Annotated in this window: 45 protein-coding genes (2 of these 45 cut by a window edge); 22 read left to right on the forward strand and 23 right to left on the reverse strand. The window is 42.8% G+C overall.

Going from position 1 to position 57,671, the window contains the following annotated elements; all coding sequences use genetic code 11:
• Positions 1–1,116, reverse strand: partial view of a TIM-barrel domain-containing protein gene (locus tag LX64_RS05710; protein WP_245952561.1) — the start only. Its footprint begins 1,686 nt before the window's first position; 1,116 of the gene's 2,802 nt are visible here — the first part of the coding sequence; its start codon is at positions 1,114–1,116; its stop codon lies beyond the left edge, outside the window.
• A 423-nt stretch (positions 1,117–1,539) separates the two neighbouring features.
• Between LX64_RS05710 and LX64_RS05720 the strand changes: the two genes are divergently transcribed.
• The gene (locus LX64_RS05720; protein WP_211324740.1) at positions 1,540–5,673 is read left to right on the forward strand and encodes a hybrid sensor histidine kinase/response regulator transcription factor; all 4,134 of its coding nucleotides are present in this window, start codon (positions 1,540–1,542) and stop codon (positions 5,671–5,673) included.
• A gap of 94 nt (positions 5,674–5,767) precedes the next feature.
• Positions 5,768–6,484 carry a 3-ketoacyl-ACP reductase gene (locus LX64_RS05725; RefSeq protein WP_111596659.1) on the forward strand — a complete coding sequence of 239 codons (717 nt, stop codon included), beginning with the start codon at positions 5,768–5,770 and terminating at the stop codon, positions 6,482–6,484.
• Between the two features lie 75 nt (positions 6,485–6,559).
• On the opposite strand, the gene LX64_RS05730 is transcribed toward LX64_RS05725, so the two are convergent.
• Positions 6,560–7,000, reverse strand: coding sequence for a DUF3592 domain-containing protein (locus LX64_RS05730; RefSeq protein ID WP_111596660.1), 441 nt, complete (start codon positions 6,998–7,000; stop codon positions 6,560–6,562).
• A 160-nt stretch (positions 7,001–7,160) separates the two neighbouring features.
• Between LX64_RS05730 and LX64_RS05735 the strand changes: the two genes are divergently transcribed.
• Positions 7,161–7,496 carry a cupin domain-containing protein gene (locus LX64_RS05735; protein ID WP_111596661.1) on the forward strand — a complete coding sequence of 112 codons (336 nt, stop codon included), beginning with the start codon at positions 7,161–7,163 and terminating at the stop codon, positions 7,494–7,496.
• A gap of 259 nt (positions 7,497–7,755) precedes the next feature.
• Here LX64_RS05735 and LX64_RS05740 read toward each other — a convergent pair whose 3' ends face one another.
• The 3 genes from LX64_RS05740 to LX64_RS05755 all read right to left on the reverse strand — a co-directional run bounded on the left by LX64_RS05740 (position 7,756) and on the right by LX64_RS05755 (position 10,994).
• Positions 7,756–8,586 carry an FkbM family methyltransferase gene (locus LX64_RS05740; RefSeq protein ID WP_111596662.1) on the reverse strand — a complete coding sequence of 277 codons (831 nt, stop codon included), beginning with the start codon at positions 8,584–8,586 and terminating at the stop codon, positions 7,756–7,758.
• A 717-nt stretch (positions 8,587–9,303) separates the two neighbouring features.
• The gene (locus LX64_RS05750; RefSeq protein ID WP_111596664.1) at positions 9,304–10,080 is read right to left on the reverse strand and encodes an ABC transporter permease; all 777 of its coding nucleotides are present in this window, start codon (positions 10,078–10,080) and stop codon (positions 9,304–9,306) included.
• The gene (locus LX64_RS05755) at positions 10,077–10,994 is read right to left on the reverse strand and encodes an ABC transporter ATP-binding protein (protein WP_111596665.1); all 918 of its coding nucleotides are present in this window, start codon (positions 10,992–10,994) and stop codon (positions 10,077–10,079) included. The genes LX64_RS05750 and LX64_RS05755 overlap by 4 nt, the downstream gene beginning before the upstream one ends.
• Positions 10,995–11,195: 201 nt before the next feature.
• Here LX64_RS05755 and LX64_RS05760 point away from each other — a divergent pair, with 201 nt between their 5' ends.
• From LX64_RS05760 to LX64_RS05770, 3 genes are all read left to right on the forward strand, one after another.
• Positions 11,196–12,203 (forward strand): sensor histidine kinase, encoded by a 1,008-nt coding sequence (locus tag LX64_RS05760; protein WP_111596666.1) that lies wholly within the window; start codon positions 11,196–11,198, stop codon positions 12,201–12,203.
• Between the two features lie 2 nt (positions 12,204–12,205).
• The gene (locus LX64_RS05765) at positions 12,206–12,937 is read left to right on the forward strand and encodes a LytR/AlgR family response regulator transcription factor (protein ID WP_111596667.1); all 732 of its coding nucleotides are present in this window, start codon (positions 12,206–12,208) and stop codon (positions 12,935–12,937) included.
• A gap of 91 nt (positions 12,938–13,028) precedes the next feature.
• Positions 13,029–14,924: a M1 family metallopeptidase gene (locus tag LX64_RS05770; RefSeq protein ID WP_158538540.1), complete on the forward strand. Its 1,896-nt coding sequence runs from the start codon at positions 13,029–13,031 to the stop codon at positions 14,922–14,924.
• A gap of 247 nt (positions 14,925–15,171) precedes the next feature.
• On the opposite strand, the gene LX64_RS05775 is transcribed toward LX64_RS05770, so the two are convergent.
• Complete coding sequence (locus LX64_RS05775) at positions 15,172–15,546, reverse strand: VOC family protein (protein WP_111597045.1); 375 nt, start codon at positions 15,544–15,546, stop codon at positions 15,172–15,174.
• Between the two features lie 91 nt (positions 15,547–15,637).
• Here LX64_RS05775 and LX64_RS05780 point away from each other — a divergent pair, with 91 nt between their 5' ends.
• The 5 genes from LX64_RS05780 (at position 15,638) to LX64_RS05800 (ending at position 21,420) form a co-directional block, all read left to right on the forward strand.
• On the forward strand, positions 15,638–16,207 hold the full coding sequence (locus tag LX64_RS05780) for a hypothetical protein (RefSeq protein ID WP_111596668.1): 570 nt from the start codon (positions 15,638–15,640) through the stop codon (positions 16,205–16,207).
• 129 nt (positions 16,208–16,336) lie between these two features.
• Entirely contained in the window at positions 16,337–17,929 is a 1,593-nt protein-coding gene (locus LX64_RS05785) for a M28 family metallopeptidase (protein WP_111597046.1), read from the forward strand.
• Between the two features lie 145 nt (positions 17,930–18,074).
• Complete coding sequence (locus LX64_RS05790; RefSeq protein ID WP_111596669.1) at positions 18,075–18,737, forward strand: succinate dehydrogenase cytochrome b subunit; 663 nt, start codon at positions 18,075–18,077, stop codon at positions 18,735–18,737.
• A gap of 2 nt (positions 18,738–18,739) precedes the next feature.
• On the forward strand, positions 18,740–20,656 hold the full coding sequence (locus LX64_RS05795; protein ID WP_111596670.1) for a fumarate reductase/succinate dehydrogenase flavoprotein subunit: 1,917 nt from the start codon (positions 18,740–18,742) through the stop codon (positions 20,654–20,656).
• A gap of 17 nt (positions 20,657–20,673) precedes the next feature.
• The gene (locus LX64_RS05800; RefSeq protein WP_111596671.1) at positions 20,674–21,420 is read left to right on the forward strand and encodes a succinate dehydrogenase/fumarate reductase iron-sulfur subunit; all 747 of its coding nucleotides are present in this window, start codon (positions 20,674–20,676) and stop codon (positions 21,418–21,420) included.
• On the opposite strand, the gene LX64_RS05805 is transcribed toward LX64_RS05800, so the two are convergent.
• The 4 genes from LX64_RS05805 to LX64_RS05820 all read right to left on the reverse strand — a co-directional run bounded on the left by LX64_RS05805 (position 21,421) and on the right by LX64_RS05820 (position 25,356).
• Positions 21,421–21,816, reverse strand: a complete 396-nt coding sequence (locus LX64_RS05805; protein WP_111596672.1) for a nuclear transport factor 2 family protein — start codon at positions 21,814–21,816, stop codon at positions 21,421–21,423.
• Positions 21,817–21,913: 97 nt separating this feature from the next.
• Positions 21,914–23,623, reverse strand: a complete 1,710-nt coding sequence (locus LX64_RS05810) for a DUF885 family protein (RefSeq protein WP_111596673.1) — start codon at positions 23,621–23,623, stop codon at positions 21,914–21,916.
• Positions 23,624–23,708: 85 nt separating this feature from the next.
• A complete protein-coding gene (locus tag LX64_RS05815) occupies positions 23,709–23,948 on the reverse strand; it encodes a DUF3820 family protein (RefSeq protein ID WP_111597047.1) in 240 nt (79 codons plus the stop codon).
• Between the two features lie 112 nt (positions 23,949–24,060).
• The gene (locus tag LX64_RS05820; RefSeq protein WP_148707206.1) at positions 24,061–25,356 is read right to left on the reverse strand and encodes a hypothetical protein; all 1,296 of its coding nucleotides are present in this window, start codon (positions 25,354–25,356) and stop codon (positions 24,061–24,063) included.
• A gap of 849 nt (positions 25,357–26,205) precedes the next feature.
• Between LX64_RS05820 and LX64_RS05825 the strand changes: the two genes are divergently transcribed.
• Both LX64_RS05825 and LX64_RS05830 read left to right on the forward strand, forming a co-directional pair.
• The gene (locus LX64_RS05825; protein ID WP_111596675.1) at positions 26,206–28,134 is read left to right on the forward strand and encodes an SPFH domain-containing protein; all 1,929 of its coding nucleotides are present in this window, start codon (positions 26,206–26,208) and stop codon (positions 28,132–28,134) included.
• A 221-nt stretch (positions 28,135–28,355) separates the two neighbouring features.
• Positions 28,356–29,642, forward strand: a complete 1,287-nt coding sequence (locus LX64_RS05830; RefSeq protein WP_111596676.1) for an amidohydrolase family protein — start codon at positions 28,356–28,358, stop codon at positions 29,640–29,642.
• Positions 29,643–29,860: 218 nt separating this feature from the next.
• Here LX64_RS05830 and LX64_RS05835 read toward each other — a convergent pair whose 3' ends face one another.
• The 4 genes from LX64_RS05835 to LX64_RS05850 form a co-directional block, all read right to left on the reverse strand.
• On the reverse strand, positions 29,861–30,187 hold the full coding sequence (locus tag LX64_RS05835; protein WP_111596677.1) for a cupin domain-containing protein: 327 nt from the start codon (positions 30,185–30,187) through the stop codon (positions 29,861–29,863).
• A gap of 203 nt (positions 30,188–30,390) precedes the next feature.
• Positions 30,391–31,095, reverse strand: coding sequence for a basic secretory protein-like protein (locus LX64_RS05840; protein ID WP_111596678.1), 705 nt, complete (start codon positions 31,093–31,095; stop codon positions 30,391–30,393).
• A gap of 102 nt (positions 31,096–31,197) precedes the next feature.
• Positions 31,198–33,480, reverse strand: a complete 2,283-nt coding sequence (locus LX64_RS05845) for a GH92 family glycosyl hydrolase (protein WP_111596679.1) — start codon at positions 33,478–33,480, stop codon at positions 31,198–31,200.
• A gap of 30 nt (positions 33,481–33,510) precedes the next feature.
• Positions 33,511–35,667 carry an alpha-L-fucosidase gene (locus LX64_RS05850; protein ID WP_158538541.1) on the reverse strand — a complete coding sequence of 719 codons (2,157 nt, stop codon included), beginning with the start codon at positions 35,665–35,667 and terminating at the stop codon, positions 33,511–33,513.
• Between the two features lie 370 nt (positions 35,668–36,037).
• On the opposite strand from LX64_RS05850, the gene LX64_RS05855 reads away from it, so the two are divergent.
• The 5 genes from LX64_RS05855 (at position 36,038) to LX64_RS05875 (ending at position 41,803) form a co-directional block, all read left to right on the forward strand.
• Positions 36,038–37,450, forward strand: coding sequence for a sensor histidine kinase (locus LX64_RS05855; RefSeq protein WP_158538542.1), 1,413 nt, complete (start codon positions 36,038–36,040; stop codon positions 37,448–37,450).
• A gap of 2 nt (positions 37,451–37,452) precedes the next feature.
• The gene (locus LX64_RS05860; protein ID WP_111596682.1) at positions 37,453–38,154 is read left to right on the forward strand and encodes a response regulator transcription factor; all 702 of its coding nucleotides are present in this window, start codon (positions 37,453–37,455) and stop codon (positions 38,152–38,154) included.
• A 222-nt stretch (positions 38,155–38,376) separates the two neighbouring features.
• A complete protein-coding gene (locus LX64_RS05865; RefSeq protein WP_111596683.1) occupies positions 38,377–39,582 on the forward strand; it encodes a DUF6600 domain-containing protein in 1,206 nt (401 codons plus the stop codon).
• Positions 39,583–39,677: 95 nt separating this feature from the next.
• Positions 39,678–40,361, forward strand: a complete 684-nt coding sequence (locus tag LX64_RS05870) for a class I SAM-dependent methyltransferase (RefSeq protein WP_111596684.1) — start codon at positions 39,678–39,680, stop codon at positions 40,359–40,361.
• A gap of 14 nt (positions 40,362–40,375) precedes the next feature.
• A complete protein-coding gene (locus LX64_RS05875; protein ID WP_111596685.1) occupies positions 40,376–41,803 on the forward strand; it encodes a glycoside hydrolase family 125 protein in 1,428 nt (475 codons plus the stop codon).
• A gap of 792 nt (positions 41,804–42,595) precedes the next feature.
• Here LX64_RS05875 and LX64_RS05880 read toward each other — a convergent pair.
• Together LX64_RS05880 and LX64_RS05885 are read right to left on the reverse strand one after the other, a co-directional pair.
• Positions 42,596–43,501, reverse strand: a complete 906-nt coding sequence (locus LX64_RS05880; RefSeq protein ID WP_111596686.1) for a hypothetical protein — start codon at positions 43,499–43,501, stop codon at positions 42,596–42,598.
• Positions 43,502–43,628: 127 nt separating this feature from the next.
• Entirely contained in the window at positions 43,629–44,345 is a 717-nt protein-coding gene (locus LX64_RS05885) for an alpha/beta fold hydrolase (RefSeq protein ID WP_111596687.1), read from the reverse strand.
• A 209-nt stretch (positions 44,346–44,554) separates the two neighbouring features.
• Between LX64_RS05885 and LX64_RS05890 the strand changes: the two genes are divergently transcribed.
• Both LX64_RS05890 and LX64_RS05895 read left to right on the forward strand, forming a co-directional pair.
• Entirely contained in the window at positions 44,555–45,256 is a 702-nt protein-coding gene (locus LX64_RS05890) for a ferritin-like domain-containing protein (protein ID WP_111596688.1), read from the forward strand.
• A 22-nt stretch (positions 45,257–45,278) separates the two neighbouring features.
• Positions 45,279–46,115, forward strand: a complete 837-nt coding sequence (locus tag LX64_RS05895; protein ID WP_111596689.1) for a ferritin-like domain-containing protein — start codon at positions 45,279–45,281, stop codon at positions 46,113–46,115.
• 76 nt (positions 46,116–46,191) lie between these two features.
• On the opposite strand, the gene LX64_RS05900 is transcribed toward LX64_RS05895, so the two are convergent.
• The 6 genes from LX64_RS05900 to LX64_RS05925 form a co-directional block, all read right to left on the reverse strand.
• On the reverse strand, positions 46,192–47,235 hold the full coding sequence (locus tag LX64_RS05900) for an SGNH/GDSL hydrolase family protein (protein WP_111596690.1): 1,044 nt from the start codon (positions 47,233–47,235) through the stop codon (positions 46,192–46,194).
• Positions 47,236–47,351: 116 nt separating this feature from the next.
• Complete coding sequence (locus LX64_RS05905) at positions 47,352–48,317, reverse strand: glycoside hydrolase family 5 protein (protein ID WP_111596691.1); 966 nt, start codon at positions 48,315–48,317, stop codon at positions 47,352–47,354.
• A 69-nt stretch (positions 48,318–48,386) separates the two neighbouring features.
• The gene (locus LX64_RS05910) at positions 48,387–49,511 is read right to left on the reverse strand and encodes a glycoside hydrolase family 26 protein (RefSeq protein WP_211324741.1); all 1,125 of its coding nucleotides are present in this window, start codon (positions 49,509–49,511) and stop codon (positions 48,387–48,389) included.
• A gap of 94 nt (positions 49,512–49,605) precedes the next feature.
• Positions 49,606–50,631, reverse strand: coding sequence for an IPT/TIG domain-containing protein (locus LX64_RS05915; protein WP_111596692.1), 1,026 nt, complete (start codon positions 50,629–50,631; stop codon positions 49,606–49,608).
• 18 nt (positions 50,632–50,649) lie between these two features.
• The gene (locus tag LX64_RS05920; protein ID WP_111596693.1) at positions 50,650–52,221 is read right to left on the reverse strand and encodes a RagB/SusD family nutrient uptake outer membrane protein; all 1,572 of its coding nucleotides are present in this window, start codon (positions 52,219–52,221) and stop codon (positions 50,650–50,652) included.
• 26 nt (positions 52,222–52,247) lie between these two features.
• Positions 52,248–55,418 (reverse strand): SusC/RagA family TonB-linked outer membrane protein, encoded by a 3,171-nt coding sequence (locus tag LX64_RS05925; protein WP_317048348.1) that lies wholly within the window; start codon positions 55,416–55,418, stop codon positions 52,248–52,250.
• A 245-nt stretch (positions 55,419–55,663) separates the two neighbouring features.
• Here LX64_RS05925 and LX64_RS05930 point away from each other — a divergent pair, with 245 nt between their 5' ends.
• Positions 55,664–56,542: a helix-turn-helix domain-containing protein gene (locus LX64_RS05930; protein ID WP_111596694.1), complete on the forward strand. Its 879-nt coding sequence runs from the start codon at positions 55,664–55,666 to the stop codon at positions 56,540–56,542.
• Here the strand turns inward: LX64_RS05930 and LX64_RS05935 are convergent.
• Positions 56,535–57,530: an acyltransferase family protein gene (locus tag LX64_RS05935; protein ID WP_111596695.1), complete on the reverse strand. Its 996-nt coding sequence runs from the start codon at positions 57,528–57,530 to the stop codon at positions 56,535–56,537. The genes LX64_RS05930 and LX64_RS05935 overlap by 8 nt on opposite strands.
• A gap of 108 nt (positions 57,531–57,638) precedes the next feature.
• Here LX64_RS05935 and LX64_RS05940 point away from each other — a divergent pair, with 108 nt between their 5' ends.
• Positions 57,639–57,671: the start of an NAD(P)/FAD-dependent oxidoreductase gene (locus LX64_RS05940; protein WP_245952563.1), read on the forward strand. Its footprint extends 867 nt past the window's final position; only the first 33 of its 900 coding nucleotides appear in the window; its start codon is at positions 57,639–57,641; its stop codon lies beyond the right edge, outside the window.

A 57,671-nucleotide genomic window follows, 5' to 3' on the forward strand; every position in this document is an offset into this window, starting at 1 on the left:
CACCTCGTCGAGGTTTTGACCATATACGAAATAGTAATCGAGTTGTTGACCGGCTTCGCTGGCGAAAGTGAAGGTGTTTTGTTGTGATGGTTCGATAGGATTGAGCCAAGTAGTGGTAAGGTAAGATTCGCCGCCATCGGGAATCCATTCCATACGGAATTTGTAGTGTTGGCCCTTTTCGAAAGGAATGTTTAAAACGGCAGTGCCTGGATTCCAGGCCTGCCGCCACCTATCAAGAAGCAGTTTATCGTTGATCCACACCTTAACGTAACCTGCATAGGTGAATTTAAATTTGTGCACACCGCTAAACGCAGAAGCGATAGAGCCCGTATAAGTTACTTGTCCTTTCGCAATATTGAAGTTTGCCGGTAAATGCAGCTTCGTATCGCCTAGGTAAGCATAATTAATAATAGATTCCGCTTTTTCAAATGCTATGTCGTTTGGCTGCTTTGCATCATTGGCATATGCGGCCGTTAACCAGCCTTCCTCTCCTTTTGAAGAGAATAATCGCAAGTCTGAAAGTGACTTAAATGGTCGAACATCACCGATCGTGGAAATAGAATAATTGTCCCACAAAATACCATAATTCTTGTTCGAAACCAGAAAAGGGATCGCTACTTCCGTGTTATTTTGAAAAAAAGTGACTTGCTGATCTTTATAATTAAACAGGTCGTCCTGGTGCTGCCCTAAACCATAGAAAGCCTCGTTGGGTGCTACGGCAAAGGTTTGCGAAATACCATATGAAGGGCGGCCACTGAAAACGGCCGGCGTAAATTGTCGACCGTTATACAAAGGCTCTTGCACAATCATGTCGCCATTCTTGGCGAAAAAAGCTACTTGCCCCGTTTGTTGATTCACCTTGGCTACCAAGGCAGCCGTGGTAAGTTCAACTTGCTCGCCGGTTTCTTTATACTCCCATTTCACATTGGGCTGTGTACCGGTAATAACCATAAAACTTTGCGCAGTTGGTGGAGCCATAGTAGGACTCGCCAACACACGGATAATTTGATCGTTGATAACCTGCAAACGAACCCATTGCGCGTTCCCTCCCAGGTGTGCTGCTGGGTATACAATTACCCCATCGGCTGTTTGAACGGGCTTCCGTTTCTCTGCCACTTGGGCATTTGAAAAAAGGTGTAATGAAAAGACAAGCCCAAGCAAAAAAAGGTACCGGCAGTAACGTGGCATAATGATTCAATTTAACAAGCTAGTGATCGCTATCGTGGAATTTTTAACAAGCTCGAAGTTATACAATGGGAACGTTCCCGGGGTGATGCGAATGATTATAGATAGGTATCAAAATGTTAACTAAACAAGCGCTTTGGAGGGGTATCATTTGTTACCCAAACAGCCATCATATTGCTTTTACGAGGAATGTACAAATTGGCTTAACTTTCAGATTTAATAGCAAGAAACCAGGGAAAAGTGCTGGTTACCTGGTAATTTTTCTCGAACTTTTAGGTATTAAATTGACAACGGGCGATAAATATAACAGTGAACAGCCCGGGATTTTCACAGCCAACAGTTCCATGTTACGTTATGAATAAACGGTTCAAATTTTTATGTGCTGCACTTTGCTGGGTAGGATTGATGTGTTGGGAAGCAGGGTTTTCCCAAGCCAAGGAGTTCCAGTTTTCGCGCTTGGATGCCCGGCAGGGGTTATCCAGTAGCGCGGTGAGCGCGATTTATAAAGATGATAAAGGCTTCTTGTGGTTCGGTACCCAAGCCGGCCTTAACCGCTTCGATGGTTATACTACCAAAGTATTCAGGCATCAACTCAATGATTCCGCCACCCTCAACGACGATTACATCTCCCGTATTTATGAAGGCCCGAATGGCTACCTGTGGCTATTAACCCGCAACGGGTTTAATATTTACCACCCTGCTAAGGAAAACTTCGACAGGCACCCGGAACTCACCTTACGTAACATGCACTTACCTGTTAACAACCTACAGGCTATTATTAAACTTAAAAGCGGCTTTGGGTTTGTGTATAGTAAAGAAGGGCTATTTATATATAATGAACAGCAACACAACATCACGGCACAACGCACACCCCTACCCAATACCCAATTATGCGATGTAGCCCAAGCATTGAATGGCGACATTTGGTGTATCTATGATAATGGCGTGATGGAAAAAATATCGCCCGATTTACAAAAAGTATTGCACCGGGCCGAACCTTTACCCAATGTAATTGAAGGCACTACAGGGTTCAATATCTTCGTAGATAATGATCATGAACTTTGGGCCTATGCACCCGGGACAAATGGCGGCATTTGGTTCTATCAACCAACAACAAAACAATTTCAACATTATACCCGCGAAAGCGGTATTATCCGTTTAAACAACAACATCCTCTACGGGATGGTGCAAGACGATAACGGGTTAATATGGTTGGGCACCGACCATGGCGGTATTAATATCATCAACAAAAAAACACGTAGCGTTACCTATATCACCAACCAAGAAGACGACGATAAAAGCCTATCACAAAATAGTATTACAAGCTTGTATAAAGACCAAGCAGGCATTGTTTGGGTAGGTACCTACAAACGTGGCATTAATTATTATAGCGAAAATGTAAGTAAATTTCCCCTGTACCGTCATCGCCCGAATGTAGCCAATAGCCTTAGTTATAACGATGTAAACCGCTTCGTAGAAGATACCAAAGGCAACCTATGGATTGGTACAAACGGGGGCGGCCTCATTTACTTCAACCGCGCGAATGGGACCTTCACCCAATACCGTCATAATCCTGCTAACAGGAATAGTCTTAGCAACGATGTAATTGTAAGCATGTACCTCGACCGCCACGATAAATTGTGGATTGGCACTTACTATGGTGGCTTAGATTATTTTGATGGCAAAAACTTCAAGCACTATAAGCATAAAGAGAATGACCCAACAAGTTTGACCGATGACCGCGTATGGGAGATATTTGAAGACAGCGAACAACAACTATGGATCGGTACTTTAGCCGGGGGCTTAAATAAATTCGACCGTGAAAAACAAATATTCACCCATCACAAAATGGGACCGAACTCTATCCAGTCGAACTATATAGCTGAACTGGCAGAAGATGCATCTAAAAACCTCTGGATAGGTACCTCTACCGGTATTGATGTATTGGAGAAGAAGAGCGGGAAATTTGTTCACTACGGTCGCCGGCAACAGCTGAGCAACGAAAATATTATTGCTATATACTTCGATCGGCATCATAGGATGTGGGTAGGTACCCGCGACGGTTTAAACTTATGGCACCCTAACACGCAACAATTCCAAGTGTTCCGCGAGAAGGATGGGCTGCCGGCGAATATGATACTCGACATCCTGGAAGACGATGATAGCAAACTTTGGATAAGTACACCCAATGGCCTTTCCAAAATAAACATCGAAACAACCACCGATGGTAACATTAGATTGCAATGCACTAATTACAATGAAAATGATGGCTTACAAGGTCGTGAATTCAACGAAAACGCAGCATTAAAAACACGTAAAGGAGAACTGGTTTTCGGTGGTGCCAATGGCTTCAATATATTCAACCCACAACTCATCAAAGCATCGGCCAAGCGCCCTCCTATTGTATTTACGGAACTACAAGTATTTAACCAGAATATACAACCCGGCGATACCTTGGGTAAACGCGTAGTATTACCTGCTGCCATGCCGGGTACGCGAAGTATTACATTGCGGTACGACGAAAATGTATTTGCTATTTCCTTCGCGGCATTAAGCTTCGCAAATCCAGAAAAAACGCGCTACCAATATAAATTAGAAGGATTTAGTAACGACTGGTTGCAAGTAGATAATGCTGCCCGCAAAGCGAACTTTACGAACCTCGATCCCGGTACGTATACCTTACATACCAGGGCAGCGAGTGGCGATGGAGAATGGTACGAAGCAGCCAACCCATTGCAGATAATTATTACACCACCCTTTTGGAAAACCGGTTGGGCTTATGCGCTGTATACCTTGTTAATTTTGGGCGCACTATTCATAGCAAGGAAAATGATTATCCAACGCACACGTTCACGCTTTGCCATTGAACAAGAACGTCGCGAGGCACAACGTACGCATGAACTGGATATGATGAAGATTAAGTTCTTTACCAATGTTAGCCACGAGTTTAGAACACCTTTATCGTTGATAATAGCGCCATTGGAGAAAATCATTGCTCAAACGCATGAGCTATCGCAACAGAAGCAACTGTTGTTAATTCATCGTAATGCTAAAAGGTTGTTGAACTTGGTCAACCAATTACTGGATTTCAGGAAAATGGAAGTACAAGAATTGAAGGTACAAGTAGCACCGGGAGATGTGGCAAAGTTTGTAAAAGACGTTTGTTATAGTTTTAATGATATTGCCGATCATAAAAACATTCGCTTCACTTATGAAAGTAGCATTGCTAGTTTACCAACCTCATTCGACCACGATAAAATAGAGCGTATTTGCTTCAATTTATTGTCGAACGCCTTTAAGTTTACCTTGCCTAATGGCGAAATAAAAGTAAGCGTTACGGCCCATCAGCAAGTAGGGTTTACGCAGTTAGTGATAGCGGTAAGCGATACGGGTATAGGCATTCCAAAGGAGAAACAAGACAAAATATTTGAGCGCTTTTTCCAACACGATGTACCGGGTACCGTTATTAACCAAGGCTCTGGTATTGGACTAGCCATTACGAAGGAATTTGTTAAACTCTGTGAAGGAACGATACGTGTAGAAAGCGAACCGGGGAAAGGCAGTACCTTCACGGTTACTGTACCTTTCAAAATAACCGATACTGCAACAGTAAAAGAAACATTACAGGTGGAAGCAGTACACCAAGGAGAAACTTCACTTCCTACTAAACCTACCATCAATACTAAAAAGCAGACGATTTTATTAGTGGAAGATCATGAAGATTTTCGTTTCTACTTGAAAGACAACCTTAAACAGTATTACAACATCATTGAAGCACAAAACGGCAAAGAGGGTTGGCAGAAAACATTGGCTCATCATCCGCAATTAGTGGTAAGTGATGTAAGTATGCCGGTGATGGATGGTTTAGCATTATGTAAGAAGATTAAATCCGACCCGCGTACACGCTCAATCCCTGTTATATTACTCACCGCGCTTACAGAAGAAGTACAACAACTCAAAGGATTAGAAACAGGTGCCAGCGATTATATGACGAAACCTTTCAACTTTGAAATTATGCTATCGCGGGTACGAAACTTGATTGCTCAACAAGCCACGTTGAAAAAAACATTCTCAAGGCAAGTGGAAGCAAAATCAAGTGATATTGATATTATATCAAGTGATGATAAATTCATACAACAAGCTTTGTCAATCGTAGAGAAGTATTTAAGCAACCCCGATTTTTCGGTAGAAGAATTAAGCAAGGAGTTGTTTATGAGCCGCGTAGCCGTGTACAAAAAGATATATGCTTTAACGGGCAAACCTCCTATCGAGTTCATCCGTTCTATTCGTTTGCAAAGGGCGGCCTTATTACTTGAAAAAAGTAAGAATACGATTGCGGAAGTGGCGTATGAAGTGGGCTTTAACAACCCGAAATATTTCAGTAAATACTTCAAAGCGGAATTCGGGATGTTACCAAAAGATTATGTTGCGGCAAAACGCGAAGCAGCTAAAGCCTTTACCGGCGAAGATTTACAGGAAGAAGAATAATATAGGCAAACGCGAAATGACGCCTCCCTGGTACATCCATCGCTTAGCAATGTTATCTTTGCAGGAATTTAAGAACCTCTAAACATATAATACCATGCAAGATATTAAAGGAAAAAACGCCCTCATTACAGGTGCGGGCAAAGGTATTGGCCGTGCTACCGCGATTGCGTTAGCAAAAGAAGGCGTAAACGTAGCCTTAATTGGTCGTAGCGCCGCCAGCATCGACGAAACAGCGAAAGAATTAGCGAACTATGGTATTAAAGTAACCACTGCTATTGCGGATGTAGCCGACTTAGATGCTATTAACAATGCAGCTGCCAGTATCTTAGGAGCATTCGGACATATCGATATTCTCATTAACAACGCAGGTATCGCGTCATTCGGTGGTTTCATGGATTTGGAGCCGGCTCGTTTTGCGGAAATCATTAATGTAAACTTACTGGGTGTATATTATGTAACCCGTGCATTTTTACCGCAAATGATTGAACGTAAAACGGGTGACATTATTAATATTTCTTCAACTGCCGGTCAACGTGGCGCGCCTTTAACGAGTGCCTATTCTGCTTCGAAATTCGGCTTATTGGGATTAACGGAATCATTGATGTTGGAAGTACGCAAACACAACATCCGTGTAAGTGCTCTTACACCTAGTACCGTGGCTACTGACATGGCTGTTGAGTTGAAGTTAACAGATGGTAATCCTGAGAAAGTGATGCAAGCGGAAGACATTGCTGAGTTCATTATTTCGCAATTGAAATTGAGCCAGCGTGTATTGGTTAAAACAGCAGGATTGTGGAGTACGAATCCATAAGCTATTAGCATTTTGCAAATAAAAAGGGTCTTTACTAAGTAGAGACCCTTTTAGATTTTTTATAAAGATTTGATTTTACGCCATTGCGAAGAAACCCGGTTGGAAGATATTGACAATCATCCCTACACCTATTAACGTTACAATTGCCACACCTACTAAAATTAACCAAGGCACAAAAGCCAAGTAGCGGGGCGATTTAATCACGAACTCGGAGGGGTTTTGCGCGTTGTATACCAAGGGAATGGTTTGCCCGCGTTTGAACCCGAAGCCAGAAGCTAGGTCGTAGGTTTCGATAATTTGTTGATTGTCTTTTGTGAAAAACCGCACGATGGGGTATTTCGTAGCAGCAGAATGCATAGAATCTGCGAAATCGGCTACTACTCCTTCCACTTCCACCCCGTTATTCAATACTCTCCGGTTCTTTTTCAACACCTCCCTATACAACGCTATTAAAACGCCGCCTAAGAAAAAGCAAATGATGGGATCCAATATATCTTTCACAGAGATATCTACCATTAGTCTATAAATTTAATAGGAAGTTACAACGATTTTCCGAATTACAAAATAATATTTTAAACTACCCGCCACTATGGCCTATTACAAGTCAATCATCCCATCTTTCTTATAGACCTTATTCACATTAGCTTTTCAATATTCCGTGCCTTATCTTTAAGCCATGCAAGAGAATATTTTTTTCCAATCTGCGGCTACAATGCCGTGGGTTGACCTTGGGAACGGCCTGCAAAGGCAAATAATGGGTTACGACAATAACCTCATGCTCGTAAAAGTGAAATTCGAGAAAGGCGCCATCGGCGTTTTACATCAACATCCACACATTCAAAGTTCGTATGTAGCCAGCGGCGTGTTCGAGGTAACGATCGACGGTAAAACACAAATTCTGCGTGCCGGCGACGGCTATTTCGTTCCTTCCAACCTCTGGCATGGTTGCGTATGCCTAGAAGCAGGCGAATTAATCGATGCTTTTAACCCGGTTAGAGAAGAATTCCTATAACCCCAATCCTTCACTATCAACAGTAAATCAATCACTTAACACACCACATTTAGCTAAACTCAAGCTGGTGGCGGGTGAGGATAGGCTTTAGATAGGCTTTAGATAGGCTCGAGATAGGCTTTTACATGGTTTAGATAGGGTAAGGATAGGCTAGAGATAGGCTGGGGATAGGCTAAGGATAGGGTAAGGATATATTTGACATATAAAAGGCGGCCTCTACAAGCTAGAGGCCGCCTTTTAATATATTGTAAATCAATACTTATTGCTTTTTATAAGCAAATATGTTCAATTGTTGGTCGAAAGTGGTTGTTTGTTTACCCCGTACAAGTGGATGTTGCACATTGTCGGCTGCTTCTTGGAGGTAATAATCGAAGCCCGCTTCTTGGAAAATAACGAGCATTTCGGTGAGTTTATAGGCTTCGTTGATATCGCCATGGTATTCTACGAAAAGGTGGTCGACATTCGGCAGTAAATGCTTACAATCTTTTATCACTTCATATTCGGCACCTTCGATATCGATTTTCAAGAAATCGACTTTTTGTTGTAATAAATCTGCTAAGCGTTGGCATTGAACGGTAATGGAACCGTTATGGCCACCTACTTCGTCGATTTTACTACCTTGGGAACCGCTGGCAGCGAAGGTGATGGTATTATTATGAATCCAAATGGCTTTCTCTTCCAGGCTTACGTTCTGTAAACCAAAGCTGTCGATATTCTTGGTTAACAGCCTATTATTCACTTTATCCGGTTCAAACGCGATGATGCGTGACTGGGGGTATAGGTGTTTAAAATACAATACACTTAGCCCAATATTCGCACCACAATCGATAATTAAAGGACTATCGGTGGCAGCATTGAAACGATATAATTCATCTACAATCAATTCATCGTAAGAATGTATGAATTCGTAAGGTTTCTCAAAGTAAAAGTTAGCATTGTAAACAGGGATGGAATGTAATACATGGTTAGGCAAGTGCTTTAATCGTTTTATTTGCCAAAAACCAAGACTGTTAGGCTTCCTTTGCACAGGCACAAACTTCTTGATAACACCTTTCGCAAGGTTGACTACAATATTATCTTTAATCGACATATTTCCGGGAAGTGTATTTTTAAAAACGGGTACAAGATATAAAGTAAATGCGAGAAAATGGCCCTGGCATGGCAAGAAAGTAAAAGGGGTTGCAATGTTGCAACCCCGGTAAAATATGGTGTATTCAGACTTTTTTTATGGGAAAACCGGTTGGTTCCGGTACTTTTTTGAAGGTCAAACGAACAAATCTATCAGGATGAAGGCCGGCTACGCGAATGATGTTTCACGTTTTTGGAAGCTCTTTGTGCCTAACAGGCTTGTGATGTTGTTTCTCATGTTTGATTTGTTTTTTAAAGTTGAATAGTCCCAGTGTTATAGTGCACGGCAATATAACTTCAACGTTTACAATCCTTGTAAACGGTTGCTGGTTGCATGTTTCCTGGTAATTACTTTGTTAGAATTCTATGTCTTTTTGTCGATCGATATACATGTTACATTTCGTTAGGTTAAAGATGTCTTATGTTGTTTAAACAACTACAGTTCAATCACATAAGTGCTTACTATTTTGCGAAAAACATGCCAACTTTTTAAAATAATAGCAAAACGGGGTGCTCGATTATTATTGAAACCCTTTCTAGTATTGGGTCTGAGGGAGAAAACAAATTAGAATAAAAAAACAGGAAAGAAAAAATCACTATATATATTACCTAGCTAAAACGACTAAAAAAGCTGCTAAATGTCACACTTAGCAGCTTATGATGAAGGTTATTAAAGTGTTTAAGCATCTTTCTTCCGTAAGAAATCTACATAGCCCAACAGCGAGAACAACAAGAAATATCCAATGGCCCAATACTCATGTTTATACAAACTACCGGTCGATTTTGCATTCAGTGTAAGCGTAGGATAGGTATATGGAAACACATATTGATACTCCCATCCGCGAATCATAATCAGCGAGGCTATAATCATTACTAAGCCAATACCCGCGGGTAATACAAAGTTTTTAAAGCGAATACCTAACCATGTATGTAGGGCCATAATAGGCAAGGCTACCAAGTATAAGCGTGTTACTAAAACAGCTACATCTCCTACTGGTGGTGTGTACTTCCAGAATCCTAATTGGGGATGTACCCAACCAACAAAATAACCTACTACGATCGAACTTCCCACAAACAAGATGTAGCAAATTGCCACAGTGAGGAGCACAATACCCAGTTTGCCAAAGTAGATACTATAACGTGGTACCGGTTCGGCTAGCAATTGTTTCCAGGCATTGGCCTTGTGTTCCGTTTGTCCTAGTAAGGTACCTACCAAGATGATATAAAAAGGCAATAGTAAAAACGACACAAACATCCATTCTTCTGCCAACAAGCGCTCCCATGGGTTAGCACCGGGGCCGGGCACCATTTTTTCGGGGTACGATAGGTACACGATGCAATAAACGATAGGTACGAATAGCGCGCCAATAATGGTTAACCATGAAGTAGCACTTCTGCGACTTTTTAGGATTTCGGAACGTATGTTTCTTTGTAAATATTGAATGGCGGTGCTCATGATGCTTGTTTTTCTGTTAGGTAGAGGAATAGGTTTTCTAAATCGTTGCCGTTTACTTGTACTTGGTATACGTCGATTTTTTCACGTACAAGTGTTTGAATAAGTTGGGCTACGTGTTCTTTCGATTGGTAAGGCAACTTAAAGCCGCTTCCGTTCAACATAACAAGGCCCGATTCGCGTGTAAATATTTGTACGGCGCGTTCTTGATCGCTACAGTCAACTTGTAGGTAAGCACCATTTACTTTCAACGATTGTAGTTCTTGCAAAGTGCCTTGGAACATCATTCTGCCATGGTGAATAATCCCAATATGCGTAGCTACTTTTTCCATTTCAGATAGTAAGTGACTGGAAATAAATATCGAGATTCCCCTTTCGCGGTTTAATTGTTTCAATAGCTCCCGCATTTCGATAATCCCGTTGGGGTCGAGGCCATTGGTAGGTTCGTCGAGGATTAATAACGAAGGGTCGGGCAATAAGGCGATGGCTAGCCCAAGGCGTTGTTTCATGCCGAGGGAATACTCTTTTACCTTGCGGTTGGCATCTTTGGTTAATCTAACGAGGGCTAACACCTCATCGATCTTAGCATAAGGAATATTGCGTAAGATGCATGCATTGCGTAAGTTCTCGCGGCCTGTAAGGTGCAGGTATAGCGAGGGCATTTCGATGAGCGAACCAATCTTTTGCAGCATGGGGATGCGGTGCGTAGAAAGGGATTCGTTGAACAGTAATACTTCGCCTTGCGTGGGTTTCAATAGCCCCAGTAATAAGCGGATAGTAGTGGTTTTACCGGCGCCATTAGGGCCAAGGAAACCGTAAATGCTGCCTTTCGGCATATTGAGCGACACTTGTTGCAGCACTTTGTGCTTACCAAATTGGTGGTCGAGCTGTAGGGTTTGAATAACTGGTTGATCCATGTGTTGTGCTTTTGTAAGGCAAAGATGGCTGGTCTTCTCTCCTTCTTTTTGAATATTCAACCAAAGCCATCCACCATTCAACCAACCGGGTTAAAACGACCTTTAACGGTTGATAGGGCAAAACGGGGAGTTGGTGTAGTAATAGGCACCGTTTATAGTAAAAAGGTCGTGTAATTGTGGCGAGTTGTTATTTTTGGTCATATGAAGAAACAGCGGATTACGATACTCGTGCATACCTTATTTTGGTTGGCTATGTTATGTACGCCTATTGCCTTGAACTTCCAGGGTAATGCGCGGGGCGAGTATGCTTTATATTACCTTGTATTTGGGGTAATTAATATCTCCGTCTTTTACCTGAACCTATTGTATATCGTGCCACGGTATATGAAGCGCCGCAAATTTTGGATACTCGTTATATGTTGGTTGTTATTGATTCCTTTTTATGGCACAATCCGGTACATGGTGGCACAAGTGATGGTACCTTTCACGCCCTCCTTTAAAGGCAGCCTAACGTATGGAAGGGAGATATTCCAGAGTGTATTCACGACCGGGTTTTTCGTGGGTTTATCTACGGCGTATGTGTTTGTAGCAGATTGGTTTAAGAATGAAAAGGTGAAAGAGCAATTGGTGAATGCACAACTAAAAGCGGAATTATCCTTCTTAAAAACCCAAATCAATCCACATTTCCTCTTCAATACGTTGAACAACATCTATACGCTTGCCTATCAAAAAAGCGATAAAACCCCGGATGCTATTATGCACTTGTCGGAGTTAATGCGTTACATGCTGCACGATTCTAATGAAGAACGGGTGGTATTGCACCAAGAACTCCATTTTATCGAGCAGTTAATACATTTACAATCACTACGTGTAAATGGTGATATGCAATTGCAATTCAGGCAAAGTGGCGATTTATACAAGCATCGTATTGCTCCTTTATTGCTGATTTCTTTCGTAGAAAATGCGTTTAAGCATGGTGTAGTGAACGATCCTGCCAACCCGATGGTGATTGATTTACAAGTACAAGATCATCAATTGCACTTCTCTACGACAAACAAAATACACCATGGTTATAAAGACGCGGTAGGTGGCATTGGATTAGCAAATGTGCAGCGTAGGTTGGATTTATTATATCCCAATAAGCATACATTAACCATCACCCAAGACGACAACTATTATCATACACAACTACAAATAAACCTGAGTTAAGCATGAACCCATTACGTTGCATAATTGTAGATGATGAACCCTTACCTATACAGTTGCTCAGCGAATACGTAGGCAAAACACCTTTTCTTCACTTAGAAAAAACATTCTCCAATCCCTTGGAAGCATTAGCCTTTGTAAATCATACGCCCTGCGACTTGGTATTACTAGATATTCAAATGCCTGAATTAACAGGTATTCAATTTTTACAAATGTTGCCACCACAGGTACAAGTAATTTTAACAACGGCATACGCCGATTACGCGCTACAGGGATACGATTTAAACGTTACGGATTACTTGATGAAACCCATTTCGTTCGATCGCTTTCTAAAAGCGGTAAACAAAGCGATGCAGCGTAACCAAGGGGCAGTAACGCCGGCACCGGTAAAGGTGGAACCTACACCTATTATGCCGGAGGAAGTAGATGTATTATTTGTGAAAACCGACTATAAAATTGTGAAGATCGCCGTACCGGAGATCATGTTTATTGAAGGGAAGAAGGAATATATTTCCATCAACACCACGAATGGCCACTTCCTCACTTTGCAAAACATGAAACGTATGGAGGAATTATTGCCCAACAGGAAGTTCATTCGTGTACATAAATCATTCATTGTAAGCATCGATCGTATTGATGCGATTGAGCGGAATAGGATTTTTATTGGTCATGCTGTTATTCCCATCGGCGATACTTACCGCGATGCCTTTTTCCAGTTAATTGGTAGCGGATCGTAATGCCCGTTAGCAGTATTTTGCGACCATTGGTCGTTTTTACAGGGACTAAAATGCTTGAAATACTGTAGATTTAAATTCTATTTTCTTATCTATGATGAAAAAGTTTCTACACATCTACAGTATCATGGCCGTTTTGCTCGTTTTCAACGAAGCATCGGCGCAGCAATATCTTCCTTTGCCTCGCAATATAAGCAACGCCGTTAAAAATGGTACACGTACGCTAACCGGTCAACCCGGCCCACAATACTGGGTGAATAGTGCTGATTATCAAATGGAGATTTCTTTTGATCCTGCTACACGCGTAGTGAAAGGAACCCAAAAAATCATCTACCACAATAATAGCAAAGACTCTTTACGAACTTTGGTATTAAAATTATATCCCAACATTTATCAAAAAGGTGCCCCGCACGATCGTTTCATATCCCCTGCCGATCAAAACGATGGGGTGAAATTAACGCGTGTAATAGCCAATGGTAAAGCAGTATTTTCCAAACCTACTACGCCACGCGGTACTGTAACGAATATCGCTATTCCCATGCTGCGCAGCGGTGAAAGCGTACAATTGGAAATCGATTATAATTACGAACTCAATAAAGGCTCCCATAACCGTACGGGGCAAGTAGACTCCGGCGCTTTCTTTATCGCTTATTCCTTCCCAAGAATAGCCGTGTATGATGATATTGATGGTTGGGATAGAAATACTTATGTAGGGCAAGACGAGTTTTACAACGACAATTCCAACTTCGATGTGAAAGTAACCGTACCTGCCAGTTACGCGGTATGGGCAACAGGTGATTTATTGAATGCCAAAGAAGTATTTCAACCCGCGGTAGCAGAAAGACTAGCAAAAGCGGAGATATCCGACGATATTATTACCGTAATTGACAGTACAGATGTGGCTGCCGGTAACGTGGTACAACCCAATGCCAGCAACACCTTCCATTTCAACGCGAAAAACGTTCCCGATTTTGCCTTTGCTGTAAGTAATCATTATATGTGGCATAGTTCGAGTGTAGAAGTAGATCCTACTACGAAACGTCGTACCCGTGTAGATGCCGTATTTAACAAAGCACACAAAGATTATTTCGAAGTAATTGATTTTGCACGCGCCACCGTGTACAACATGAGCTATAAATTCCCAGCATGGCCTTACCCGTATGCGCACGAAACCGTGTTCGACGGGCTTGATCAAATGGAATACCCGATGATGGTGAATGACAACCCTACTTCCAGCAAACAAGAAGGCATAGAGTTAACAGTGCACGAAATTTTCCATACGATGTTCCCTTTCTATATGGGCATTAACGAAACCAAGTATGCCTGGATGGATGAAGGTTGGGCTTCTGTTGGAGAATGGATTATCTCACCCTTGATTGATACTACCATTATCGACGATTACGGTATTGCCCCTTATAGTGGCGCTGCGGGTAATGAAATTGATTTACCCATCATTAACTTAACCGTGAAGCAAAACGCTTCCAGTTATTTCTTGAATGCCTATGCAAAGCCTGCAATGGGTTACTATTACGTAAGAGATTTACTGGGTGCCGAAAAATTCAATAAGGCTTTACATCACTACATCAAATCGTGGAACGGCAAACACCCTACACCAACAGATTTCTTTTATAGCATGAATGAAGGCAGTGGTATGAACCTTAACTGGTTCTGGAAGAAATGGTTCTATGAAGACGGGTTCCCCGATTTAGCCATCAGTAACGTGAAAAAGAATAATAACCAATACACGGTAACGGTTGCTTCGAAAGGAACGAAGCCTGTGCCGGTAACCTTACATATTAACTTTGCCGATGGCACAAGTCAGAAAATGCACAAAACCATCGCTTGTTGGGAAAAAGGCGAGAAATCGACCGTATTCACCTTCACAACTACGAAGGAAGTGAACGAGATGGTAGTGGGTAATGTGCATGTATCGGACGTAAACCCGGCCGATAATACCTACAAAATGGTAAAATTGAAAGGTTCAAGATAATTTCGGCAAGTTTTTCCCGTTTCCTACGGTAAAACACTATACTTTTGCATTTCCCGGCGATATTGGATCTTAACAATGTAGCTGATTTTTACAAGTAGATTATTACTGGTCACATCTTAAGGTGTTATAAATTCCAGTTAAACCAACCAGGTAAACAGTACATTGCTTCGAACGAATAGATTTTGGTTGAGGATGTATTAACTATTTACTTTACAGTAAGCGGTTCTACGCCGGGAAATTTTTCTTTTTAAGGCTCCACTTTGAATTCCGGGTTATAAATCACCCCCAACACATTATTCCAAGGATCACGCACACTGGCTACAACAATCTCGCCTCCAACATTTTGCGGTGTTTCGTGCGGTTCGGCACCCAATGAAATCAATCTTTCATACGTACCTACGGCATCTTCAACGCCCCAATAGGTAACTACATTATCTGCCAGCACATTTACTTCATTTACAGGCTGTAAGCCCAACTCGTAGCCCCCGATGTTGAAGCCAATATAGAAGGGTTCATCGAAATATGGGATGGTATCGAATACGCGGCTGTACCAATCTTTAGCGGCTTGCATGTCGGTTACTTTGTAAATAGTGGTTCTAAGGCCGAGAAAAGGTTGTTGCATCGTCATGATTTTATACTTTTTTGCGTGAAATTTTCGTTTAGAATACGATAATATTTGTAATTTACCGGTAATCTGTCACACTTTTAACGTTATGAAAAGGTACCTACTACTGTTACTGCTACTGGCAGCAAATACTTCGTGGGCATTTGCGCAGCCGGAACTTCAAGAAAACAACCGTGTTCAATTACCTTGCCGAATTCTTTTGGAGCAACGCGTCTTTTCTGGGCCCCTGTATATCGTTCAATTAGTCAATCCACAAACGAATAAAATTGACTCTAGTTTCGAACTGGATGTGAAATCGTTTTCATTGATTGATACCGCGAAGATATTAAGCATGGAGGTGAAGAAAAGTAGCGATGCACTGTCGGCCCTTTATGGTAGCCGGGCTGTAAACGGTGTCATATTGATTACCATGCCAAGCACCACGCAGTTTTTAACGTTCGACGATTTGTTGTTCCGTTATAAAATTCCAAGGAAATATCATTCCTTGCCTTTGTGCGTGAATAACCGTTTAGTGGAGTCTTCAGAACGCTTTATAGCAGATGCATCGGTGATTAACAATGTACAGGTGACGAAGGAAATTTATTCACCCGAAATCATCCGCGACCCGCAGCAGTTGTACTTAAACATTACAACCTTGCCGCCTAAAAAACGCTCATAACAACACAACAATATAGCTATACAAGGATGAATTTTCTTATTCATCCTTTTTTTGTGCCCGCTCATAAAAGATATTGTACTTACAAAAGGCGTTTACTTACATTCGTTCCAGCCAAAATCTATTTATCAAATGAAAACATCTCATCACCTGCTCGCGCTGGGATTATTTCTATTGCCAACAATATCCCAGGCACAAGAGAAATTCGACGAACAAATGATCGCTAAAATCCGTGAAGAAGGCTTACAACGCTCGAAAGTAATGGATATCGCGTTCCAGTTAACCGATGTAAACGGCCCTCGCTTAACCGCCACAGCCGGCTACATGAAAGCTGCCAATTACGCTAAAAAACAATTGGGCGATTGGGGTTTAACCAATACGCAAGTAGACCCTTGGGGCGAATTTGGTAAAGGTTGGGAATTGAAAAAATCATACCTCGCGTTAACTGCACCTTACTACAAACCTATTATTGCTTATCCTAAAAGCTGGACTGCCAGCACAAAAGGAACACAATCGGTAGAAGTGGTGGTAGTGAGTGCTGCAGAAGGCGATACATTGCTAGCCGCTTACAAAGGTAAACTGAAAGGCAAGTTGATCTTAATTGATGCAACAGGTTCTTACAAGCAAAGCTTTAAACCAGATGCCACCCGTTATGCCGATGAAGACTTGCAAAAAATGGCTGAAGCCACCATGCCTCCTGCACAAACAGGTGGGCCGCGTGTAGCACAAGGTTCATTCCCTAAACCTGCACCGGGTGAATTATTCATCTCAATGCATCCTGCAGCCTTACGCAACTTAAAAGCCATGGCGAAAAGCGAGGGAGCCGTTGGGTTCTTAAGCACTACAACCCGTGCGCACGACGGTACTTTGTTTGTACAAGGCGCCGGTTCTTACAAGAAAGATGATCCTGAAAATATGCTGGATGTAGTGATTGGTATTGAAGACTATTTGCCAATTGTTCGTTTAGCAGCGGCGAAAGTACCTGTGAAATTGGATGTTGATATGCAATCCATTTTCCAAACAAAAGACTTACAAGGTTATAACGTTATCGCTGAAATTAAAGGAACAGACCCTAAGTTAGCCGATGAAGTAGTGATGTTGGGTGGTCACCTCGATTCATGGCACAGCTCTACCGGTGCTACAGATAACGCGGCAGGTTGTGCAGTTATGATGGAAGCGGTAAGAATTTTAAAAGCTGTAGGTGCACAACCTCGTAGAACTATCCGTATTGCATTATGGAGCGGTGAAGAACAAGGCTTATTGGGTTCTCGTGCTTATGTAAAGAAAACCTTTGCAGATCGTGCTGATATGAAGTTGTTACCTGCCCACGAGAAATTCTCGGCTTATTACAACCTTGATAATGGTACCGGCAAAATTCGTGGTATTTATTTGCAACAGAACGAAGCATGTGCTCCTATCTTCAAATCGTGGTTAGCGCCGTTTGCCGATTTAGGTGCAGCCACTGTAACTATCCGCAATACAGGTGGTACCGATCACCAAAGCTTTGATGCCGTAGGTTTACCGGGCTTCCAGTTTATCCAAGATGGTATGGAATACAACACGCGTACACACCATACCAACGTTGACAGCTACGATCACCTAAGTGCCGACGATCTGAAACAAGCAGCTACGATTGTTGCTGCTATGGTATACAACACTGCGCAAAGAGACGAGAAATTGCCACGTAAAGCTTTACCAGCTGCACAAGCCGATAGAAGACCGTAATCTCTTTTTATAGCTATATTAAAACAGCCGACTCTACTTTGTAAAGTCGGCTGTTTTTGTTTGCAACAAAAGCGTAATCAAGCTGTTAATATAGTTGTGATATTGCCAATTACATCACGGAAGCGACTATACGAAACTCAACGCTATGCATGCAAACACCCTTGTACATAAACTCTGGATGGCTTTTACAGGTTTATTTCTTTGCTTTTTCCTCGTTATACACCTGCTGGGGAACTTACAATTATTGCTCCCGGCAGAACGAGCACAACTACAATTCAACGCGTATTCCCATTTATTATCGGGTAACATACTTATCAAAATCATCTCCTACGTTTTATACGCAAGTATTATCCTACATGTTGTATATGCCTTGATCATTACGCTGCAGAACCGGGCTGCGAATGACAAAGGCTATGCGAAAGATAACCGTGGGCAGGTGAGTAAATGGTATAGTAGGAATATGGGCGTATTGGGAACTATTATTTTAATTTTTCTCGTTATCCATTTCCGCGATTATTGGTATGTGTACAAGTTTGGGCATTTGCCTTTGGATAGTAACGGCGATAAAGATTTATACACCTTGGTGGTAAGCTCTTTTCAAGAAGGATGGTATGTGTGTTTGTACGTGTTGTGTATGTGGGCATTGGGCTTCCATTTGTTGCATGGCTTTTATAGTGCTACGCGTACATTGGGGGTATACCATCCGAAGTATGTACGCTGGTTAAAGCAGTTCGGCTGGCTGTACACGGGTTGTATCACGTTGGGTTTTACCCTTATTCCTATTTACGTATACTTTGTAAATCATTAACCATGGCGCTTGATCCAAAAATCCCGCAAGGCGAGCTCGACAAAAAATGGTCGCATTACAAAGCCACTGCCAAGCTAGTAAACCCTGCCAACCGCAGAAAGTTAGACATCATTGTGATTGGTGCAGGATTAGCCGGTAGTTCGGCAGCTGCCTCCTTGGCCGAGCAAGGGTATCATATCAAATGTTTCTGTTTTCACGATACCCCTCGCCGCGCACACTCCGTAGCAGCACAAGGTGGCGTAAATGCCTGTAAGAATTACCATAACGACGGCGATAATATCTTCCGCATGTTCTACGACACGCTGAAAGGCGGTGATTTTAGAGCACGAGAAGCCAATGTATACCGCTTAGCAGAATGTTCTGCAAACCTAATTGACCAAGCCGTGGCGCAAGGTGTGCCTTTTGCCCGTGAATATGGTGGTTATTTAGCGAACCGTTCTTTCGGTGGCGTGCAAGTATCGCGTACGTTTTATGCACGTGGGCAAACGGGGCAACAATTACTATTGGGCGCTTACCAAGCACTCATGCGGCAAGTGGCGGCCGAGCAAGTACAGATGTTTACGCGCCACGAGATGCTAGATGTGGTATTAATTGATGGGAAAGCAAAAGGCGTGATTGTACGCAATATGGATACAGGCGAAATTGAACGGCATGGCGCACACGCGGTGATTTTAGCGACCGGTGGTTTCGGAAAAATATACTACCTCTCTACCCTGGCCATGGCTTGCAATGGAAGTGCCATTTGGCGTGCTTATAAGAAAGGCGCTTATATGGGTAATCCAAGTTGGACACAAATTCATCCTACTTCCTTGCCACAATCGGGCGAGAACCAGTCGAAATTGACGTTAATGTCGGAATCGTTACGGAATGACGGTAGGATTTGGGTACCTAAAGCGGCGAATGACAACCGTACGGCGAATAGTATTCCTGAAGGGGAAAGGGATTATTATTTAGAAAGAAAGTATCCCGCGTTTGGGAACTTGGCGCCTAGGGATATTGCCAGTCGTGCTGCGAAAGAACGTATAGATGCTGGCTATGGTGTGGGGCCAACGCACAACGCTGTATACTTAGATTTTAGCAAAGCTTTAGCCGAGCAAGGCGAGAAAAAGATAACAGCGAAATATGGCAACCTATTCCGCATGTATGAAAAGATTACGGGCATTAATGCTTATAAAGAACCCATGCGTATTTCACCGGCAGCACATTTTTCTATGGGTGGCTTGTGGGTAGACTATGAATTGATGACAACGATTCCCGGGTTATTTGCATTGGGAGAAGCGAATTTTGCCGATCATGGCGCGAACCGTTTAGGAGCGAACTCATTATTACAAGCGTGCGTAGATGGTTATTTTGTAGCACCCATTACAGTACCGAATTACTTAGCGGGGGAAATACGTGCAGCGAAGGTGGATATAAACGACGAAGCATTTGCTATTGCTGAGAAGAATGTACGTCAACAAATAGACACGCTATTGGCTATTAAGGGTACCCAACCGGCCGATCATTTCCATAAACAACTGGGAAGAATCTTATACGATAAATGTGGCCTCTCCCGCTCTGCCGAAGGCTTACAACAAGCCATTGCCGAGATACGCGATTTACGTGCATCATTCTATATCGATTTAACCATACCCGGCACAGGCAACGAAATCAATAGCGAACTAGAAAAAGCACTCCGCGTAGCCGATTACCTAGAAATTGGCGAACTGATGTGTATCGATGCACTGAATAGAAACGAATCCTGCGGAGCACACTTCCGCGAAGAATATCAAACACCCGATGGAGAGGCCATGCGCGATGATGCACATTATGCATACGTTTCCGCTTGGCAATACGACGGCCCTGGGTTGCCGCCTATCCTCAACAAAGAAAACCTACACTTCGAATTTGTGCAACCTACTGTACGCAACTATAAATAAGTTAAACAATTATTGATATGCAAGTATTCCTCAAAATATGGCGACAAGCAGGCCCAAGCGATGCAGGTAAACTAGTAGATTATTCCTTAGATAATATCAGCGAAGAAATGTCGTTTTTAGACATGTTAGACACGTTGAATGATATGCTTACCCGTAAAGGTGAAATGCCCGTAGAATTTGATCACGATTGTAGAGAAGGGATTTGCGGACAATGTGGCGTAATGATTAATGGTAGAGCTCATGGTCCTTTAAAGAATACGACTACCTGCCAATTACATATGCGCAGTTTTAAAAATGGCGACACAATTTACATCGAACCTTTCCGCGCCAGTTCATTCCCTATTAAACGCGATTTAAAAGTAGATCGTAGTGCTTTTGATAAAATCATCCAATCGGGTGGGTTTATTACGGAAAGAACGGGGCAAGCACCTGAAGCGAATGATATTCCTATCCCCTTTGAAACAGCAGAAGAAGCATTTGATGCTGCTGCTTGTATTGGTTGCGGGGCTTGTGTAGCGGTGTGTAAGAATTCCAGTGCTGCTTTATTTACAGCCGCAAAAATTACCCACCTAGCACTTTTACCACAAGGGAAATACGAATCACAAAAACGCGTGCTGAACATGGTGAACACCATGGACGAACAAGGCTTCGGGCATTGTAGCAATACGGAAGCTTGCGAAGCAGAATGCCCACAACAAATTTCCGTATTACACATTGCACGTATGAATTATGAATTCAACAAAGCACTTGTGCTAAAGAAATAATTAAGGGGTGATTTTATTGAAGAACGAATCGACATACCGCTCGTCGGGCGAAAAGTGTCGGCCCCATTTGATTTTCCCATCTTCAAAAGCCCATACCACGCACCAAAACCCATCGAAGTCGGTAATACCCGATTCGGTACGCCAGGTATGTTGTGCTTCTACTAGGTATTTATCGTTAATTCCCATTACCAACGGCTCTCCTTCCATATTGAGTAAACTCATGGCATCGAAAAACTTCACAATACCCTCTACTCCTTTATGAATACCGGCGAATGGATGGTTACCCGGGAAAAACCATTGCGCATCGCTTGTAAAAACCTTGGCGATCTCGTTCATATCATGCTTGCCGTAAGCTTCGTAAAACTTGTGTATAATGGCTAAATTTGGGTGTTCCATCTGCGTCCAATTTAAGTGTATAACAAGTATGTATCACGGTAGGTTTTGCAAAAAACACACCAAAAAAAGGCAAAGCTTTCGCCTTGCCTTTCATAAGTTATTGTAAGAGAGCATCTGCAAACCGCCAATTTGTTTTAAAATCACGCGGCAGCTTTTCTTTCATGATAATCGCACGGAACATTTCATTCGGAATAGCATTCTGTTGCAAATACGTATCGTGGAATTCGCGGACAGGCACTTTTCCTTTTGCCACCATTTCATTATACAAAGCACGCAATTGCAAACCACCCATCATATAGGCAATTTGGTATAATGGCCCGTAATTGCCTTCAAAAGAACGACGTACTTCCGATGTGGCACTGTGGCGTTCATGACCAACACGATCTACTAAGAAATCGATGCATTGTTGGGGCGTCCATTTTCCTAAATGGTAGTTTAGAGAGAAGATAATGCGGGCACAACGGTGCATTCTCCAGAACAAGGCACCTACCTTTTCTTCCGGTGTAGCGTGGAAACCTTTATCCCATAACAACATCTCCCAATACAAGGCCCAACCTTCAATAGAGAACGGCGTAGTAAAACGTTGACGATAGGTTTTGTAACGGGCATTCATGAAACCTTGTAAATTATGCCCTGGTATTAATTCATGGAACACGGTAGCATGAGCAAAACCGTAGTTGTTACTGCGTAAACTCATGTGTTTTGTTTTGTCGTCCATTTCATCTGTTGGGTAAGCGATGAGAATCGATTCGCCCCCTAAAAAGAAGGGTGCAAAGCGCTGTTGTTCGGCCGTTAACATGCTCATACGCCATACTTCGCGGGCTAAGGTTGGAATGGTGACTAATTTTGCAGAATCTACATACCGAATCGCTTCTTCCGCTAAACGGTTAATGAGAGCGGGTTGTAAACCTGGTGCTACATAGTTTTCCTTTACTTTATCTAAAGCTTTCTTCCAATCTTTTCCAAATCCCATGGATGCAGCGGCTTTCAACATTTCAGCGTCGCACCATGCAAATTCTTTATTGGCAATAGCAACGAGTTCTTCTGCTGAATAAGGTATCATTTCGTATTGCAATAGATCCTTTAATGCCTCGCTTCCGATCGGTGTGCCTTTAATACCTGAGCCGTCATCTTTAAACCCGGCAGGTGTTGTTGCAGCTTGTGAACGCACGAAGCCAGCATATTTTTTAAGCATCGAATCTGCATCGTGGTAGGGTTTATTTACCCACCAAGTGTATTGCGGGTTGTAACCATTGTAGAAGTCGAACGTGTTTTGCAAACCGTAGCGTAACGATTCGATAACTTGCACAGCTTTACCGGCTTGGGCTTGTGTTAATGGCGTTTTAGTATTGATGAGTTGTTGAATCTCTTTCTGGATGCTATTCATGGTGGTAGCATCGGCTTCGGGATTTGGCGTATTCCCACGCCTACGCGCTTTTTGGAGAGTGATAATTTTATCTGCGAAAGGCACCACGTTGGCAATCTCTTTGTACGCTTTTTCATCGTTGCGCAAATCGAGTTGCAATTTATCGATCCGGCGTTTGAGTAGAATGTAATCTACTTGGTCGTCGATATCGAATTTACTATAAGGAAGCTTGGATAATTGTTGTAATTGCTCGTTGTAATAGGTATTCATACGACCGAAGTACTCGGGGCTATCTTTGAAGATATAGACCTTCTGTAAATCGTTGATATCGCGTTCAAAGGTTTGAATAATACCCGGCATGGTATGATCCGTAATTTGCTGCGCTTCGGTTGAAAGGAAGGCAGCTGTGCAGATGGCATAGAGTCCTACTAGTTTTTTCATGCGGTAGAATTGATTTCCTACCTAAAGTAATACCCTTGTTTCGCTCTTGCAAGTTATGGTTAAGATTGGTAAACAGGAGGATAATTTACCGTTGGTTTTTGAAGGGTTGGAGTATTTGGTGCAGGCCATTGGTACGAATTACACACATGGTTTCGAGGAGCATGCCGATTTTGCCTTTCGGGAAACCTTGCATTTGAAACCATTGGAGGTACGATTCGGGAAGGTCGCAGATGCGGGTATCTTTATACTTGCCGAAGGGCATTTTCGTTGTCACGAGTTCTTTTAGCGTGTTGGGATCGGGTCCGAATGACATGTTTTCTTTCATTGCCCGCAAATATGCAGTATTCTTCGAACAATCCATCTAAAAAATTAGCCGGTAGCATCCCTACTACCGGCTCTACCCTTTCCTTTCGGTTAACAAATGCAGCATCTTCTAATTATATCGTTATCCTAACTTTAAATACACCAATAGCCTCATGTTCTTCATATTCTACACCACTTTCTAAGATCAATTGCGAAGAGAACCTGCTGAGTTTGAAGGTACCCATGAGGAAGTTTTTTGTTTTACGAAGAACGTTTAGGTTACCAATACTAGGGGCAGCGGAACCACCGGCCGTTGCGTAAAAACTTTTGAAGAAATAGTTCGAGCTACGTTGGTATTCAAAGAATACAGTGGTGCTCCAAGGTTTATCACCCGTTGGTTCTCCCAACCAAGTAAGTGTAGATGTTGGATAGCCGTTGGCATCTGCCACGGCAGAAAATTGTTGTTTACCATCTTTTGAGAACCCGGTGGTTGTACCCATCAGTTGCCATTGGTCGTTATCCAATTTAATAGCAATCCCTTCTTGTGCGGTGAATACTTGGGCTAATACTAAGCCCGTAGCTCCGTTATTAAGTTTCAGTCGTACAGCTACGGTAGCGGGCTGGTTGTTGTAAGCATTGGGGGCGGTATAATTACCATGTGCGCCGTTGCCTACGATCGCTCCCGGCCCAGCTAATTCCCAGCCGGCAATCAACTTCGCACTAATATCGTTTTGCCCGCTCCTGATGTAGCTGTTTTTGCCTGCTGTTGTTAAAGGAGCCAATAGGTCCTTATCATCTACATCAAAATAGCATTTTACAGCCATAGGGAGTGTTTCACCCAGTTCTGCAAACGATACATTGGGTTCGAGGAAGATGGATTCAAAGAAACTCCAATCGCCCAAGCGCCTTGTTTTAATGCTAACTGTTTTCTTTTGTTTGTCAATTGTTACACCGCCTACGGCTGCCCATTTTCTTTCATCGTCTTGGAACGCAATGCCCAGCGCTTCTGGAAAAGTATGGAGTAGGTCGTGATCTGTATAGGTAAATGTAATGGTAGCGGGTTTGTATAATGCTTGTTGCGGTGTAATACGAAAGGCGGCGCCTAAGCCGGCCAAGTTGGTATTGGTAATTTTGGCTATTTTAATTTCTTGGGGAACCAATAATGCTTCTGGTGGAAATTCGATCGAAATTCGACTATCCATAAAGGTAAGCTTACCACCTTGTGGCCCGATGGTGCGTGATACGGAATAACCGGCAAATTCGCCGATGGGACGTACAATACCTTTAGCGGCGCTATTATCGACAGTATCGGTTGGCGGGTTACCTCCACCACCGTTCCCGTTACCTGGATTAGTGGGGTTGCTAACCGGGTCTTTACTACAAGCGAGCAAGAGGAGCATACTAGCACAGTAAATAATATACTTTTTCATGTTGTTTATGCGAATTGGGGGTGATTTTTTACCTTTTTGCGGTAGGTGCAACAAAAGTAAAACAGGCAAAAGGGGAATTTCTCAGTAGAAACACGGGAACTTGGCGTTAAGGAGTTAACACATTTTAGGTATTTTTTAGGGGCCTAAAATACGAGTCCTCCAAATTGCCACCAAACCCAATACCACGCTCATTTACAACTAAATAAAAAAAGCATTTTCACACTATTTTAACAAGTTAAAAACAACCCTATAATCCAATACAGCAAAGGGTTTCAATTCAATTCAACATAAAAAAAAGGCACCAAAACGGCTACCATGGCCAATCCACCCTAAAAAAAGTATACATTTTATATTTTTTATAGGCAAGTTTTATAGTATTTAATTAAAAATAACCTCCAAAACATCGATTTATATAACCAAGCGGCCTACATGCCATTAGATTTTCTAAAAGGATTTGCAGTTTTTGTTGGACAATTTTCAAGGATTTGCAAGGATCAAAAACTTTTAACAATTTTACATGGTCAATACGACATCAACAATGGACGACTATCACATATTTCCTCTTTTAGAAACTCTTTCTGAAAATTGCATATACAATACCTCACCACCGTTAATGCAATAACCTTCAGCCAAAAGAACGCTCACGGTCAATATTACCTGTAATAGTATTTTCCCGCTGCCAAAAAAGACATGATGTAACCAAATTCACAATGGTCGCAAATAGGATCACTATGTTTACAACTTTCATTTTGCTGTTTATCGTTTTCGTACTAGTTACCCTGTAACTAAAGGGGCTTTTATTTATTTAACCTAACACTTGTAATTCTAAACACTTAATCAACATCTTCCATGGAGAAACATGACATTCTCAAATGGGCTTTGCTCATTGGGCTGCCCTTACTATGCCTATTACTGTACAAAGTAATCCTCCGCGTTTTCTTCGGCGTGGTAATCGTTCCCGAAGACAGGATAGGACTGGTCACGAAGAAATTCGTACTCCTCGGCAAACAAGAATTGCCGGAAGGCCGCATCATTGCTACACAAGGACAAGCAGGTTTCCAAGCGCAAACTCTTGCGCCGGGTATCTACTTCTGGAAATGGTTTTGGCAGTACGAAATCACGTTCCAATCGTTCACCATTATTCCAACAGGTAAAATTGGCCTCGTGTTGGCGAAAGATGGTGCCGAGCTGGAAACCGGTCATATCCTAGCTCGCAAAGTGGCCTGCGACTCGTTCCAAGATGCCCAAGCTTTCTTAGAAGGCGGTGGTGCGAAAGGTCGACAAACAGCCATCATGACGCCCGGTTCCTACCGTATCAATACCTTCCTGTTCGAGGTAGAGATGACGGATATGTTGAACATCCCGGAAAACACGGTGGGCATTATGACCACTTTAGAGGGTAAAGCCATCGAAGAAGGATCGATTGCCGGTAAGTTCATCCCCAATCACAACAACTTCCAAAACGTGGATGCCTTCTTGGAAAATGGTGGTTACAAGGGTTTACAAGAACAAGTGATCCTTGCCGGTTCTTACTTCATTAACCCATGGTTTGCGAAGTTGGAAATTGTAAGAATGACGGAGATTTCTATCGGTCATGTTGGTGTGGTGATTTCATACGTTGGGCAGGATGGTGTGGACCTGAGCGGCGTGGAATTCAAGCACGGTAACATCGTGGCGAAGTCGTCAAAAGGTGTATGGGCAGAACCATTAGGACCTGGTAAATATCCTATCAATCCCTATATCATGAAGGTAGAGCTAGTGCCTACCACGAACCTGGTCCTTAACTGGGCAGCAGCTAGAAGCGAGGCGCATCAACTCGATAAAAACTTGTCGACAATAACCGTTCGATCAAAAGACGGTTTTACATTTAACCTAGACGTCTCGCAAATCATCCACATCCCTACGTTTGAGGCCCCAAAAGTGATCGCTCGCTTCGGCAACATGAGCAACCTTGTTACACAAGTTTTAGAACCTACAATTGGTAACTATTTCCGTAACAGTGCACAAGATGCAGACGCTATTGACTTCTTAAAAAGTCGTAAAGAACGTCAAGAGGCAGCGAGGTTACACATTGGTCGTGTGCTCGAGCAGTACAACGTACATGGCGTAGACACATTGATCGGTGACATTGTTCCTCCGGATAGTTTGATGAAAACGCTCACCGATCGTAAGATCGCGGAGGAACAAAAAGTAACCTTTGAAACCCAAAGAAAAGCCCAGGAAACAAGGCAGCTCTTGGAGAAAGAAACAGCGATCGCAGAAATGCAAAAAGACATCGTAAAAGCCGACCAGGGTGTATTAATTGCTGAAAGAATAGCCGATGCTTCTGTAAAGAAAGCTACCGGTGACGCGAACAGCGTACGTTTACAAGCGACCGCGGAAGGTGACCGTTTGAAATTACTTGCAACAGGTGAGGCGGAGAAAGTGAGATTATTGGCCAAAGCGGAAGCAGAAAAAACAGAATTGTTAGCACGTGCCGAAGCAGAGAAAATTTCCTTAACCGGTAACGCGGAAGCAGAAAAGATAATGGCGATTGGTAAATCGAGCGCTGAATCGTACCGCTTAGCTGTAGAGGCAATGGGTGGCGACAACTTTACCCAATTGAAAGTAATGGAAGCCATCGGTGAACAGCAAGTGCGCATCATGCCGGAAGTATTAATCAACGGCCATGGTGGAGATGGTTCGAACGGCCCGATTAGTGGCTTATTAGGATTGCGTTTATTGGATGAAGTAGCCAAGAAGAACACGCCCAAAGCTGAACCACCGAGTGAAGTGTAACCGTTGAACTGTTTTGTTTTAGTTTTTGCTTATAAGGAGCCTGGATTATTCTAGGCTCCTTTTTTTTATTGATATTTGAATATCGTTCATTTAATTTAGTAGATATGTTACTTGAATTTTCTGTTGCTAATTATCTTTCAATTAAAGACAAGGTTACTTCCCCCCTCTTTTATTCTAATTAATATTTTTGTACCTTACCCCCATTCAACCAAAGTCACACTATGCTACGATTTTTATGTACTGCGCTAATGAGCGTTTCGCTCATTCCGTATAGCTATGCGCAAAAATCTATCTTATTGAAAAATGGGCATGTAGTCGATGTAGAGCAAGGTAAAATCCTACAACAAACAGATGTATTAATTGAGGGCGAGCGTATTGTGAAAGTGATGCCCAACATTTCGGCCGACCAGGCCAACACTACGATCTTCGATTTGAAAGGGAAATATATTGTTCCCGGGATGATCGATATGCATGTGCATTTACCAGGGCCGGAAGGCGAAGATATCCCGATGAAAGATTTCATGCGGATGTCGCTTGCTTCGGGTATTACAAGTATTCGGAGTATGCGGGGGCATGCCGACCAATTACCCATTCAAGATAGTGTAAGGAAGGGATTTTTGATGGGCCCTTCCATGTACTTAGCGAGCCCTGCATTCCGGGAAGATTCTGCCCATGTGCTTTTCAAAGATATTCCTACAGCGATAGAACGCTATAAATCCCAAGGCTTCCAATACATCAAGTATCTCAGCGGGAAAACGCCGGGCTATTACGATTCCGTGTATAAATACGCCCAATTAGCTAACATGCCCCTCGTTGGTCATGCACCTCCGGGTGGCCTAAAACAGGCGGCGATCCAATCACCCCTCAGTGTAGAACATATCGATGCATTACTGGCGGTGTACCTCAAAGACCCGGCACAGTTTACATCGCTCATGAAAGCATGCGAGGAGAAGAACGTGTTTTTCTGTCCAGATGTGTACTGGTATCTTGTTACTTACCAAGTATTGCCCTTGCACTACTTGCAAAAGAAACCCGGGCTTTCACAATTGCCACCTGCCATCGTAGAGGATTGGTCCAACCGCTACACCAAAGTGAAAGCGCGCATGTCGCCCACCGATTATACAGCGATGCAAACTAAGTGGCAAAAACAAATCGATGCTACATTGAAGATGTTGAAAGCCATGAATGCTGAAGGTATAAAATTACTCATTAGCCCTGGCGATGGTGAGTTCATTATTCCAGGCAATAGCTATTACGACGAACTATACTATTTCAAATTAGCAGGCATTCCTAGTGCCGATATTCTAAAAGCGGCTACTATTAACGCGGCACAAGCCTTACACGACGATGCCAATATTGGTAGTATCAAAGAAGGAAAATATGCCGATATCCTGGTTGTAAAAGATAACCCGTTGCAGAACATTATTGCTATGGTATACCCGCAAATGGTTATTGTACGCAACAGGTATATTAGCGCATCGGGCGAGTTAGCCGACGTATTGCAATAAGGTGTTGTCCATCATGTCAAAGAACGCACAGTACTGTATATGCGTAATTACATGATGAAATTAAGGTGATAAGCTGAAGTAAAAAAACACCGTGCCGGTTTATGCCGCTTTTGACCGCTTTTGACCGGAAAATGCCGCTTTCTGCCGGTTTATGCCGGAAAATGCCGGTTTTTGCCGGTTTTCTTCGCTATTCTTTACTGGATAATGCTTTGGTAATTCTAGGCTTCTTCCTTCTCGCCTCCTTCGGGGCCGAAGAAGAATACCCAAGTTGCAAAGTCGTCTGTAAAATCTTGGAAACGGTGTTCTGCGAAGGCAGGTACAAATATGAAATCACCCGGCTGGAAGGTTTGTATTTTTCCTTGTAAATAGAAATTGCCGGTGCCGGAAATCACAACATAGATCTCGTCGCGTGTATGGGGTGTTTGATGGTCTTGCCCATGGGGTTTATACACTTCTACCAATAAGGAACCGTGCTGAAATAAAGGTGCAAATAGTTTGTGTTCTTCGCGGAGCTTTTGTAAAGCGTTTTGGGCTGGAATTTGCATATGGTAACGGGTTGAGCTGAACAATCATAACGTTATACCGAATATAAGCTATACCGGGTACTTCGCAAAATTAATCAACCCGCAAGTAAGAGGGCCGCGGTTTCGCATATTAAACCCGGCCCCCTACAAGCTCTCGACTTAACAAACAGGACGTTCCACCGTTCACCTATTTGCTGTCAAAAAGAACTTGCGGTTGTTTTATTTTAAATGGTTGGGTTGGCTGCGTAAGCGCTCCACAATTCATCTACCGTTTTACCGGTATACTCTTTCCATAAGCCATCGTTATACTTAGCAGAACGAAGGGCTGCATCCATTTTCACAACTACTCCTTTCTTCACTTTCTTTTCAATCCACAATAAAAAGCGCGCTGTTACACGGTAAGCATTGGTGTAATGTTGTTGCGCATCGAAGTTAGGTAAGCGCCAATTGGCTGCTTCGTTCGATTTACCGATGGTAGCACGTACATAATCGGCAATACCTTCTGTTAACCACCCTGGACCCGCATCACCTGGGTACGATTGTACTACGTGCATTACTTCGTGGGTTACCACGTCGATGTCGTTCGGAGAACGATCAAACCATTTTGGATTGAAACGGATTATACCATCGCTAGCTGCTGCTACGGCTGTATACTTTGGATCGATGATGAAGGTAACCGTCTTCATTGTTTTCTTGTTGTACACCTTTGCTTCCGCAGGGTATACTTCGAAGTAACGGTTAATCAATTGCTTGGAAATGTCTTCACTAAAGCCGGGCTGCATGTTGATGAATACCAACGTGTAACCTTTTTTTGTAATGGTATCGCTGTTCACGATATCGGCAGGGTTAATGTACTTCCAATCACTTTGCGCATGCGTCATGGTGTGAAGTCCTAATAGTAAACCGGCTGCTAAAACCACTTTTTTCATAAAAAACAGGTGTTATTTTTAATATTGATTGGGCAAAGGCGTGGCCAGGACAACCTAGTTTACTAGGTTGCCCGAACGCCTTTTATCATTAAAATTTGTTGCTTATTTATCCGTGGTCATGGAGTAAGGGAAATCAGCTGCATTCACACCACGCGTGGTTTGCGGCTTGTTACTCATCACAGCATCTAACTGGCCGCCTTTGAGGATATCGAAATGACTAATATAGTTTTTCGAATATTCGCGACCGTTTAATTTCAATTGCTTGATGTAGAGATTTTCTTCGCTGTTATTAGGGGCATTGATCACGAATGATTTACCGTTTTCTAATTTCAACGTTACTTTCTTAAAGAGTGGTGTACCCATTACGTATTGATCGGTCCCTGGGCAAACTGGGTAGAAGCCCATTGCAGAGAATACGTACCAAGCGCTGGTTTGACCATTATCTTCGTCACCACAATAACCGTCTGGTGTAGGTTTGTATAATTTCGCCATGGCTTCACGTACCCAATATTGCGTTTTCCACGGTTCGCCGGCATAGTTATACAAGTAAAGCATATGCTGGATCGGTTGGTTACCATGTGCATATTGGCCCATGTTAGCGATTTGCATTTCACGGATTTCGTGGATTACACCACCGTAATAGCTATCGTCGAATACCGGTGGCATTACGAATACAGAATCTAACATGTTCACGAATTCTTTCTTACCACCCATTAAGTCGATCAAACCTTGCACATCATGGAACACGCTCCAGCTGTAGTGCCAGCTATTACCTTCTGTAAAGGCATCACCCCATTTGAATGGATTGAAAGGAGTTTGGAACTCGCCGTTTTCGTTCTTACCACGCATTAATTTGTGGGTAGGATCGTACAAGTTGCGGTAGTTCTGTGAACGCTTCTTATATAAATCGATTTCTGCTTGTGGTTTGTTCAACGCTTTCGCTAGTTTGTAGATCGTGAAATCGTCGTATGCATACTCCAATGTACGGGCAGCATTCTCGTTGATGTTTACATCATAAGGCACATAACCCAATGTGTTATAGTACTTCACACCTAAACGACCCACCGCGCCTATCGGGCCTTCGTTATTGGCATCTTTTACTAAAGCTTCATACAAGGTATTGATATCGTACCCACGTAAGCCTTTCAAGTAAGCATCCGCTACAACAGAAGCAGAGTTATTACCCACCATAATATCGCGGTAACCTGGGCTTGACCATTCTGGCAACCAGCCACCTTCTTTATAATCGTTCACCAAGCCTTGTTGCATTTCTACGTTGATGCTTGGGTATACTAAGTTCAAGAAAGGATATAATGCACGGAAAGTATCCCAGAATCCTGTACCGCCGAACATATGTCCCGGTTCTACTTTACCATTGTAAGGCGAGTAGTGTACCATTTTACCTGTAGCATCATACTCGTACAATTTCAATGGGAAGAACAAGGCACGGTATAAAGTTGAATAGAATGTACGTACTTGGTCAACTGTACCACCTTCTACTTCGATGCGGCTTAATGTTTTGTTCCAAGTAGCTTTTGCTTTCGCTTTTACTTGGTCGAAGCTATCGTTACCCAATTCTTTCAAATTCAGTTCCGCTTGTTCAATGCTGATGAAGGAAGAAGCTACGCGTGCATTCACTTGTTGACCACGGTGTGTTACTTTGAACTTCACCACGGAACCTACGTGCTTACCTGTTAACTCTAAAGCTTGGTTAGCAGCTTTATCTTCCCAAGTGAATGAACCTTCAAACGGCGTATCGAACACTATTACGAAGTAGTTCTTAAAATTCTTTGGTACACCACCGCTATTGCGCGTGCTATAACCAACGATTTTATTTTCGTTTGGAATGACTTTGATGTAAGAACCTCTATCGAATGCATCTACTACCACAAAAGCACCTTCAGTTTTCGGGAAGGTAAAACGGAAAGCAGCTGCACGTTCTGTAGGCGTAATTTCAGTGGTTACGTTATGGTCGGCCAAGTAAACGCTGTAGTAATAAGGTTTTACTACTTCTGCTTTGTGCGAGAACCAGCTAGCGCGTTCATCTTCTGTAAATTTCGGCGAACCGGTTACAGGCATAATAGAGAACATACCGTAGTCGTTCATCCATGGCGAAGGTTGGTGCGTTTGCTTGAAACCGCGAATATGTGTACCACTGTAGGTATACTGCCAGCCGTCGCCCATTTTACCGGTTTGCGGTGTCCAGAAGTTCATACCCCATGGCAAGGCTATCGTGGGGTAAGTGTTACCATTCGATAAGCCCCCTTCACTGGAGGTACCCATTAAGGGGTTGATCCATTCAACAGGATCGGTTACTTTGTTGACATACTGCGCCTGTAGGCTGAAAGGGATGAAGGCGAGTAATGCTAAAAATTTCCTTTTCACGAGCTCTTTTAAATTATGTTCGACAATCGTTTACTGCGCAGCTTTAACGGGCGCAATCTCTAAAACCATATTCACCAGTCCCAAGTCTTCATGCGGCGTATCGGCATGTGCCAATTTCCAGTTGACAGGGAAATATTGTTGGTGTTGCATGTTTACATTCGGCAATGTTTTCACATAACCTACTTGCGGGATATTGAAATCGATATTTGCTACGATCTTCTTCTGGAAGTTGTTGAAGAATTTCACGGCTAATTGATTCGTGCCCTTTACTAAATGCAACAGGATGTAATGATCTACACTTTCTTTCTTCGCCAAGTTGTTACCGATCAGCGCTTGTTGCCCGTTCAGGAACACTATTACGCCGTCGCCACTGGTTACTTTCACCAATACACTTTGCTCGATCGGCGATTCTACAATCTGCATAGCGTAATAAGCGGTTAACGGCCCTGCTTGTAATTCAGCAATTTGACCATTTTGCCATTCTGCTTTTGGCACCCATGTTTTACCATTGGCGTTGGGCCATGGTTTGTTGATATCTACGTTTTCTAAGCTACCATGTGTGCCTGTGATACCGGAGTATAACGGGCCTTGTAGGTAGATAGGGCTCAATTTCAACTGGGCCACATTGTTTGGCAGCAGGAATTTACCCGTGGTATCGAATTGAATCGTTTCTGTTTTATTACCCAATTGTAAATCGATCGATTTACCAATTTCTTCGGCGCTATAGTACAACTTCGCGGTATACTCGTTAGTGGCTGCCGGTGCTAATGTGTACGCGTTTTTGATCGTGCTTTGATAACGCGTGTTATAGTCGTTACCGGTAGAGCTGTAGAACTTGAACGCGTCGGCACCATTGAGCCAAATGGGTTGGTTATTGATGGCTTTTACGTTTACCGGTGGTACGGTAAAACCTTTCGGCATCTCTAACACCACTACTTTGAAATCTTCCAGCACGGTTACTTCTTTCGGTATTACGATGGTAACACCATCGGGGGTAGCCGTTGCTTTGCACTTGATATTGTCACCTAGCACGAAGCTTTTGCCTACGGTGCCTTTTAAACCGGGTAATACGATGGTATTATTCTCCGGCTGGCGCATGATGTGTAAATATATTTTGTTGTTCTTCGTCGTAATACTGCCCCAATTGAACGGTACATGGAACGGGTCTGGTTGCGTGCTGTAGATGGCTTCACCATTTTTTGTTAACCACGCTCCCATTCTTCTCAAAATACTGTCTTCGTAAGGCACTACGCTACCATCGCCTTTCGGCCCAATGTTCAGCAAGAAGTTACCACCACGGCTAGCTACGCGGATGAGGCTGGTTAGCTTTTCGTGGTACTTTTCGTTGGCCGGTACACGTACTTGCCAAGAGCGGTAGCCCCAAGTTTCGTCGAAAAACGAGGCAGGACTTTGCCAAGGTACACCAATAGCATAATCCGGTTCTTGGTTATCACCCATTACATCGAAATCGCCGCGGTTGTTACCGATCCTAGAACCGATCATGCAGTTCGGTTGTAAACGGTGTACCAAGTCGCGCATTTCTTGGCTTTGGGCAACACTCATCGATCCCATATCGAACCACAATTCGCTAACAGGTCCATAGTTGGTGAGCAACTCGGTGACCTGCTTTTTGTTGAATTCGTGGTGTTCCGGGGTAATGAAATCGCTGTTATGACTGGAAATTGGCATGGCTTGCGGAAAATGCCAGTCGATTAGCGAGAAATACAAAGCAAAGCGTAAACCGTGCTTGGCACAGGCTTCCGACAATCCTTTGAGAATATCTTTTTTATACGGTGTAGCATCTACCACGTCGAAATCCGAATACGCCGTGTTGTACATGCTAAAGCCGTCGTGGTGCTTTGACGTGATAACAATAGAACGCATACCTGCCGCTTTGGCTAAGAGGGCGATACTATCGGGGTTCCATTTCGTAGGATTGAAACTGTTGGCTACATGGGCATACGTATCACTGTAAATACCGGCATGTGCTTGGATTTGTTCGCTTAAACCGCGACTAATATTCTTTCCATCCCAAACGCCTCCTAATTGCGAATACATCCCAAAATGGATAAACATCGAAAACTTCTGATCTTTCCACTGTTGTAACGCTGCCGAATCAATTTGCGCGGATGCTTTTCCCGATGCAAACAGTAGGCATAGCGCAATAAATCCTTTGATTTTTTTCATGTCGTTGTTAAAACTATTTACAATTTGAACGGGAAAAGGTATCATTTTCTACGCAGTATTAAAAACCATTCCTCAAAAACCTGTCAAACATGAATACAGGCAAGAGTTTCGTGGCTTTATAATTGTTCGTAGTCCGATATAATACTATTCTATCAAAAAGTAATACAATTTACGTTGGCTTGTTACAGAGGCGAGCGTTCTACTCCCCTACAGTTGGCAGTTTCCTCGAATTCCGTAAAATTAAGACAGAATAAGATGAATAGTTGTCAACGGACTTCAAACAAATTGTTAACGGATTTTAAAGGCACTTTTCCGTGTGTGGTAAGGGAAAATGCCCATAGCTTCTTATCTTGCAGTGATCAACCTAGGTATGAAATTATCCATTACTGCGTATAAAGTTATTTCGATCGTAAGCTTCCTGATTTTGTCGACGCTCCAGTTCGTGCTTGTGTACAATACATACAAGCTTACAGACGAGCGCTATTTTTTCAATGAACGAAAGACAATGGATACGGCTTATGGGAAAACCATTATCAACGACATTCTCTTTCCCGGTGGTGGCAAGGTGATGGACAAATACATTTACCCCAACATGCATACCCTCGAAGTATTGCACGATCAGGATACAGCGGCTTTCAACCAGTATAAAGCGCTATTGGTGGATAGTATTTTCACCATGCTACGAGCCAATAGTAACATGGATAGCGTGATGCACATGATTATCCAAAAGAATGGCCTCAGTGAGAAATTGGAATATGCCCTCCATTTCGATTTAGTAGATATCAGTTTCAAGAAAAACCAGTACGTCAATATCTTCAACTATAATTCGCCCCAGAAATCTCGCTTATCGCTTATTTCCGGTACTTTACAAACACCATCCAATAAGAACAAAATATCTACCGTTACCGTCACCAGCCCGGCAGACTATACCACCCGCGTATCTTTCAGTCTATATGCCGATATAAGCAACAGGAGCATGGTAATTTTACAAAGAATGCTTCCTACCCTTGTTATCAGCTTGTTTTCCTTGTTCTGCGTGGTGTTGCTCTTCTTTATTACGTTTAGGAATTGGGTGAAGCAAAAGCAGCTATCCGAAATGAAGTCGGACTTTATCAATAGCATGTCGCATGAATTAAATACGCCGTTGGCAGCGATTATTGTAGCGAATAAGGGGCTACAAAACGAGCAGATTCTAGAAAACAAGGCACAAGTACGCTCACTCACCGATGTAATCAACCGTCAAAGTGAACGTCTTAAAAAACTGATCGGGCAAGTGTTGGATATTACACGCAGTAACCAAGTTGTACTTCAAAAAGAGCCTCTCATCTTACAAAATGCCTTGCAAGAAATTATATCCGATTACCGTTATAAAATCACAGATCCCAGCATTCAAATGACCGGGGTATTGGCGGAAGGAGAAGATACAATTGAAGCAGATCGATTTTGGTTAACAACGATCCTTGTAAACTTGATAGAAAATGCGATTAAGTACAATGATCAGCCCAATAAAGTAGTGAATATCTTACTTAGACGGGGGAAAAAGCATTTATATATCGAGGTGGCAGATAACGGGATCGGCATTCCCAGCAACATACAATCGCATATATTCGATAAATTTTACCGCGCACAAACCAACCTTAAAACGAACAATGGCTTGGGGCTCGACCTTGGACTGGGACTATTTAATGTACAACAGGCGGTACTGGCACATGGATGGAGCATTTCCGTTACTAGTAAACCTGGGCAAGGCAGCACCTTTATTGTTCGAATTCCTAATAAATAACTATGAGTACGAAACCGCAGATATTGCTAGTGGAAGATGAAACCGATTTGGGGAATGTTGTGAAACAATACCTCGATATTATGGGATTTGATGTAACATGGCGACAAGATGGCCCCAGCGCCCTCGCCCTGCTGCAAGAGAACCCGCATTCCTTCAAACTCTTACTTGTAGACGTATCGATGCCTACAATGGATGGCTTTGAATTTGCCAATCATGCTGCGAATATCAACCCGCACCTCCCCTTTATATTCCTAACTGCCCGCAACGAGAAACAAGACCGTTTACATGGTTTGAAGCTGGGTGCAGATGATTATATCGTGAAACCCTTTGATGTAGATGAATTGGTATTGCGCATCAAAAACATCATTAAACGCAATGCAGGCGTAGAAGTGGTAGGTAGAAACATGCTTAACAAAGGTGATGTGAAGTTTTATAAAGATACCCTGCAATTGGTAATAGAAGGACAAAAGGAAATTATGCTTACCCCTAGGGAAGCCGAGTTATTGGAGTTTTTATTCCGCCATGCGAACCGTGTATTGAAGCGAGAAGAGATTTTAACACAATTATGGGGTGAAAATGATTATTTCTTCGGCAGAAGTTTAGATGTATTTATTTCCCGCTTGCGCAAGTATTTAGGAAAATCCAAACACATTAATATTTCGAATGTTTATGGCGTAGGTTTCGTGTTTAATGTGAACGAATAAGCGCTTGAAGCGGCACTACTTAACACTGTTTAACACTCTTACAAACCCATACTGGCAAAGGTTTCAGCCCTTTAACATTTTATTGCACCGGTTACACGACTTGTTGGCATATCGCGGCGCGGTCTTTGCATTTTACTAGTTAACGGGGGCGAAAGCTCCACGGGGAAATAAACACTAACGGGTTATTACTGTTAGTATTGTTCATAAGCAAATTGAGTACCCATGAAACGATTTTTTATCACATTAGCGCTCTTATTCTCCTTGCAATACGTTGCAAGCGCTCAATATGGCGGTGCCAGCATTACCTTCCAAAACTTCTACGACGAGTTAAGTCCTTACGGCGACTGGGTGAATTCACCCGAATACGGTTACGTATGGGCCCCAAACGTAGGAAGAGGATTCCAACCATATAGTACAAACGGTTATTGGGCCAATACCAACTACGGTTGGACATGGGTATCGAGCTACCGTTGGGGTTGGGCCCCGTTCCACTATGGACGTTGGGTATACGACGAATGGCGTGGTTGGTTATGGATTCCAGGGTATGAATGGGGGCCAGGTTGGGTAACATGGGGTAACTATGGTAACGACTATGGTTGGGCTCCATTAGGACCTAACATCAATATTTCCATCAATTTCGGATGGCGTCCTCCTTCTTTCTGGTGGACATTCGTTCCGGGCCGATATTTTGGCACAGGCGGTTGGTATAACTACCGTGTAAACCGTCCTACTTATATCAATAACGTAACAATCATCAACAACATATACAATGGTAATCCTAATTCGCGTCCTGGTCCATCGAATGGCAACCAAGCGCCATCAAGAGCACCACGTGGCTCCAATTGGTTTACCGGCCCGAATGTAAGCGATATTGAAAGACAAACAGGTTCCCGCGTAAGAACATTACCGGTGAACGATGTGAACAATCCAAGACAAGACCGTGTGAATAACAATGGTATAAACATGTACAGGCCATCTGTATCACAATCGACCGGTAATGCACCGGCACGACCTAGTAGAGTACAAAACATTGATAGGATTCGCCCGGCTACCACATTGCCGAATACTGATCCATCACCAACGATTGACAGAACACGTCCTACGGTGCCATCTGTACCGAATAACGGTAACAATAGCAGGCCTACGCCTGTAACACCGGGCGCTACAGCGCCGGCAAGACCATCTAGGCCAAGTGAAACAGTGAACCCGTCTACACCAAGCCGTCCATCGCAACCGTCTACGAATCCTGGGGCAAGGCCATCACAGCCTTCTAGCCCGGCACCTAGTGCACCAAGTAGACCAACGCGACCATCGGTACAACCGAGTAGGCCTGCTGCACCAGCACCATCGGCAAGGCCGGCGGCTCCGAGCAGACCTAGTCAGCCTGCCAACAACGGTAGTGCACCAGGTAGAGCAAGAAGAGATTAACAACAGCTGAGATAAAAACAAGATAAACCCGTGGTAATTGTGCCACGGGTTTATTGTTTTATGTAATTTCAGGCCGCGAAATAAAACACATTGTCATGACAAACCCTTTCGACATGGATGAACAACAAGCTAAAGACCTGGCGGCGCAATTAGGCAAGCCACAGGGAGAAGATGGATTAAAGGTAGCCGATCATATGCACGTGAATAACGGCGAGATGAGTAAACACGCGATAGATGTATTGAATATCAGTGAACAAGATGTTATCCTTGAAATTGGCCCTGGCAATGGTGGTCATGCCCCATATGCCATAGCGAAAGCGGCGGGTACTACCTATTACGGGATTGATATTTCAGCAACAATGGTAGCAGCGGCAAAAGAGAAGAATACGGAATTGATAGCGGCGAACCGTGCGCACTTCCAGTTGGGTGATGGTATTACCCTTCCCTACCAAGCATCATTTTTTAACAAAGTATTTACCGTAAACACACTATATTTCTGGCAAGATTATGCGCAACAATTAGCAGAGATTAACAGGGTGATGCAGCCCGGCGGGATATTATGTATTGCCATCCGCAGTAAATCTTTCATGGAGAAATTGCCATTTACAAAGTTCGGATTCCGAATGTTTGAGGCCAATGATGTAATTACATTGTTGTTGGAAAATGGTTTTACACCTATGCACGTAGTAAAAGCTACAGAAGAAGGCACCACCAATAGCGGTGAGAAATTTGAAAAAGACCGGTTGCTTATATTAGCCACCCCTGTAAAAGGAAAATAATAATTGGGAAATAGATGGAAAGAAGACATTTTTTACAGCAGGCCTTATTCACGGGCGCTGCATTGTCGGTATCGAAAATTGGATTATCGGCTATAATGCCGGGTAGCGACTTCCCCGTAGTACGCATTCCCGAGGCACAACGTAAATTTAAAAGTAAAGCAGTAGAACAAACAATTGCCCAAGTAAAGAAAAACATCGGCAACAAAGAAATCGCATGGTTATTTGAAAATTGTTTCCCTAACACGCTTGATACCACCGTTGATTTTGAAATCATCGATGGCAAACCCGATACTTACGTTATTACAGGCGACATCGACGCGATGTGGCTCCGCGATTCATCCGCGCAAGTGTGGCCATATTTGCCGCTCACAAAAGACGATAAAGACTTACAACAAATGATTCGCGGCGTCATTCACCGCCAAGCGAAATTCATCATACTCGATCCTTATGCGAATGCATTTTATAAAGACTTGAACAAAGTGAGCGAGTGGAAGCATACCGATATCACCACCATGAAACCCGGTATCCACGAGCGCAAATGGGAGATCGACAGCTTGTGTTACCCGATCCGTTTAGCCCATGGCTATTGGAAAGAAACAGGTGATACATCTGCCTTCGATGCCGAGTTTGTAGAAGCGATGCACCTCATCATCAAAACGTTTACAGAACAACAACGCTTCGATGGTAAAGGCCCGTATTCGTTCCAAAGAACCACCGCATGGGCTACCGACGGTGTACCAATGGCAGGTTACGGTTACCCAGCACGCCCGAACGGTTTGATATGTTCTATGTTCCGCCCGAGTGATGATGCTACTGTATTCCCTTACTTGATTCCATCTAACTTCTTTGCTTTAACCAGTTTGAAGCAATTACAAGAAATGGGTAAATCTATTGCGGCGATGAAATCGTTAGTAGCACCGGCTGCGGCTTTAGCTACTTCCGTAGAAAGAGCGTTGAATACGTATGCCACTTTCAAACACGATACGTACGGCACTATGTACGCTTTTGAAACGAATGGTTTTGGTAGTGTAAACTTGATGGATGATGCGAATATACCATCGTTGTTATCGTTGCCTTATTTGGGTGCCATGAAGCAGAGTGATCCTATTTACCAGAATACGCGTCGTTACGTGTTATCGCCAGACAATCCATTCTTCTTCAAAGGTAAATTTGGCGAAGGTATTGGCGGTCCGCACATTGGGTTGGATATGATTTGGCCGATGAGTATTGTTATGCGTGGCTTAACAAGCAGCAACGATAGCGAGATCAAATGGTGTATTGAAACGTTGCAAAAAACGCATGGCGGTACGGGTTTCATGCATGAATCTTACCACAAAGATGATCCAACGAACTTCACCCGTAAATGGTTCGCATGGTCGAATACGATTTTTGGTGAATTCATTTTGAAAACATACCACAAGAAGCCGGCTTTACTGTCGTAAGTAAACTGGTATACAATATTTTTGGAAAGGTCGTCTCTCTTGTAGAGATGACCTTTTTGTGTTTTACAAGGTAATTACCAGGTGACAGTCGACTGAAAGCTTACTTGCACCCGGTAAAACCAAGCATTTGATAAGGTTTTTGTCGACAAAAGGTTGGGAAATAGTCGGAACGACCCGCGTCAATACTGGGGTTGTGTCGGTAAAAGTCGGAAAAGAGTCGGAGAAAACTTTGCAAATGCCCGAAAACACTGGGGTTCTTACTTTGTACTTACTGCGGTGAATGTCTTATAAATTTGGCAACCAGGGGAATAGAGCATTTGGGTTGGTGTGCATAGATTGAGAAACAGCCCACTTAAAAGTGCGATTACGACAAATCTAATCGACTACTAAGTGATTTCCAAGTGTTTCAAAGGGAGGTATAAGTCTTGCCGGCTATTTTCTAAGGCAGTTTAAAGGCATTTCAAAGGCTTTTCAAAGGCAAGTCAAAGGCAGGTTAAAGTCTTTCAAAGGGTCCCCTTAGTGTTTTCAAGGGTTTCAGCCGATTTTCAAAGGGTTTTCAAAGGGTCGTCAAAGGCTTTTGTATTGAAGTAATTGGGGATCAATTAGTTAAAAAACGAAAGGATTTTAAGGCTTTTTTAGCATCAAAAAAATCGTTTCGAACAATGAATAACAACAGGTCAAATTACCGCTTTATTTCGCCTTAAAACATGCAAAAAAGGCCATCTCTTATAAAAGAGACAGCCTACTGTTTTGTGTAAGGTATTGACATTAAAAAAAGCCGGTGTTATATGTTTACCATTCGCGCCATTCCCAGGTGATATCGAGGGAGCGTTCGAGTTGCAGGCCGGTGAGGCGTACCGCATCGTTTACGAATAGAATTAGTTCTTCGCGTTCACGGTTATCGATTAAGCAATCGTATTTACGACTGAGTTTATTCAAATTATTGATCGTTTTTTTCACCGCATTGTATACGCCGAGTGCTTTTTGTTCTTTACATGCTTGGTGTAAAGCATCGATAAATTTCTCGAGAATAGTGGCCGTTTCACGGATATTTTTCTGCGTGAAGGTTGGATCGCCTTCATTCATACGGAGTACCCAGGAAAGCGTTGGATTAACCACTTTCATGGATTCAAGTTCTTTATAATGATGTGTATGAAGGTGTAAGTTTTGTGGGCGAATCATTTTTTGCATGTCAACGCCTTTGCTGTTGTTTTTATTAACCAGCACAACGCGGAACCACAATAATGATTCATTTTCATCGAGGGCGGTTAATACTTCGTATTCACCGAGTAAAAACCACCAGCCGTATTTAAAGCTGCCTGTGTTTTGTTTAAGGTATTGTTTGCGTTTAAGTTTAACACAAATAGTAGCCCCCTGTTCGCCGTATAATAATTTAAACGGTAAGGATACATTCGCATCCTTTTGCAAGCGGGTGAAATTACGATCGAAGGTGACGGCGGTTAACACTAGTTCATCTTGTTTGGCACTAAAGGTAGATTTAGGTGAACCATGATGCACCATAAACTTTTCCTTCGCTTGAAATTCCAAGTGAACGCCTAATGTTTTATTACTTACATCTACCGCGATGGTGCCATTGTCTTCCGGTCGCTCGTTGATCGCTAATGCCCTTAAAACGCCGTCGAAGGCTGGGTCGTAAACAGAATGCCCCAATAAACTAGGGAGTTGTTCTAAGTTCATAGGTGTATCGGTGTAATGGATTAATCTTCGGATGCCTATTCGGTGGCATCATTACATACATAGGTGATTCGTACCCAAAAGATAGGGATAATATGTAAATTAAACAAATATATTATATAAAAAAGTACTACAAAGCAAGCTTTTGCATGGCTTTTACATCGTTCATCCATTGATTTATAAGGGTTAATAACAACCCATTATTGACCTTCTCAAATTTGTGAACGGTGCCTGGCAAGGCGGCAAATGATCCATTTTGGAGTGCCCGGAAGGCCGCGATCGATTCTTCGAGGTTCACCATTTGGTCGTGATCGCCCACCATGATGCGTATGGGTATTTTTACTTGGGGAAGGGTGGATGGGGTAAGTAAAGGGTGATGACCAAGGGCTAGCATTAACAAAGCCGTATTGCTGAGCAAGTTGCGCCATTGTTCGCCATGGAGTACCCGCAAGTGATCGACAAAAGCCGGTGCTTTGGCCATGAGGAATTCTGCATCGAGGCTTTTCACCTCTTTTGCGGCGGATTGGGGATTCCAATCGAACTTAGTACCAAGGGTTTGAATGCTGGCGATTTTACTATCGTTTTGTAAGGCCGCGTTGAGGGCTACATAACCGCCCATGCTGTAACCGAATATGTGAATGGGATCGAGGAACTTTTCGTCGATGTAAGACAATAATTGATTTGTCAATGTTTCTATAGACATACTTTCTTCTCCAAGGGGTTCATCACCATGACCAATAAAATTCAGTCGATGCACATTATAATGATCATGTAACGAGGTTACAATATCATCGAATTGTTTACTGGCACCGAGTGCACCGTGGAGTAAAAGGAGCGGCATTTTCATGACAAACAATTTATATTGAACAATATTACTGAATTTCTGTTTTCCACCAACAAGCTCCTACCCTATTCATTTTCAATATTTATTTTCAAAAAATAAATCCGTCTTATTCGCATTCTCGTAATTGAATATATACCCTCCTACCGACAGCTGCATTGTAAAATAGATGCGGCAATTATTAAATAATAGTTGTTAAAACTAAAATCATTCTTATGACTAAAATTCTGCAAAAGCCGGAAGAGAAAGTCGCGCCCGTAAACGACGGTTCTTTCAGTAGGCGTAAATTCCTTCGATATGCTGCCATATTCGGAGGAATCACTACAGCAGCAACGGTTGCGTGTAACAATGATACGATCTACCCCGACAACAATATGGTAAGTTTAGGAGGTGGAGACATCGGCATATTAAACTATGCATATGCATTGGAACAATTAGAAGCAGCATTTTACTTGCGCGTAGTAGAAACGCCGTACGCGGGTATTACGGACAACGAGCGAACCTTATTAACGAGTATACGAGATCACGAGGTGGCGCATCGTGAATTTTTTAAGCGCGCCTTAACTAGTAGTGCTATACCTGCATTGGAAGTGAATTTCAGTGCGATTGATTTTTCTAAACGTGATAGTGTATTGGCCACCGCCAAGGCATTTGAAGACCTTGGTGTGTCGGCCTATAATGGAGCCGGCAGGTTAATTACATCGCCCGATTACTTGGTATTGGCGGGTAAGATTGTTTCTGTAGAAGCAAGGCATGCAGCGCTTATTAGGGATTTGATTAGCAATGGTACTTTCGCGAATGAGGAAGTGGTGACAGCTGATTTTGGATTAGAGAAAAGTAAAACCCCGAAAGAAGTGTTGGCCGTGGCAAGCGCCTTCATCAAAACACAAATCGACGCTAGTAAACTACCAAGTTAATCTTCACCGAAAAAGTAAAGTCATGAATTTACAAAACATACTCAACGAATTCGAGAAAGCAGATCCTGAATTCTACGAAAGAACGGATACCCGCAGGCAGAGCTTAAAGAATTTTGCCGGTATTGGCGCGAAGCTTGCATTAACAGCTATTCCTTTGGCCTTTGGGTCGTTCTTGAAAAAAGCATACGCAGGCAGTGTTGCATCGCAATCTGAAATTGCAGCTATATTGAATTATGCATTAACGCTAGAATATTTAGAAGCAGAGTTTTATCAAATTGGTCGTGATACAAGTGGCTTAGTTCCAGCAGGCCCTCCATCAGGCGCCATTAGTACCATTGCTACACATGAAGCTAACCACGTAAAATTCCTAAAGGCAGCCATTCCTTCTGTAGGTGGTACGCCTGTAGCGAAGCCTACGTTTGATTTTACAGCAGGCGGTTTATTTGGCAATGTATTTTCAAACTATAACACCTTCCTAGCGGTAGCGCAAACATTTGAAGATACAGGCGTAAGAGCGTATAAAGGTCGTGCTGCTGAATTAGTAGGCACCGGCGATATACTCCAAGCTGCTTTGAATATCCATTCAGTAGAAGCGCGCCATGCTTCACACATTCGCTCCATGCGCAAAGCATTAGGGGCAAGTGTACAACCATGGATTACGGGCAAAGAAACGGGTATTGGCGACGTGGTGCAAGGCAGCTATAATGGAGAAGAAAATGTAATACAAGCAAACATTGATATTTCGCAATTACCTGTAACAAATCGCACGATTGGTTTTAATTCTGCAACCGAAGCATTCGATGAAGAATTAAAACCAGAAGATGTATTGAAAATTGTGAAACCATTTATTGTTCCATAATATTTTCCTACGGACTAGTTTATTATACTTAGAGAGGGTAGCCTGACCAGCCTTATGCTGGCGGGCTACTTTTATTTTACCAGTGTTTCATGTGTTTAATAAAGGCCGTAAGTTCTGCTGCTATTTGTGTATGTTCTACCAAAGAAGGATGATCGTCGCACCCGGCGTGATAGCGTTTTTTAAACGTATACGTATAGATGTTACTATCTTCCTCGTGTAAACGTTGAACAAGTGCTTGCATATTTTTTGATAAGAAGTTTGCAAGCGATGGATCGGCCATTGGACTGTTCAATAATACGAAAGTGGACTTTGGATATTTTGAACGCATCGTACGCAAGAAATCGGCATAACGATTACTGAAAATGGTACTATCTTGTATACCATCGTTCTGGCCAAGTGCAATCGTTACTACATCGGGCTGGTATAAGTTAACATCCCAATCCAGCTTATTTTCGCGCATATTGATTTTATCGAATACCTCCGGCATTGTAATACCGATATTACAACAACTATGCATTAAACCAATGCCAGAAACGGCCGACAATTGCCATTGTGCATGTAAGGCGCGTGCAGTTAACGGGCCATAACTCATATAAGCATTATGTTGATCATGCCAGGCACCTTTTCCGCAAGGGATCACGCTTTGATCGCTGCCAGTACCACATGTAATACTATTACCGTAGTACTCAATTTTACGGGATGGCTTGGGTGGTGAAGGCAAGAGTTTTTCTGCTAAGATGCCTTTGAATATGATGTAACCGATATTTCCTTCCGTGCTTTTACATACCGTAATATGGTGTTTGCCTTTGGGTAAATTATGTACGAATAAAGTATCTACCACTTGCTTCATTTGCACACGAATAGGTGCTTGCTGATCTATAGCGATACTGATGTAATTGTAGTTTGCATTATATTGATGTTGATCTTCGAGAATAATGCCTACGCTTGTACCTTCAATGGTGCATTGCATATATACACCGGGCGACCATGCTTTGGGGGCTGTTGGATCTGTAACATCTAGCCTGCCTGTGTATTGTAAATACGCATTATTGGCGGGGAAAAATTGCAGGTTGGTTTTTCCCAGCAGTAACAATAAACTTAAAATGGCTATTCTTATCATTCTCAAATTTTGATACACTTATCCTATGTTCCTTTATTTGCCAAAGCCCCTCTTTATAGAAGGGGCGATCACAAACCCTGTTAGTCATACTTTATAAGATAACGTGCGACATGTTTTTACAATAAATTATAGATCGTACTAAAATAGCTACTTACACTAAATGAAGTAGCGGTGGCGTTGGTAGCCCAAGAAGGTGTAACCATATTCATATTACCACCATCGCCATTCCAGCACCAACCGAGTACTGTCCATCCTTTGGATTTGGCATAGTTGACCATGCCCGACCAGTTAGCACTACCCGCAGGTTGGTTACCAAATTCGCCCACCATGCAAGGGCGACCAGCCGACGCCAGGTCGTCTAAGTCGATGTTTTGCAGGGTGTGGTTTTTGCCTTGGTTCCAGCCATTCGGGTAAATATGTACAGATAGAATAATGTTGGTATCATTTAACTTCACGCCGCCTTGCCCCTTTACAGCGGCAGCAGCAGTAGCCGTTTCTTGGCCCCAACCGGGAATATCGATAATGATAGTACCGCTATACACTTGACGTACTGTACTAATTGCCGTATTATAAGCAGCGGCATAACTATTAGCAGTGATATTATGACTTCCCCACTCGTTCATTAAATTCACAATAAAACTTCCTGCACTGGCAAGATTCGCGTAATTGCTTACCCACCAGCTAGCGGCGGCATTCAATTCGGTGGTGTTATCGCTGCCTAACACGGTGGATTTGTGGTAGGTGCAAATAACAGTGTACCCATTGCTCTTCGCTGCACTGATCCAGCTTTTAACTGTATTGATATTGGCAGAAGGTTCAATTTCTATCCGCACGGTTTTAATTTTTGTTTGTGCCTTCATGAGGCTCCAAGCGAAATTTACATTGCCCCCGTTGTAGTACGATGGCTGTAAGTTTACCCCGTGGCCAATACCATTTGTAAGCTCGGTACTGGGTTGTTGCGGGGGCGTTACATTCGTATTACCGGTTGTTGCTTGCTTTGAGCAAGCGAATAGAGTGAGCAGTAATGCGCATGCAAAAAATGTGGCAAACAATGGTTGCTGCTTCAAATTATGAGTGTTCATACATGTTGTTTTTACGTGAATCAAATAAAACCCGCACGTACCTGTTGGATACATCACCATGTAGCATGATTATTTATAGAGTTTCAGCGCCTTTGCATCTCGTTCGAGCAAAACTTTCGGTGATTGGACAAAACGTTTAAAATCGGGAGCGGAGGCATGTTTGGGATAAGGCATGTAATAATGCATCTTATTTCCCGGCATGACCCCGGCATTGCGCCAAAGTAGCACATACGATACGGGATAGTTACCAATTGCGGGTAACAACGTTTTCGTCCACCATTGGGCATAAGGAATTTGCTCGTAACCGGTTTCTGCAATGGCAATTATTTTATGGCGCGTTTGCGCTAGTTGGTAAATATCTTTAACATTCTGCAATACTTCCGTTTGAAACTTACTGGATGTTGTAGGATCGTCGTACTGGTAGGCATCGAAGCTGAGTACATCTACCACATCGTCGCCGGGGTAGCGTTCGAGGAAGGCGGTGGTATCTTTTGTTTGAGAGGTGTTGTATACGTAGATTAAATTGTGGAGTTGTTTTTCATCTTTGAAATAGTGAACAGTGAAGCGGAATAAATCTTTGAATTCTTGGGGTGTGCAAGTGCTGCTACCCCACCAGAACCAGTTGCCGGTAAGCTCGTGGTATGGGCGGAAAAGTACAGGTATAGGTGCGCCATTTTTGCCTTTTAAATCGTGAAGAAAGGCGGCGATTTTATCGAGCCAGGTGAGGAACTTCGCATGTTGCGGGCCACCGGGAAGAATGGATTGTACACTGTTAGGTGTTACATCCCAAGCGCTTTTATCGTTCAATGGATTATTACCATGCCATGAAATAGTGATCACCCCACCTCTTTCATAGCCTTCGCGGATGTATTGTTTCATTTTATCGAAGGGAACACTATCGAGATTGACGGGGGAATCGTTTTCTATGTAGCCGAGATCCCAGCCATATAAAGCGGGATAGTCGCCCACTACGCTGTAGACATCGCTTTTTCGTGGTTTGTATTTCCACCCAACGCCGTACGCCAATGCATCTTGGTGACCGAGTAGGAAACCTGTTTGTGCCGACTTGTGTAAATTGTTGTATAAAGCCTTCGTTTGCGGGGTAGCTCTATCATCTATTTGCGCGCGGGTTTGGGTACTTATCAATCCAAATAAAAACAACCAAGTTAAACGCTTCTTTAACATATCCTTCATAATAAAACATTTATAAAAAGCAACTGCTACCTCAACCACAGGGTAGCAGTTGCTTATCTTTCGCACGATCATCATTCCTAGTTATGAAAACAGTTTATATCAAACCGATATCATCAACGTACATGCCGGTAGTGGCATTACCTTCGGCTTCTTGTAATACAATTTCTAATAGCTTGGCAGGATTACCCATCGAGCTTAACGGGATGGTAAAATCTTGCCATTCCCCTTCCTTCAATATCATTTCAAAACCAATATCGTAATTACCATTTAATACAAGCTTCACTTTTCTTCCGTTCGAACCTACCATACCATACAACGAAATCTTAATAGCGCTGTATCCCGATAAGGTAATATCAGCACCGCTATACCCTGTTTGAAAACCACTCCACGCACCCGTGTATTGCACCTTAATTGCGCGTGTACCACGTTTTACAATTTGCGTACTGGCCCAATCGGTTGTATTTCCCCAACCACCTTTCCACCAGCTTGGTGCTAAATCATCATCAAACACCACGTATTTGAAACCAAAGGCGGCTTTCGAAGTAGTTACGCCACCGGGTGTGAAAACGTGAATAAAAGCTTGTACAATACCTGCGGGTACTTTTACTTTAATTTCTGTTGACGTGAAGCTTACTATTTCTGCTTTTGTAGAATCGAACATCACGCGTTCCAGCCCGTCGAACACTTTACCAGTAATCGTAATTACATCGCCTGTACCGGCGGCTTTTGGATCAAAGTTGGTAATCTCTGGGCCGGGTTGTTGTATTTTGAAATCAATCTTCGCTTCGCCGCCCAAAGTAATTACCGTGATTTTATTTTCTTGGTCTTTCCAAGGTGCATCGGCCGGTATGCTTACGATAATACTGGTGTTTGTAATTAACGTAGGATTAAGGTATGCTTCAGTACCATTGAACAACACTTTTATGGTGGTGCCTAAGTGTTGGCCCATGATTGCATACATATTGCTCGTATAACCAATGGAAGTGGTGCTATCTTTTTTAATCAAGCGCACTCTTTCCAAAGTTGGCGGCACGGGCGTTTCGTCCTTTTCGCAAGAAGTGAACAAAAAGCCGGCGCACATCACGAACATGAGAAAGTATAATATAATATGTTTTTTCATGACGATCTTTTTAATGCATTAGAATTTATAGGGCACTGGTGGCTCTAAGAATTTTGGGTTCTTCGTTGTTTCACTCGTTGGAATGGGGAACAAGAATTTATCTTCCGTGATCGTGATCTTCGTAGAGTAGATAACCGGTGGGCTATCGTTACTATACGTACCACGTTCTTGGTTATTGATAATACCAATGGCTTTTGCGCGATCAATTCTACCAAGGTCGAACCAATAATCACCTTCAATTGCCAATTCAATTCTTCTCTCATGCAAAATATCATCGAGTGTAATGGAAGGCTTATCACCTAAACCTGCCCGTCGCCTCACTTTATTAAAGCTCGCTAATGCACCTGCATCTGAAGTACTGGTTGCGCCTGCTAAGATGGCTTCGGCATGTATAAGATATACTTCTGCCATACGCATTAAATACGTATTGTTGGCCGTTTTTTGGTAAGCACCAATACCACCATTATCGGCCGGGGTGCCTACTACGTATTTTTTAATCGCTGCGTGTGTACCTTGTGCATTAGCATCGTCGGGTACCGTGTAACCGCCTGCTGCTTGGTTGATTTCTGGGTATACATCGCCGCGAAGCATGATGGTTGATTTTCTACGAATATCACCTGGCTCGAATGCTTTTTGCAGGTCGATTGTAGGCCCGATTACTGCCCAGCCATCGCCTGTACCAGTAATTGTAGAATTGAGTGCGAAAGATGCTTGCGTACCATTTTGTGGGCCATATTTTACAAGATCAACTGTCCACTGTAACGCGATGATACTTTCTTCGTTGTTGTTATTTTTTGTACGGAAAAGACCATCGTAGTTAGTACCAGGTACTTCATCGGTACCATATAGTTTGAACTCTTTACTATTGATAACGAGTTCCGCTTTTTCCCTGGCTTTCGCATAGTCTTTCAAATAGAGATATACTTTCGCTAATACAGCAGATGCAGAACCACTGGAAACGTGGCCATTGGCTGTATAAGTAGCGCCGCGCATTTTCTTTACGCAGTTGGCTTCAGCGAATTCCAAGTCGCGGATAATGAATTTATATACATCTTCTACGCGGTGGCGTGGTAAGAAGGGGTCGTTAATATGATCCAAGTTATTCTCGATCAACGGAACGGCACCATATAATCGCACGAGGTAGAAGTATGCCATGGCACGCATGAAATGTGCTTCACCGAGGGCATTATTGACCGTTGCTTTTGACACGGCAGGGTTTACATATTTCGGTAGGTTGAGCAATAGCATGTTCGATTGCGCAATGACAGAATAGAGGGATTCCCATGCAGAGTAGAGCAATTGGTTATCGCCTGTTACGGTAAGGTCGCCGAAGTTTACCACGTCGCCCGACCAGCTACGGCCATTGCCACCAGATAATTCGGTGATGGCCCAGAAGGCTTTTGTATTGAAACCGAACCAAGGTAGGCCGTAGAGTATGTTTGTACTCGCTGCTACTTGTTCTTCGGTTTGATAGAAGTTCTCCGTTACAATTTGATCTTCCGGCGGTTTGTTCAGAAAGTCTTTCGAGCAACCTGTACTGAGTGCCATCAGCGCGGAAAAGAAAAATATATGTCGTTTACAGATTTTCATCTTCAAAGTTTTAATGGTTCATCAAATTAGAACTCGGCATTCAGGCCAAAAGTGAACGTACGTGGCGATGGATAGCGACCGTTATCGATGCCTAATTGCAATGCATCGCCGTTATAAGCACCCACCTCCGGATCGTAGCCTGTGTACTTCGTGAACGTGTACAAGTTTTGCACGCTACCGTATACTTTCAACCGCGAGATGCGCACTTTGCGTAATAAATCGCTGCTGAAGTTGTAGCCTAAGTTCACCGTTTGAATTCTTAGGTAAGAACCATCTTCTAAGAAGCGATCGCTGAGGAAGAGATTCGGGTTATCGTCGCCGCGGCGTGGGCGTGGAATATTAGTATTTGGATTTTCCGGTGTGTAGAAGTTAGCTACATCAGCGAATTGGTTGGTATATAATCTTTGTAAACCACCGGCAGAAACACGTGTAAGGTTTAAGATTTTATTCCCGTACGAACCTTGTACAAACACACTTAAATCGAAGTTTTTGTACGAGAAGCTATTCATGAAACCATACGTAAATTTCGGGTGTGGAGAACCAATGAAGGTTCTATCTTTCTCATCAATTTTACCATCGCCGTTTACGTCTTCATATTGTACATCGCCTAACCAGTTTTGGCCGGGCCCTTGTCCGAAGTCAACACCAAATTGCTTTGGTAACGTAGCGAACTTAGACTGGTCGTTGAAGATGCCGACTGTTTTGAAACCGTAGAACATACCCATAGGCATACCTTGTACGGTGCGGGTAAGTGGGAATGTAAGGAACCCGCTGTTCAGTGTTTTTGTAATATCGGTGGTAGTAGCAGAGAGTTCTTTTACGTTGTTTTTGTATTGCGAGAACGTAAGCGTAGTATTCCAAGTGAAATTGCCTTTCGCAATCGCGCGGTAGTTCAAGGTAATGTCGTAACCTTTGTTATTCATTTTACCGAGGTTCACGTAGGGGTTCGACAAACCACCGTTGTAGTCGGGGCCGCCTGTGATAACAACCGGTAAGGAGAGTTGGTATAAGAAATCTTTCGACGTTTTATTGTAGAACTCTACAGTGGCATTTAATTTATCCTTGAAGAGGGAGAAATCGATACCCAAGTTAGTTTGCATAGCAGACTCCCATTGTAAATTCGGGTTAGGAATTCTTACGGTAGACACCCCTGCACCAAGGCCTGTTGGGTTTACGGCTAAAGAAGAACCGTATAAGAAGCCCGGCACATCTTGGTTACCAACAATACCCCAACCAGCTTTCAACCTAATATTGTTCACGTATTGATTTACGTTCTTCATGAATGGTTCGTTGAACAACTTCCAAGAAGCGGCAAATGAAGGGAAATACCCCCATTGCTTTTTCGCTAATTGATCGTATTTAGAAGAACCATCGGCACGTATGGTAGCCGTTAAACCGTATTTATCTTTGAAAGCGTACAACAAACGACCGTAGTAAGATGCTTGTGCACCACTACCTCTATAACCACCATTGCTAGCACCGGCTACATCACCAGCATCAATAGCGTAGATGTTGTTGGTAAAGAAACCTTGGCGCATAGCAGAGATACCTTCCCAGCTAGATTCCATAGCTTCTTGTCCTAGCATGGCGGTGATATTGTGTTGCTGGTTGAAAGTGGCATTATACGTTAAGTAGTTGCGGATCGACCAGAACATGCTATTCGATCTACCTTCATATAAAGTAGCATTTTTGTTTTCGTAACGGCCCCATTTATAAGTGGGTTTGAATACTGTATTGGAACCAAAATTAAAATCGCCGCTGACTTCTGAGTGGAAGGTAAAAGCTTTTGAGAAATTGATATCGGCGTAAATGTTACCCATGATTTTATTTCTTGTAACACCATTCAAAATGCTCAAAGCTTTTGCGACCGGGTTTTCGGAACCTTCGCCATCATCTTTACCAGCTAATGGACCAGCCCAAGAGCCATCCATATTATACACCGCTAAATCGGGAGCTTGTTGAAGTGCTAAGCTAACGATACCTTCTTTCAAGTCGTTGACCGTGATATTTTCATTTGTACGGGAAGCGGTTACATTCGTACCTACTTTCAACCAGCTATTTACTTGCCCGTCGATATTTGCGCGTACAGAATAGCGTTTAAAATAAGAACCAATTACAATCCCCTGCTGATCTAAATAACCGGCAGACACATAATAGTTAACACCATCTTTACCACCAGAGAAAGCCAAGCTGTGGCTGGTCATAGGTGCATTCCGGAAGATTTCTTTCTGCCAGTTAGTACCATTGCCGAGTAGGCTTATATCTGAGAACTCTTGGCGGGGTTCTACGCCATATACTTTGGCCATTTCATTTTGCAGCGTGGCGTATTGACGTAAGTTCATTACATCTAAATACTTAGAAGGTTGCTGCACACCGTAATAGCCATCGTAGGTGAGTTTACCAATACCAGTTCTTCCTTTCTTCGTGGTAATAATAATAACGCCATTTGAACCACGGGAGCCGAAGATAGCTGTAGCAGAAGCATCTTTAAGGATATCGATAGAAAGAATATCATTTGGGTTGAGCGCTGCTAAAGGACTGAGAGCTGTTTGGCCACCCCCAGAAATAGTAGAAGGACCAGAAACAACAGATCGGCCGCCTGTACTTGTATTACGACCATCGCCGCTTACTTGCACACCATCTATAACATAGAGTGGTTCATTGTTCATGGTTAAGGAGGTAACACCGCGGATACGAACAGAGGTTAAGCTACCGGGTTGGCCGCTGTTTTGGGTAACGGTTACACCTGCAGCCTTACCTTGAATCATTTGATCGACACTTACTTGCGCGATGTTAGCGATATCACTGGATTTAATAGTAGAAACAGAACCGTTTACATCTTGGCGGCGTTGTTGGCCATAACCAATAACGACAAGGTCGCCAAGGTTCCTGGAAGCGGTTTGTAGCACCACGTTAAAGGTTGATTTTTGCCCGATGGTTTGTTCGAGCGTTTGCATACCAATGAAAGTAAATACGAGGATCTTTCCTTCATTGGGGACTTGGAGTGAAAACTTTCCATTCACATCCGTAACGGTGGCCACTTTCGTGTCTTTTACTTGAACCGTTGCACCCGGTAAGGCATTGCCTTTATCGTCGTGCACGGACCCCGTTATTGCCTTGCTTTGCGCGAAAGCGTGGAGATGAAGACATGTGCATAGGGAACACAAAATCACTCCGAGGAATAATTTCATTTTCATAACGTAGGATTATTTAGTCAAAAGTATGACCACTATTGGGCTAAGCTTAAATACTATTTTATCCTATTTTTATATTTTTTCAACTAATACTATATTAACAAGAAAAAATATCTTTTAAAACACTTACCCAGTAAAGATTTCAATCGATTGATGCTAAAACATTGCACTAGTATTTTTTTTACATCAAAAGCATTACTTTCGTTTGTAAGAATAATTCAACGCTACCTATTTCAACTTTCCACACCATGAAAAGCGAGTTATTAAGAGAGATTACGCCGCTAACGCAGAGTGATTGTTTTACGATATTTAGTAGAGTGAAAAGCGGGTTTGACTTTCCATTACATTACCATGAAGAATATGAATTGAATTTTATACAGCATGCGAAGGGAGCGAAGCGTGTTGTGGGGGATCATATTGAAGAGATAGATGAATTGGAGTTGGTGTTGGTGGGACCGAATGTTCAGCATGCTTGGTTTACGCATCAATGCAAGAGTAAAGAAGTGAAAGAGATTACGATACAGTTTCACAAGGATTTGTTTGACGACCGATTTTTGCGTAGGAACCAATTGAGTTTTATACGTACCATGTTTGAGAAATCGCTGCGCGGGATTTTGTTTTCGAAGGAAACCATACAGCAATTAGCCCCGCGGATTATACTACTGAATCAAAAGCAGGGATTTGACTCGATCTTGGAATTGATGTCGATACTACACGACTTATCCATTTCCAGGAATATGCGCATCTTATCAGACGCCTCGTTCTCCAATGGCGAGCAGTTTACCTATAATAGCCGTAGAATAGAGAAAACACTCGAATACATGAACCAAAACTTCGACAAACCTATTGCATTGGGTGAATTGGCGAAAATAGCGAACATGAGTGATGTATCGTTTAGCCGTTTTTTCAAACAACGCACCGGTAATACGTTCATCGATAGTTTGAACGAAATACGGTTGGGGCATGCTACGCGTATGTTAATTGACACTACACAATCGGTGGCAGAAATAGCTTATAACTGTGGTTTTAATAATATTTCCAACTTCAACAGGATATTCAAAAAGAAGAAAAACTGTACACCCAAAGAATTCAGGGAAAGCTTTAGTGGAACGAGAATATTTATTTAGCCTGTTTGCCGTAAAGTAATCGTGGTAATACAGGAATTTTCTTCAATAAATATTGCACCACCCACGTGCCTGCTAATATGCCCATAAAAGTAATGGCGATACGCGTAGGCAGGTTTGGAATATCTTGAGCGAGATATATGAGTGAGAAGAAATAAAAATGCGTTGCATAGATTTCCAAGGAAATGGTACCGAAATAAACGAATACATTTTGTATACGTTCTACGATCGACAACTTAGCAAAGATGTAATACAATACGTAGATAGCAGTTGAAGCTACTAGGAAGCGGTAACCCAAAGTAGCCGCTGTAGTCATGACCTTCGGCAAAGCTAACTGAGTAATAAATATAGGCGCATTTAGGCGATCCCAATAAGCAAACAATACAACATACAGTATACCGCACAAGATAGCGGCGTAGGGTTTTGCTTGGGCACGTAACACATGGTGTTTCTTCGCCGCGTAACCGGTTAAAAAGAATAGCAAGTACCACACAATTAAATTCAACCCGAAATCTGCGGCCCCTGTTTTCAACACTGATTTACCTAGATAGATTATGGCAAAAATTCCCAGCATCGCCCACTCTTCATACTTCTTCGTTACGCGCATAGCGAGGAATAAAATTACGTTCAACCAAAACAAGACCCATAAAAACCATAGGCCATAATCTGGCTCCATGATCACACGTTTCAATTCAACTAAAAAACTAGCTTTCGTGTTGAAGTAGAAAAAATATGATACTATAAACCAAGCGAAAAAAGGAACGAGCAAAGTACCGAAACGCTTTTGTAGCTTTTTCCATGAACCATCGAACGTGCCGAAGCTAACATACCCACTTAGAAAAATAAAGAGTGGCATATGAAATGAATATATCATTCGAAACAAAATGGATTGATCGAAAGCACCCGGCATATTGTATTGGATGGCATGACCCAGGACGACGAGTAAAATGGCAAAGCCTTTGATGGCATCTATTGTAAGGTTCCGTTGCATCTGTGCGACTAATATAGCAGATTATGCATATACGAAAGGCAATTTCTTTTTGCAACAAAGTTGCATTTGTGTATTTTTGCAGGCTACCACTCTTAAAATAACATGCTTATGTACGACGTAATTATAGTTGGCGGCAGCTAT

The organism is Chitinophaga skermanii, assembly GCF_003259335.1.
In the GTDB taxonomy this organism is placed as follows: domain Bacteria; phylum Bacteroidota; class Bacteroidia; order Chitinophagales; family Chitinophagaceae; genus Chitinophaga; species Chitinophaga skermanii.

Bases quoted from the DNA above. Each gene is read 5' to 3' on its own strand.
- LX64_RS05760 (WP_111596666.1), top strand. From the start codon at position 11,196: ATGAAGAAACAGCGGATTACGATACTCGTGCATACCTTATTTTGGTTG.
- LX64_RS05835 (WP_111596677.1), bottom strand. From the start codon at position 30,187: ATGCAAATTCCAGCCCAAAACGCTTTACAAAAGCTCCGCGAAGAACAC.
- LX64_RS05850 (WP_158538541.1), bottom strand. From the start codon at position 35,667: ATGAAAAAAATCAAAGGATTTATTGCGCTATGCCTACTGTTTGCATCG.
- LX64_RS05815 (WP_111597047.1), bottom strand. From the start codon at position 23,948: ATGAAAGAAAACATGTCATTCGGACCCGATCCCAACACGCTAAAAGAA.
- LX64_RS05805 (WP_111596672.1), bottom strand. From the start codon at position 21,816: ATGGAACACCCAAATTTAGCCATTATACACAAGTTTTACGAAGCTTAC.
- LX64_RS05810 (WP_111596673.1), bottom strand. From the start codon at position 23,623: ATGAAAAAACTAGTAGGACTCTATGCCATCTGCACAGCTGCCTTCCTT.
- LX64_RS05920 (WP_111596693.1), bottom strand. From the start codon at position 52,221: ATGAAAATCTGTAAACGACATATATTTTTCTTTTCCGCGCTGATGGCA.
- LX64_RS05865 (WP_111596683.1), top strand. From the start codon at position 38,377: ATGAAACGATTTTTTATCACATTAGCGCTCTTATTCTCCTTGCAATAC.
- LX64_RS05725 (WP_111596659.1), top strand. From the start codon at position 5,768: ATGCAAGATATTAAAGGAAAAAACGCCCTCATTACAGGTGCGGGCAAA.
- LX64_RS05890 (WP_111596688.1), top strand. From the start codon at position 44,555: ATGACTAAAATTCTGCAAAAGCCGGAAGAGAAAGTCGCGCCCGTAAAC.
- LX64_RS05775 (WP_111597045.1), bottom strand. From the start codon at position 15,546: ATGCAACAACCTTTTCTCGGCCTTAGAACCACTATTTACAAAGTAACC.
- LX64_RS05820 (WP_148707206.1), bottom strand. From the start codon at position 25,356: ATGAAAAAGTATATTATTTACTGTGCTAGTATGCTCCTCTTGCTCGCT.
- LX64_RS05720 (WP_211324740.1), top strand. From the start codon at position 1,540: ATGAATAAACGGTTCAAATTTTTATGTGCTGCACTTTGCTGGGTAGGA.
- LX64_RS05840 (WP_111596678.1), bottom strand. From the start codon at position 31,095: ATGAAAAAAGTGGTTTTAGCAGCCGGTTTACTATTAGGACTTCACACC.
- LX64_RS05915 (WP_111596692.1), bottom strand. From the start codon at position 50,631: ATGAAAAAACATATTATATTATACTTTCTCATGTTCGTGATGTGCGCC.
- LX64_RS05855 (WP_158538542.1), top strand. From the start codon at position 36,038: ATGAAATTATCCATTACTGCGTATAAAGTTATTTCGATCGTAAGCTTC.
- LX64_RS05885 (WP_111596687.1), bottom strand. From the start codon at position 44,345: ATGAAAATGCCGCTCCTTTTACTCCACGGTGCACTCGGTGCCAGTAAA.
- LX64_RS05935 (WP_111596695.1), bottom strand. From the start codon at position 57,530: ATGCAACGGAACCTTACAATAGATGCCATCAAAGGCTTTGCCATTTTA.
- LX64_RS05790 (WP_111596669.1), top strand. From the start codon at position 18,075: ATGCATGCAAACACCCTTGTACATAAACTCTGGATGGCTTTTACAGGT.
- LX64_RS05785 (WP_111597046.1), top strand. From the start codon at position 16,337: ATGAAAACATCTCATCACCTGCTCGCGCTGGGATTATTTCTATTGCCA.
- LX64_RS05800 (WP_111596671.1), top strand. From the start codon at position 20,674: ATGCAAGTATTCCTCAAAATATGGCGACAAGCAGGCCCAAGCGATGCA.
- LX64_RS05780 (WP_111596668.1), top strand. From the start codon at position 15,638: ATGAAAAGGTACCTACTACTGTTACTGCTACTGGCAGCAAATACTTCG.
- LX64_RS05930 (WP_111596694.1), top strand. From the start codon at position 55,664: ATGAAAAGCGAGTTATTAAGAGAGATTACGCCGCTAACGCAGAGTGAT.
- LX64_RS05825 (WP_111596675.1), top strand. From the start codon at position 26,206: ATGGAGAAACATGACATTCTCAAATGGGCTTTGCTCATTGGGCTGCCC.
- LX64_RS05910 (WP_211324741.1), bottom strand. From the start codon at position 49,511: ATGAAGGATATGTTAAAGAAGCGTTTAACTTGGTTGTTTTTATTTGGA.
- LX64_RS05830 (WP_111596676.1), top strand. From the start codon at position 28,356: ATGCTACGATTTTTATGTACTGCGCTAATGAGCGTTTCGCTCATTCCG.
- LX64_RS05900 (WP_111596690.1), bottom strand. From the start codon at position 47,235: ATGATAAGAATAGCCATTTTAAGTTTATTGTTACTGCTGGGAAAAACC.
- LX64_RS05755 (WP_111596665.1), bottom strand. From the start codon at position 10,994: ATGGATCAACCAGTTATTCAAACCCTACAGCTCGACCACCAATTTGGT.
- LX64_RS05740 (WP_111596662.1), bottom strand. From the start codon at position 8,586: ATGTCGATTAAAGATAATATTGTAGTCAACCTTGCGAAAGGTGTTATC.
- LX64_RS05895 (WP_111596689.1), top strand. From the start codon at position 45,279: ATGAATTTACAAAACATACTCAACGAATTCGAGAAAGCAGATCCTGAA.
- LX64_RS05880 (WP_111596686.1), bottom strand. From the start codon at position 43,501: ATGAACTTAGAACAACTCCCTAGTTTATTGGGGCATTCTGTTTACGAC.
- LX64_RS05860 (WP_111596682.1), top strand. From the start codon at position 37,453: ATGAGTACGAAACCGCAGATATTGCTAGTGGAAGATGAAACCGATTTG.
- LX64_RS05735 (WP_111596661.1), top strand. From the start codon at position 7,161: ATGCAAGAGAATATTTTTTTCCAATCTGCGGCTACAATGCCGTGGGTT.
- LX64_RS05750 (WP_111596664.1), bottom strand. From the start codon at position 10,080: ATGAGCACCGCCATTCAATATTTACAAAGAAACATACGTTCCGAAATC.
- LX64_RS05905 (WP_111596691.1), bottom strand. From the start codon at position 48,317: ATGAACACTCATAATTTGAAGCAGCAACCATTGTTTGCCACATTTTTT.
- LX64_RS05870 (WP_111596684.1), top strand. From the start codon at position 39,678: ATGACAAACCCTTTCGACATGGATGAACAACAAGCTAAAGACCTGGCG.
- LX64_RS05925 (WP_317048348.1), bottom strand. From the start codon at position 55,418: ATGAAAATGAAATTATTCCTCGGAGTGATTTTGTGTTCCCTATGCACA.
- LX64_RS05765 (WP_111596667.1), top strand. From the start codon at position 12,206: ATGAACCCATTACGTTGCATAATTGTAGATGATGAACCCTTACCTATA.
- LX64_RS05875 (WP_111596685.1), top strand. From the start codon at position 40,376: ATGGAAAGAAGACATTTTTTACAGCAGGCCTTATTCACGGGCGCTGCA.
- LX64_RS05770 (WP_158538540.1), top strand. From the start codon at position 13,029: ATGATGAAAAAGTTTCTACACATCTACAGTATCATGGCCGTTTTGCTC.
- LX64_RS05730 (WP_111596660.1), bottom strand. From the start codon at position 7,000: ATGGTAGATATCTCTGTGAAAGATATATTGGATCCCATCATTTGCTTT.
- LX64_RS05795 (WP_111596670.1), top strand. From the start codon at position 18,740: ATGGCGCTTGATCCAAAAATCCCGCAAGGCGAGCTCGACAAAAAATGG.